The following is a 44,234-nucleotide window of genomic DNA, read 5'->3' on the forward strand; positions in this document are numbered from 1 at the left end:
GCTGTAAGAGCGAAACCATAAGCTGCCGTTACCTAAATAACGGATATGCCCCCAACCAAACACAAAAAAACGGCCTCATCTGAAGGCCGTTTTTCATTACACTTCAACGCTTAGGTGCGCATCCCACGCCCACTCACCAGCAACCGCGCGCACCCCACATAAAGCACCACAGTTGCCACCAGCATAAACGTAATCGCCACACTGATCTTGATATCCGACACGCCCAAGATGCCGTAACGGAAGGCGTTAACCATGTGCAACACAGGGTTGGCCAACGACACCGTCTGCCAGAACGGCGGCAACAAGGTGATCGAATAAAACACCCCACCCAGATACGTCAGCGGCGTCAGCACAAACGTCGGAATAATCGAAATGTCATCAAAGTTGCGCGCAAACACCGCGTTGATGAACCCCAGCAACGAAAAAATCGTCGCCGTCAGCACCACCACCAGCAGCGTGATCCCAAGGTGATGCACCTGCAAATGGGTAAAGAACAGTGACAGCAGCGTCACGATCACCCCGACCATCAACCCGCGCAGCACGCCGCCCAGGGTGTAGCCGATCAGAATCGTATGGGGCGACACCGGCGACACCATCAATTCCTCGATGGAACGCTGGAACTTGCTGCCGAAAAAGCTCGACACCACGTTGCCGTAGGAGTTGGTGATCACCGACATCATGATCAACCCCGGCACGATGTACTCCATATAGGTGAAACCACCCATATCACCAATCTGCCGGCCAATCAGGTTGCCGAAGATCACGAAGTACAAAACCATGGTGATCGCCGGCGGCAGCAGGGTCTGCGGCCAGATCCGGGTAAAGCGCTTCACTTCGCGGTAGACGATGGTCTGTAGCGCGACGAGGTTGGGTTGCAGTTCCGAACTCATACCGCCACCTTCGCCAGATTTTTCTCCACCAGGGACACGAACAACTCCTCAAGGCGATTGGTTTTGTTACGCAGGCTCAGCACTTCGATGTTCTGGGTGGCCAACTGGCCGAACAACGCGGTGATGCCCACGGCTTTGTCTACCTGGACTTCCAGGGTGTGGCTGTCCACCAGGCGGTTCGGGTAGCCGATCAACTGCGGTGGCACGGACATGTTGTTTTTCAGGTCGAGCAGGAAGGTCTCGACGTGCAACTGGCTCAGCAAGTTACGCATGCTGGTGTTTTCGACGATGGTGCCGTGGTCGATGATGCCAATGTTGCGGCACAGCTGCTCAGCCTCTTCCAGATAGTGCGTGGTGAGGATGATGGTGATGCCTTTCTGGTTCAGCTCGGTGAGGAACGTCCACATCGAGCGACGCAGCTCGATGTCCACGCCCGCCGTGGGTTCGTCGAGGATCAGCAGGCGCGGTTCGTGCACCAGGGCGCGGGCGATCATCAGGCGACGCTTCATGCCGCCGGACAGCGAACGCGAAGGCACGTCGCGCTTGTCCCACAGCCCCAGTTGGGTGAGGTACTGCTCGGCGCGTTCCTTGGCGATCTTCGGCGGGATGCCGTAGTAACCGGCCTGGGTCACGACGATGTCGAAGGTCTTTTCAAACTGGTTGAAATTGAACTCCTGGGGCACCACGCCAATGCTGCGCTTGAGCGCCGCCGGGGATTTGTCCAGGTCGTGACCAAAGATATTCACCGTACCGGTGGTCTTGTTGACCAGGGTCGAGAGAATCCCGATGGTGGTGGATTTGCCGGCGCCATTGGGGCCGAGCAAGGCGAAGAAATCACCTTCGGCGACGTCCAGATCGATACCACTCAGGGCCTGGAAACCGTTGCCGTAGGTTTTGGTTAGCTGCCGGATGGACAGAGCGGAACTCATATCGGATTACGCACCAAAGAAGAGGAATAGAATTGTTACATGAGGGCAGACCGCACGGAATACAACGGCTGCGCGTGACAAGCATGGTGCTTGTCCGCGCCGCACAAGTACAGTCACCCGTATTAATAGTGGGTATCAGGTCAACGCGGTCATGACCGATTTCTGGTAGGCCGGGCGCTGGCGCAGGCGCTGGTACCAGGCCTCAAGGTTAGGCATCGACGGGCGTTCGATGGGCATTTCGAACCAGGCATAAATGAAGCTGCCCAACGGGATATCGCCCATGCCGATCTCGCTGCCGGAGAGGTAGGGTTGAGTGGCCAAGGCCTGATCCACCGTCTGCAAGACGTCGATGCAGGCTTGGCGCCCGGCGTTGATGGTGTCCCAGTTCTGCTTGTCAGCCGGGGTACGCAGCACGCCCCAGAACACGGTCTTGAACGGTTCGGCCAGGGTCGAGGTGGTCCAGTCCATCCACTTTTCGGCGTTGGCCCGGGTTTGCAGGTCGCCCGGGTACCAGTTCGAATCCGGCGCATGTTTGGCGGCCAGATAACGCACGATGGTGTTGGATTCCCACAGTACAAAGTCGCCATCTTCAATCATCGGCACCCGGCCATTGGGGTTCAGCGCGCGGTATTGCGGCGTGTCGACCACACCAAAAGCCCCGCCCGCATCAATTGCCTCATAGTCCAGGCCGAGTTCCTCGGCGCACCACAGTGCCTTCCTGACATTTGACGAATTTTTACGACCCCAGATTTTCAGCATGACCGCCCCGATTTTGAAAAAGATGGTTGGATGAATGCCGGGGCAGCATACGCCGGATCACGTCCGGCTTAAATCACTCCGCATATCCCCCAACAGGATCGGCATCTGCTCGCCAAACAGGTGCGGGTAACATTTCTGCAGGTGGGCGAAGAAGAATTCCTCGGGCACCTCGGCAAATTGCCCATGGTCCACCACGTACTCCATGGAGCGCTGACCCTTGCGGTTGAAGGCGTGGAAAACACTGTCGTGGAGGCCGTCGAAATCCAGCGGCGGCACATCGAACAGTTCGCACAGTTGCTGGTTGAAGGCGGGCGTGGCTTTCACCCAGCTGCCATCCAGATACAGCTCGGTGTAGCCGTGCATGGCAAAAACGTCACTTCTGAGCAGTTCGATCAAACGCGGCGTCGACAAGTGGTTGCGCACGTCGGCCAGGCCGATACGCGCTGGAATGCCGCAGTGCCTTGCGCACCCTGCCAGCAGCGTCGCCTTCGGCACGCAATAACTCTCGCCGGCGGCCAGGGCGAAGCTGCCGGTGAGGGTTTGCGGGTCGCGGCTGAAGGTATAGGGGTTGTAGCGCACCGCCTCGCGCACGGCGTAGTAAAGACTGACTGCCTGGTCACGGGGTGCGGCACTCGAACCGCGATGTTTTTCGGCGAACTCCACCACCGCAGGGTGGTCACTATCGATGAAGCGGCCGGGATTCAAGTACGCATTCATGAGGTTAATCTCCGAGGCAAGCCTGGAGTCTAACCACCGCCTGCGAGCTGCGATAACGACGATTCGGCCAAATGTCGGCGCCTGATGGCGAACTTCCCCCGGCACACCACGTAACACCCTCGTCACCCTGCTTTTTCGGATGCCGACTAAGCTCAGAGGTGATTTCGCACCTGGTTTCACGGAGGATTGAATATGCTGTTGTTGTGGATACTGGTTCTGGTGGTCGGCGTTGCCTACCTGGCACACCGCCGCACCGCGCCCCTGCCCGCCATAGGCGTGGTGGCCGTCTACCTGTTGGCAATGGGCGCCTTCAGCCATGCACCAGGCTGGTTGCTGCTGATCTTCTGGGTGCTGATCGCCGTGGTGGCCGCCCCGCTGCTGCTGCCGGACCTGCGCCGCAAGTACTTCACCGCGCCGCTGTTCAACTGGTTCCAGAAAGTCCTGCCGCCGATGTCCGAGACCGAGCGCGACGCCATCGACGCCGGCACCGTGTGGTGGGACGGCGAGCTGTTCAGCGGCCGTCCTGACTGGGACAAGTTGCTGGCCTACCCCAAGGCGCAACTGACCGAAGAAGAACAAGCCTTCATCGACGGCCCCACTGAAGAACTGTGCGCGATGGTCACCGACTGGGAAATCGGCCAGGCCATGGACCTGCCGCCGGCGGCCTGGGAACACATCAAGCAGCATGGCTTTTTTGCCCTGATCATCCCCAAGGAATTCGGCGGCAAGGGTTTCTCCGCCTACGCCCACTCCCAGGTCGCGATGAAACTGGCGACCCGCAGCGGCGACCTCGCCTCCACCGTCATGGTCCCCAACTCCCTGGGCCCGGCCGAATTGCTGCTGCACTACGGCACCGATGAACAACGCAACCATTACCTGCCCCGCCTGGCCCGTGGTGACGACATCCCGTGCTTTGCCCTGACCGGCCCGCTGGCAGGCTCCGACGCCGGCTCCATGCCCGACACCGGGGTGATCTGCAAAGGCGAGTGGGAAGGCAAGGAAACCCTTGGCCTGCGCCTGAACTGGGAAAAACGCTACATCACCCTCGGCCCGGTAGCGACCTTGCTCGGCCTGGCGTTCAAGGCCCATGACCCGGACCATCTGCTGGGCGACGAAGAAGACCTCGGCATCAGCCTCGCGCTGATCCCCACCGACACCCCCGGCGTTGAAATCGGCCGCCGCCACCTGCCACTGGGCGCCGCGTTCATGAACGGCCCCAACTCCGGCAAGGACGTGTTCATTCCCCTGGACTTCCTGATCGGCGGCCAGGAAATGCTCGGCAAGGGCTGGATGATGCTGATGAACTGCCTCTCGGTGGGCCGTTCGATTTCCCTGCCCGCCGTCGGCACTGGCGCCGCCAAGTTCACCAGCCTGGTGACCGGCCAATATGCCCAGGTGCGCGAGCAGTTCAACGTGCCGCTGGCCGCCTTTGAAGGCATCCAGGAAGCCCTGGCGCGCATCGGCGGCAACGCGTGGTTGATGGACAGCGCGCGGATGCTCACCGCCAATGCCGTCGACCTGGGGGAAAAACCCTCGGTACTGTCGGCGATCCTCAAGTACCACCTGACCGAACGCGGCCGCGAGTGCATCAGCCATGCAATGGACGTGCACGGCGGCAAGGGCATCATCATGGGGCCCAACAACTACCTGGGCCGCAGCTGGCAAGGCGCGCCGATCTTCATCACCGTGGAAGGCGCGAATATTCTCTCGCGCAACCTGATGATCTTCGGCCAGGGCGCGATCCGCTGCCATCCGTTCGTACTCAAGGAAATGGCCCTGGCCGGCCGTGAAGACCATGACCAGGCGCTGAAGGAATTCGACGGCCTGCTGCTGCAACACATCGGCTTTGCCGTAAGCAACGCCGCCAGCACCCTGGTGCTGAACCTCGGTTTTGGTCACTTCGAAAAAGCCCCGGGCAACAGTTTGAGCCAGGGCTACTTCCGCGCACTCAACCGCCAAGCCGCAGCGTTTGCGATGCTGGCAGACCTGAGCATGATGCTGCTGGGCGGCGAACTGAAACGTCGCGAACGCCTGTCGGCACGTCTGGGCGATGTGCTGAGCCATATGTACCTGGCGTCGGCAGCGCTCAAGCGTTACCACGACCTGGACTCGCCGGACCACCTGCGCCCGCTGTTCGCCTGGGCCATGGAAGAAAGCCTCGGCCACTCCGAGCGTGCATTGGATGAATTGCTGACCAACTTCCCGAGCAAGGTACTGGGCTGCCTGCTGCGGGTGATCGTGTTCCCGTTCGGCCGTCGCCATAAGGGCCCGTCCGATGAACTGGATGCCGAGGTGGCAGCCGTGATCGGTCGCGCCAAGGGCGATCCGGCCCTGGAAGCGGTGCTGGCTGGCTGCTATCGCCCGCAATCCGCCGAGGACCCGGTGGGCGCCCTGCAACATGCCTACGACCTGTTGGCCGACAGCCATCCGTTGCAGAAAAAACTCCACGAAGGCCTCAAGAGCGGCCAGGTCAAACCTACCGCTGGCGAACACGCCATCGACGCCGCGCTGCATGCCGGCGTGCTGCAACCGGCTGAGGCGCAGACCCTGCGTGACGCTGAAGCGGCGCGGCGCAAGGTGATCGACGTGGATGATTTCAGCAAGGAAGAGCTGAGCCAGGCTGAGGGAAAAGTCCGCTGAACCCAGCGGTCATATAAAAACGGGCGCTTGAGCTATATACTCTCGCGCCCGTTTTGCTCTTGAGGACTTATCTCGTGTCCAACGTCGTTGCCGATCATCTCGTCTTGCTCGACCACCTGCGCAGCATCCTGGTTGCCGTCGGCGAAGCCGAACAGGTTCCCGAGGAAAGCCACCTCCTGTTCCTGGAGCGCTTCGATGAACTGCGCGCCCTGCTGCCGATCGACCCTATCGAAAGCCAGTACCTGGGCCAGGACATGATGAGCCAGGTCATCCTGCGCTACCCGCAAATTGCCCACCTGGTGCCGCGCGACCTGCTGTGGTTCTTCGGTGGCGATTGCCTGCACTTCATGCCCGATGACGAACTGGACCTGTACCAGGCCCTGGAAGAACGTCGCTTTGAAGCTGAACAGAACGACGAACCGTTCGACTGGAACCAGGAAAAGCAGTTGTTGGCCATGTCCAATGACCAGCCAAAGCACTGATGTAAAAAACGCTGAAGATCAAAATATGTGGGAGCTGGCTTGCCTGCGATGCAGGCGGCTCAGTGTGTCAGTCACACCGCGGCGTTGCTATCGCAGGCAAGCCAGCTCCCACACAAATCCGCTGCCGCATTCCTACCGCTTATTCAGCGTCGGCTCCTTAGCCATGCACTCCACCAGATAATCAATAAACACCCGCAACTTCGGCGGCAGATACCGCGTCGGTGAATGCAGCAACCACGCATCCCCGTGGTACGACGCAATAAAATCCCACTCCGGCAACACCTGCACCACCTCCCCCGCCTCCAGCGCATGCCGCGCCGTGAAGTACGGCAAGCTGCCGATTCCCACATGCTGCAACACCGCATCCAGCCGTACCCCGGTGTGATTGGCCGCGTACCGCCCGCGCACGCCCACCGTCACCGCCTTGCTGCCCTGGCGAAACTTCCAGCGCGCATCCCCCGGCGTTTCCCCCAGGTAGATGCAACTGTGCTCCAGCAAATCATGGGGATGCTCTGGCGTACCGTGCTCGGCCAGGTACCGTGGCGTGGCGCAGACCAAGTGTTCGATGGGCAGCAGTTGGCGCCCCACCAACCCCGGCGGCGGGCTGTCGGTGATGCGGATGCTCAGGTCGACATTGTCATCAATCAAATCCACGTGCCGGTCCTCCAGGATCAGTTGCACATCGACCTTGGGGTAACGCCGCAAAAACTCCGGCATATGGGGATGTACCACAAACCGCCCCACCGCCTTGGGCACACTGACCCGCACCAAGCCTTCTGCCTCATGGGTGTATTGCCCACTGATTTCCATCACCGAGCGCGCGGCGCTGACCATTTCCTGACAGCGCTTGAACACCTCTTCACCGCCTTCGCTCAGGCGCAGCTTGCGGGTGGTGCGTTGCAGCAGGCGCGTCGCCAGGGCCTTTTCCAGGCGTGAGATACTGCGGCTCACGGATGACGGCGAAGCACCCAGTTGCCGCGCGGCTTCGGAGAAGCTGCCGGTTTCCACCACCTTGACGAAAATCGCCATTTCACCCAGCAGCGGCAAGGGAAGATTGATGCTCATGACGCACAAGTCCATTGAGATTTGAACGGATTATCACCCATTGGCGCACTTCTTATACTGCCCAATAGAAACCCTGATGCGGATGTAAATGATGACCCAGCGCCTGTTTTTTACCCATGACCACCTGAATGCCGAACTCGAAGTGCTGGGATGCACACCTTCTGACAACCAGTTTGCCGTGATCCTGCAGTCAACGATCTTCCATCCCCAAGGTGGCGGCCAGCCTTCCGACACCGGATGGCTGGGGGAAAGCCAAGTGCTGAAGGTGGTGCAGGAGGCCGATCATGTCGTGCATTACGTCGACCGCCCCGTGGCACTGGGCGCGATACAGGCACGCGTCGATGAAGAACGCCGCACCCTGCACACGCGCCTGCATTCGGCCGGGCACCTGATCGGCAATGCCGGCGAAACCCTGGGCTGGATGCCGATCAAGGCCCATCACTGGCCGGGCGAAGGCAAGATCACCTTTATTCGCGGGACCTCGGCCCAGACCATGGACGCGCAAGCGATTCAACAGCGCGTCGACCAATGGATTGCGGCCAACCTGCCACGCCATATGACGCTGGATGACGGCACCCGGGAAGTGGGTTTTGGCGAGCTGCCGGCCTATGCCTGCGGCGGCACCCATGTGCAGGCCCTGGGGGACGTGGGCCAGGTAACGATCCTGGCCCTGTCCGAGAAAAAAGGTGCATTGTCGGTGCGCTACAGCCTCGACTGACTAGACCGCAATCGCCCCCGCCCTGCCCGGCTCCACCACAAATGACTTGAGGGTCGAGACACTGGCATGTGGGTCCCGGGGATCGGAAATCACCCGGAAGTTCGTCAGCATAGTCTTCTCCTCAAGTGCCACCGACACATAGCCGCGCTGGCGGCTGTCGAAAAACTTCACATGGGGGTTAAGCGGCAGGATCGAACTGAAGGCCTCGAATGGCGGCCCGTCGGAGGTCACCGACGTGCCGACGAACTCGGTGGCGATTACCGGCGAGTCCGGGTTATTGGCATCGGTGTGCAGGTCGGTGGTCCAGAACGAGTGAATATCACCGCCCCAGAACACCGGATTATTCACCCGGCGGCGCTCGATAGAGGCCAGCACCCGCTCGCGGGTCGCGATATAGCCATCCCAGCCATCCGTCCAATGGCCCAGCGCCTTGCTCTCGGGGTCACGTTGAATCAGCGGCGCCACCAGCAGGTCCTGGGCGATCACGTTCCACTGTGCCCGGGACTCGGCAAAGCCCCGGTCCAGCCACGCTTCCTGCTCCCAGCCAAGCATGGTGCGCCGGGGGTTGCGCAGGTCAATGCAGCTGTCATCCGCGATATGCCCCTTGCGACTGCCGTTTGCTGAAATACACGGTTGCTCGGAGCGATACTGCCGGCCGTCCAGCACGTGGAAACGTGCCAGTCGCCCGTAGTCCAAACGCCGATAGACACGCATGTCCGGCCCGCGCGGCAGGCTGCTGGCCCGCAGCGGCATATGTTCATAGAACGCTTGGTAAGCCGCTGCACGCTGCTTGAGAAACGCCGCCACCGGAATGCTCGGGTCCTGGGACCACTGGCTGGCGTAGTCGTTTTGCACTTCGTGATCGTCCCAGGTCGCCACGCTGGGCGCCGCAGCATGCAGCGCCTGCAAATCCGGATCGGTCTTGTACAGGGCGTAGCGGTTGCGGTAATCCGCAAGATTCAGCGCATTGCCGCTGCCGTGGGGACGAATGATCTTGCCGGAGTCGGCCGCATAGGAACTGTCGTAGATGTAGTCACCAAGGAAAAACACCAGGTCCGGCTGCTCAGCGGCCAAATGGCGATAAGCGCTGAAGTAGCCTCGCTCCCAATGGGAACAGGAGACAAAACCCAACCGGGCCGACGCCATGGCATGCAACGCTGGCGCCGTGCGCGACTGGCCTACCGGGCTTTGCGCACCGAGGCCTTCAAACTGGTACCAGTAAGGCCGGCCTGCCTCCAACCCGGCCACTTCCACATGCACCGAATGGGCGAAACGCTCGCTGGCCATGACCTCACCCCGACGCACAATGTGGGTCATCGCCGCATCACTGGCCACTTTCCAGCGTACCGGCACCGCCCGGCTCAATCCGCCGCGGCCATCTGCGGCATTGAACAGCGGCGCGAGGCGTGTCCAGATCACGAAACCATCGGGCAATGGATCGCCTGAAGCCACCCCCAGGGTGAAGGGATAGTCGATGCCCGCACTGCGGGCGAACGGGCTGAGGATCGAAAACGCCGTGGCAACCGCCAGGCCGCCCAGGACCCTGCGGCGACCTGGGTCTGGCAGATGGCTCATAGCGGGTACTCGCTGGCTTCGAGCGGATTCTGCCAATCCTTGCGCAATACGCCGAACATCGACAGGTCTTCATAGACCCCGTCCTTGAGGAAGGCGCCTTGCTGGCAGCCCTCGTAACGCAAGCCGATTTTCTGCATCACCCGGGCCGACGCTTTATTACGGGTAAAACACTGCCCTGCGATACGGTGCAGCGCCAATTCGCTGAAGCCAAAGTGCATCAGCCCACAGGCGGCTTCGGCGGCGTAGCCACGGTCACGGCAATGCGCCGCCACCCATCCACCCAGCAGCCCGCTGTGATGATTGGCCGACAGGCGAATGCTGGCCATCCCCACGAACTCTTGCGTTTCCCGCAGGTGAATGCCGAGACCCAGCGCCGTCGCCGAACGATACTTTTCTTCAAGTTCACCGATAAACGCGTGGGCCACGTCAAGGGTATAGGGCGATGGGATAGTCGCAGTGTTTTCGGCAATCAGCGGCCCGTTGGCCAGGGCACAAAGCACCTCGGCCTGGTCCTTGTGTAACGCTTTCAACACCAATCGCGGGGTGGATAAAAAAGGTAGGGCAACGCTCATGACAGAGGGCTCTGGAAATAAATTCTCCCAGAATGTACGCGCACCGTGTCAGTTTCATTACGTACATAAATAATCCGCTTGCCTGCTTGCGAGTGCCGTAATAGAGCCTTAAAAGCTTAAATTAATGTTAACCATTCGGTCATTTTTCGTTGCTAGCGTGTCGCCCCTAATCAACAACGGGGTAGCGGCATGAGAACTTGGGATGAACCCAAAAAGCGCAAGGCACACATCGAACTGATCCCGATGATCGACGTGATGATGTTTCTTTTGGTGTTTTTTGTACTGGTGAGTTTGAACGTGATTCCCGCCCTGGGCATGAAGACACAATTGCCGAGCGCCAGCAGTTCACAGCAGCTCAAGCCACAAAATAAATTCATCTTGACCCTGGGCCTGGACGGCCAGCTGCAGCTCGATGGCAAGGACATGACGGTCGACGCGCTGGTGCCTGCACTCAAGGCCGGCGAGAAGCCAGACACCAAGTCGACCATCATCGTCAACAGCGACAAAGGCGTGGAAGTGTCGCGCCTGGTTGAAGTCATGGACACCCTGCGCCTGGGTGGCTTTACCTCCGTCTCCATCGCCACGAAAAAGTCCTGATCATGTATGCCTTGTTTCGTGCGCGTCGGCTGCTGGGCAGTGTCCCGGCCCTGATCGCCCTGGTGCTGATTGCACTGGGTATCCAGTCCCAACCCCTGAAAATCCAGCCGCAGTACGACGAGTCGGCGGTTGAACTCGCCCTGGTCGAACCCGAGCCAGAAGCAGTGCCCGAGCCCGTGGTTGAAGAACCTCCGCCACCGGTGATCGAAGACGAAGAGGCCGAGCCTGCCCCGCCGCCTCCACCACCCAAGCCAGTGCCAAAACCACTGCCAAAACCTGAGCCAAAACCAAAACCGGTACCCAAGCCGGTGGCCGCCAAACCAACGCCAGCACCTGCGCCGGCCCCGGTCGCCGCCAAGCCCGTGCAAGCCGCTCCCGCCCCTACCCCGGCACCCGCCGCGCCACCGGCACCGCCGAAAGTCGACGGCCAGGCGCTGGAAGGCGGTTACCTCAAGGGTTTGCGCAACGAGCTGGACACGTACAAGCAATACCCCACCGGGCGCCAGGCGTCCCTTGAACGCCCCAGCGGCGAGGTGGTGGTCTGGTTAATGGTGGACCGCCAAGGCCGCGTCCTCGACTCCGGGATCCAGACCCCGGCGCCGAGCATGCTGCTCAACCGGGCCGCCACCAACAGCCTGCGCCGTATCAAGCAGGTGAAACCGTTCCCCGAACAAGCCTTCGGTGGACGTAACGAGCAGCGCTTCACCGCCACCTTCAACTACAGCGTGCAATAAGCACACACCACCAGGACGACAGTGATGAAGTTCACCCGGATTCATCTGGCACTCGTTGCCGCGACGAGCATGACCCATGGAGTGGTCATGGCAGACACCAGCGACAGTGACGTCGGGACTATTGGGGTACAGGGCAAGGCAACCGCGGGGGGCGGTTACATGGTCCAGGAAGAGAGCGCGAAGGGCCGCTCGACCATCACCAAGGAAGCGTTGGACAAACAGACCGCCACCGGCAACGCGATCGACAAGCTCAAGTACACCCCGGGCCTGAACATCTCCAGCGAAGACAACACCGGCCTCTCGGGTTTCCGCTTCACCATGCGCGGCATGAACTCCGACCAGGTGGGCATGTCGGTGGACGGCATGCCGATCAACGACTCCGGCAACTACGCGCTGTACTCCAACCTATTGGGCGACCCGGAAAACATCGACCAGATCTTCGTCACCCAAGGCTCGTCGGAAGCCGACGGCCCGCACATCGGTTCCAGCGGCGGCAACATCGGCATCGTGACCATTCGCCCCACCAAGGAAACCGGTGCCTTCGTCAAGCAAGTGGTCGGCAGCAACGCCACCCGCAAGACCTTTGCCCGCCTCAACACCGGTGAAGTCAACGGCCTGAGCAACTGGCTGTCGGCCTCCCACACCGAAGGCCAGATGTGGCGCGGCTCGGGTGCCGTGCGCGCGAACAAGGTGGAGTGGAACAGCTTCTTCGACGCCGGCAACGGCAACACCGCCAACCTGATCCTCAAGTACCACGAGCAGGACAACAACAGTTACAGCCAGTTGACCAAGTCGCAGTTCCAGCAGTATGGCCGCAAGTACGACCCGTACCCGGCGACACCGGCGGTGGGCTCCAACGGCAAGATCAGCAGCTACTACGACCTGGCGCAGAACCCGTTCCAGACCTTCACCGCCGTGCTCAACACCCAGTACAAACTGAGCGACAACCTGTCCCTCTCGGTGATCCCGTATTACTACTACGGCAACGGCAGCGGCGTGGGCTCCTCCGCGTACGCGCTGAACAGCGGCTCGAACAAGGGCGGCGTGTTCGACCTCGGCAACCTGCCGACGCAGGCTCAATACAACGCCGACGGCTCCGCGACGACCGGCGTCTACTACCGCCCTTCGCGCACCCAGACCTGGCGCCCGGGCATTACCACCAAGCTGAACTGGGACCTGGGCGACCACAGCCTGCAATTCGGCTACTGGTACGAACGCGCCCGCCAAAGCCAGACCCAACCGTTCATTGCCCTCAAGAACAACGGCAAGCCAAGCGACACCTGGCCTGACGGCAACTCCGTGGTCGACGCCAACGGCAACACCGTACAAGGTCGCGACCGCTACACCGTGACCCCGGCGCAGAAAGTCTGGGCCCAGGACACCTGGTACATCAATTCGGACTGGACCCTGATCGCCGGCCTTGCCTACATGAATGTCGAACGTGAAGGCACCAACCACGGCAGCCTCACCGAGCAACCGGGCAAAGCCGACCAGACCTACAACAAATTGCTGCCCAACGCCGGCCTGAAATACCAGATCGACGAGCGTGACCAGTTGTTCTACAGCCTGTCGCGCAACATGCGTATTCCGCAGAACTACGTGCTGTACGACAAGGGCGTGGGTTCGCTCGACTCCAAGCCGGAACTCAGCTGGAACCAGGAACTGGGCTGGCGCTACACCGGCGAAGACAGCACCCTCGCCGCCACCCTGTTCTACATGCAGTTCAAGAATCGCCAGTTGACCTCCCTGGACAGCAACGGTGATTCGGCCGACATCAACGCCGGCACCGTCATCAACAAAGGCCTGGAGCTGGAGTGGAGCGGCAAGCTGCCGCACAACTTCAACTACTACACGTCCTACACCTACACCAGTTCCAAGCAGCAGGACGATTTGACGGTGTACAGCGCCGGCAAGCCGATCGTCTTGCCCACCAGTGGCAAGCAGTTCGCCAACGTGCCGACCAACATGCTCGCGGCAAACATCGGGTATGACGACGGGCGCTTCTACGGCACCTTCGGCGGCAAGTTCACCAGCAAGCTCTACGGCGACCTGACCAACGACGAAGCCATCTCCGCCCGCACCATTTTCAACCTCGGCGCCGGTATCTACCTGCCGGTGGACAAGAAAGTGGTCAAGGACGCAACCCTGCGCCTGAACGTCGACAACCTGTTCGACAAGAAGTACCTGGACGGCGTGTACACCACCAAGACCAACTCGGCGAGCTACAGCGGTTTCCGCGATGGCGACCCGGCTTACATCGTTGGGCTTGACCGCACCGTAACCGTTTCCCTTGAAGCCAATTTCTAACTGCGAGGCTCAGAATCATGGACATGAACCTGCTTCACCAAATCACCTTTTATGTGATGTACGCCGCGCTGGCGATTGCGATCTTCATCACCATCGAACGGGGCATCTACTTCGCCTACGTACGCCGCCAGGCCCGCGCGCTGACCGAAGTGCTCGGCGCCAACGTGCACAGCGAACGCGACCTGCCGCAAAACCTGACCCGCCGCGACAGCCTGCCGTTGAACATGGTGCTGCCGATCCTCGCGCAGAAGTCTTCCCATGGTTCGCGCAAGGACCTGGACGACGAAATCGAAACCCAGTACCTCAAGACCCGCGCGCCGCTGTCCCGCAGCCTGTGGATCATCGAAACCATCACCACCGCCGCGCCGTTGCTGGGCCTGCTGGGCACCATCCTCGGCATCATCGACACCTTCAAGGCGCTGGCCAGTGCCGGCGTGTCCGACCCGGGCCAGATTTCCGGTGGCATCGGTACGGCCTTGTTCGCCACCGGCCTGGGTATCGCCATCGCCCTGTTCTGCGTGGTGTTCCACAACTTCTTCCAGGACAGCCTGGAGCGCATCAACGACCAGCTGAAAATCCTGCTGATCCGCGCCGCAATCGGTGCCCGCGTACAGGGTGAAGTGCCGCACCTGGTGCCGACGCCGCTGTACACCCGCACTGCGTGACCTTCCCGGGGCGGGCGCAGCACGCGCCCGCCCCTTCTTTTTGCCCGATGAGACGCCTATGTCCATATCGCTGAAGTTCCGTATCGCCGGCCTCGCAGGCCTGCTCCTCAGTCCGCTTGCCCAGGCGGACTTTTCAATTCCGGGGTTTGAGCTGGTGCACACCGTGCCGGTGGACACCCAACTGGGAACCGCGGACCTGCGCCAACCAGGCCCGGTGTGGATCGGGCTGTTCGACGGTGCGAAAAGCCGCATCGACATCGGCCAGTTCTACGCGGCGGACCATCCCGGCTCGGTGATGGACACGGTGATTGAACACCTGGAAGCCGCTGGCAAACGCGGGGTGAAAATTCGCTTCCTGCTGGAAGAAAAAGGCGTGCGGCTGTCGGAAGCCTCCACCCTGGAACGCCTGAAAGCGATTCCCAACCTGACCTTCCGCATCCTGCCCTATGGCAAGCTGAGCGGCGGGATCATCCATGCCAAATACATGGTGGTGGACGGCAAGCAGGCGTTTATCGGCAGCCAGAATTTCGACTGGCGCTCCCTGGAGCATATCCACGAAACCGGACTGTTGATCAGTGATGCCAACGTCGTCGCCCAGACCCAGGCCATCTTTGATCAGGATTGGCAGGCCCAGGCGGCACTGACCGACAACAAGCCTGTGCCCCTGCCCGCCGCGGGCGCTCTACCTGCGCGCACCGGCAACTACCTGGTAGCCAGCCCACAGCGCTACAACCCGCCGGGTGTGGGTGATTCACAGCTGGAACTGCCACGCCTGCTGGGCGAGGCGAAAAAGGAAGTGCGGGTGCAACTGCTGGACTACGCGCCGCTCTCCTACGGGCCTGACAGAACCCGGCCTTACTACGCGATGATCGACAACGCGGTGCGTGCGGCGGCGGCCCGAGGGGTGTCGATCAAGTTGATGGTGTCCAACTGGAACACCGAAGCGCTGGAATTGCCGTACCTGAAAAGCCTGGCAGTGCTGCCGAATGTCGAGGTCAAGATCGTCACGCTGCCCGAGGCCAAGCAAGGATTCATTCCTTATGCGCGGGTGATCCACAGCAAGACCATGGAGATCGATGGGCAAGTGGCGTGGGTGGGCACCAGTAACTGGCTGGGGGGTTATTTCGATAACTCGCGCAACCTGGAAGTGGTGATGCGCAGTGAAGCGATGGCCAAGCGTGTGGGAGATTTACACGAACAGCTGTGGGACGGGCCGTACGCCAAGGCACTGGAAGTGACGAGTGAGTACCCGCAGCCGCATCCGGGCAAACCTTAAGCTGTTGCCCGCAAATGGCATGGCTTTGCGGGCAATATCACATTGCCAGATATCCAGGTTGCACTTTTTCGCCTTTGCGCTGACCAACCCTGCATAACTCATGGAGGGAGAGCAGGGATGAACAACACACGCAATGGACTGTATGGGGCCGCGCTGGTTTGGGCGGCCATCGGGCTTGGCGGCTGCGCCAATTCGATGACCACCACCGGTGAGCCCGGGGTGAAGATGGGCGAGAGCTATGAGCAGGTGCTTGCCGTGGTCAGCCGCAACAATACGGTGACCAGGAAGATCGACGGGGAAGCATTCCGGGCTGAAGGTTACTCGGAGACGTTCAAGGATTGTCGCAACAAATATTTTATCTTCCAGGGCGCTGATGGCTTGCAGATGGTCAAGCTTGAGCCCGCGCCGCATCTGTCGGTCAGCCAGAACTGCCGCCAGCCATGAGAACCTTACGTGTAATCCCCGCCCTGTTCTTGGTTCTCCTCAGCGGCTGTGGCCAGGTGTATAACGTCCGCTCCCTCAACACCGCCTATACAGCGCCGACGTCTGCCGAGACGGCGCGCTTGCGCATTATCAGCGACGGCATGGTGCGCGCAGTGCCCGGGCGCGATTGCCTGGACTGGAATGTTCCCGGCGCTGGCGTAATGGTGTCAGCCAAATCCGGCTTCGCCGACCGCAATGGCGCAAGCCTGGGGATGCCGGGGCCGATTTACACCTGGGACGGTGCGGTGTCGTCCGAACAGGTGATTCCGGCGAACACGCCCATTGCCTTTCATTACCTTGGGTTGCCGCAATATGGCCGGCAATGTTTCAACACCATGACCTTTATCCCCAAGCCCGGCATGGACTACATGGTGCGAGCGTCAATGTCCGGGAGTTGCTCATTCGAGCTTGCTGAGCTGGCGAAGGGTGCTGAACGCTGGACGCCGATTGAACCAACGCCGTCGGGAAGGCTGTCGATGTGCCACGCGATGGATAATTTCTAGGGTTCCGGGCGCAGCGTGGGTCGAGACGTTGCGTCCCGGCCTACAAATAACGCACAAACAAAAACGCCGATCATTGCTGATCGGCGTTTTTGTTGAATATGGAGCGGGAAACGAGACTCGAACTCGCGACCCCGACCTTGGCAAGGTCGTGCTCTACCAACTGAGCTATTCCCGCAAATGGCGTCCCCTAGGGGACTCGAACCCCTGTTACCGCCGTGAAAGGGCGGTGTCCTAGGCCACTAGACGAAGGGGACACGCTACTGAAACACATGGTGTGTGTTTCAGTGCCCAGAGATTAAATCCGAAGATCATGCCCTGGTTTCACTCAGTGTCGCCCGAGAGCAACACTGCTTAAATTTGGAGCGGGAAACGAGACTCGAACTCGCGACCCCGACCTTGGCAAGGTCGTGCTCTACCAACTGAGCTATTCCCGCAATATGGCGTCCCCTAGGGGACTCGAACCCCTGTTACCGCCGTGAAAGGGCGGTGTCCTAGGCCACTAGACGAAGGGGACACACGTACAACATTCACTCCCTACCGCGTTTCGCTGTGTGCTTTACGCTGTAAGTGGCGCGCATTCTATGGATGGATTGGGAGGTCGTCAACCCCCAAGGATAAATTTATTTAAATCAATGACTTCGCCGTGGTTTACGGGGGTTGCGGGGGTTTCTCGCCGTCCAGGCTTTGACGCCTATATTCTGGCGTTCGACAAGGCGCTATAGTTCGCCACAGCAAATGATGGCAATGTGCATCTACGCAGACACTGCCTACTCATATAGAAGAAACTACTGACGCAACTGGTCGCTCAGTCCTATCCGGCCAGTGCCCCAGTCACTACACTTCAACGCAAACCCCATAAAGAGGTCACACCGGTGACACCACTCATGATCACCCTGCTGGTAATAGCCGGGATCGTAATACTGATCGCCATTGGCTACATGAACCACGTGGTGGAAAACAATAAGCTGGAAAAGAACCGGACCCGGATCGAACTCAATGACCGGCTGCGTCGCTGCGGTGAAATCACCGAGACGTTCCCGGGGCAGTTGATGACGCCGCGGCTCAAGTTGCTGCTGACCCGCCTGGAGCTCAATGTCAATCAGCGGCTGTTGAACCTCGACAAGTCCAATGCATCCTTCAAGGCGCGCATCACCGAGCTCAACGCACTGGTAGCCCAGGGCGAATCGATCCCGGTGAACAACCCGCCCAGCCCGATCCAGACCGAAGCCAAGGCCAAGGATGTACGTTTCCTGCTGGAAGCACTGCATGGCCAAGTGACCCGTGCGGCCCAGGACGGTTTCCTGCCGACCAATGAAGCCAAGCACTGGATCAAGGAAATCCGCCACATCCTGGTGCTGCTGCACATCGAGTTCTTCAACAACCTGGGCCAGCACGCGCTGCAACAGGGTCAGCCAGGCCAGGCACGCCTGGCGTTCGAACGCGGCGCGCAGTACCTGCGCAAACAGCCGGAGCCGGTGGTGTATAGCCAGCAATTGCAATTGCTCGAGAAACAACTGGCCCGCGCCAACTCCATGGTGCTGACCAACATCCAGCCAGCTGAAGACGAGGTCAACGAATTGACCGAAGGCTTGAAAGTGGTGGATGCGGATGCGGACTGGAAGAAGAAAGCCATCTACGACTGATCCGCCTGCCCCTTGGCAAAAGAGACAATTGTGGCACTGCCAGTATTTTCCGCAGTGCCATCACTCTGCACCTATCCCCCGCCCCGCGAGTAGCGTAAAAAAGGCCCCTCTCTCCGCTAACGAAAAGGGCCTCGCCATGCCTGTCGTGCTTATCGATGGACAACCGCTGCACTACCTCGACCAGGGCACCGGCCCGGCCGTTCTCCTGGGTTCCAGCTACCTGTGGGACAGCCAGATGTGGGCGCCGCAGATCGAAGCCCTTTCGCAACAGTACCGGGTGATCGTCCCCGAATTATGGGGCCACGGCGAGTCCGGCCCACTGCCTGCAAACACCGCGTCCCTGGACGACCTCGCACGCCAGCACCTGGCCTTGCTGGATCACCTGGACATTACCCAGGTCAACCTCGTGGGCTTGTCCGTCGGCGGCATGTGGGGCGCACGCCTGGCGCTGCTGGCCCCCGAGCGGGTCAACAGCCTGGTGCTGATGGACACACACCTGGGCGCCGAGCCGGAAGCCACTCGCCAGTACTATTTTTCGCTGTTCAAGATGATCGAAGACGCCGGCGTCATTCCGGAACCGCTGCTGGATGTGGTGGCGCCGATTTTCTTTCGCCCTGGCATCGACCGGGAATCAGCCCTTTACCAGGACTTTCGCAACACCCTGAAAGCTTTCCCGAAAGAGCGCCTGCTGCAAAGCATCGTGCCCCTGGGCCGGATTATCTTCAGCCGCGCCGATGTGCTGGCGCAGCTTTCGCGCCTCGACGCCGATACCACCCTGGTGATGTGCGGGGAGCAAGACAAACCACGCCCGCCCGCCGAGTCAGAAGAGATGGCAGCCTTGATCGGCTGCACACTGACGTTGATTCCAGACGCCGGGCATATCTCCAGCCGGGAAAACCCCGACTTCGTCAATGAAGCCCTGCTGACCTTCCTCGCCAACAACGCCTGACCGCCCTGCCCTTTGATCACCGCATGCCTGCGGTGATCAAAGGCGGAAGTGCCCGACCATCCCTTTCAGCTCCGTGCCCAACTGCGCCAGCTCAATGCTCGACGCCGCGTTGCCCTGCATGCTCAACGCCGATTGATCGGCACTGGCACGGATGCTGGTGACGCTGCGATTGATCTCCTCGGCCACCGAGCTTTGCTGTTCGGCCGCTGCGGCAATCTGCTGGTTCATCTGCTGGATCAACGACACCGCCGCCGCGATGCTGCCCAGGGCGCTTTCGGTTTCCAGGGCATCACTGACCGCCAGCTTGACCAACTCGCCGCTCTGTTTGATCTGCTGCACTGAAGACTGCGCCGAGCTGCGCAAGGTGCTGACCAGCCGTTCGATTTCTTCGGTGGATTGCTGGGTGCGCTTGGCCAGTGCCCGCACCTCATCGGCCACCACGGCAAAACCACGGCCCTGCTCGCCGGCCCGCGCCGCCTCGATGGCCGCGTTCAGCGCCAGCAGATTGGTTTGCTCGGCCACGCTTTTGATGACTTCAAGCACGGTGCCGATATTCTGGATCTCCGCACTCAGGCTTTCGATGCTGGTGCTGGCGGAGGTGGCGGAATTGGCCAGCAACTCGATACGTTGCAGGCTCTGGCGCACCACCTGCTGGCCGCTGTCGACCTTGTCGTCCGCCGTCTGCGCAGCCTGCGCCGCCTCTTCGGCGTTACGCGCCACATCGTGCACAGTGGCGGTCATCTGGTTCATCGCCGTGGCCACCTGCTCGGTTTCTTCCTTCTGGCTGCTGACCTCGATATTGGTCTGCTCGGTGACACTGGACAGCGAATGGGCAGAACTGGCCAGTTGTTCGATACCCGCCTGCAACCCGCTGACCATACTGCTCAGGCCACCGCTCATCTGTTGCATCGCGAGCATCAACTGGCCCATCTCGTCGCGGCGGCTGACCTCCATGCGCCCGCTGAGGTCGCCGGCAGCAATCTGCTGGGCCACCGCAATCACGCTGCGCAGCGGTGCAACGATCAACCGGGTAATGATCCACGCGGCAATCAACCCCACCAGCAAGGCCAGGGCTGAAGACCCAATAATCAGCAACGCGCTTTTCTTCAATTGCGCCTGCATCGACAGGTCTTCTGCGTCGTAGGCCTGATTGACCCGAGTCACCACCTCGGCGGCACGCTCGTGCAGTTGCTTGTAGACCACCCTTTCCTGGGCCAGCAGGCCGGTGTACTCGCCGAGTTTTTCGCTGAAGGCCGCGATATGCCCCGACACTTCGTTAAGCACGGTTTGATAGCCGGAGTCCTTGACCGAGGTTTTCAACTGTTCGACCTGGGCCAGGGCCTGGTCGGCCTGCTCGATCTTGCCCTGCTCGGCGTTCTCGTCATCGCCCTTGCGGCTCTGGTCCAGGCGTACGTGCGCTTCGTTCATGGCTTGCAGCATCAGGCGCGAGACCTGGCTGACCTGCCCGGCCTGCTCGATAAATTCGGCGCCTTCCTTGCCCTGGCTTTCCTTGAGCCCATAGGCGCCATCGTCCGCCAGCCCGGCCTGCAGCACATCGAGGTTGTTGGCCACACTGGAGACCGACCAACTGGCCATCTCCAGTGCCAGGTCCTTGGTCTGGGTCAGTTCGACAAACTCATCGAAAGCCTTGCGATAGGCCACCAGCGCCTGCTCGACGTCGGTCATCACCGGGACGTTGGCGGGCGACTGGCCCTTGAGAATCACCGCCTGGGCGGCCAACGCGTCGACACTTTCGTGCAAGGCGTCCACCGCCTTGGGGTCGGCATGCAACGCGTAGTCCTGCTCGATCAGGCGCACCTTGAGCAGGCCGCTGTTGAGCGCCGACATGGCTTTAAGCCCCTCGAAGCGCTGACCAACGGTTTGCAGCGACCACACGCCAATCGCCGCCACCAGCGCCGTCAACAGCAGCACCAAGGCGAAGCCCAAGCTCAGTTTCTTTGCCATACCGAGGTTGGCAAAACGTCGTTGCACGGCAGAAATCATTGCACTGAAGTCCTCTTGCAATGGCGAATGCCATCAAGCCCGGTTTCGATGCAGCGAGATTCGCAACCCCGGGGCACTGAACACAAGCATTTGGCGCCACAATAATGGCAAAAAGCTACATCCTCGTCGTTTTCAGAATGGTGGAGGTCGATCCTGCCGGACCCATCGCCTTGAACAGCGCGAGGGCACGCTGGTCAGCAGCATAGGCCACGTTGATCCGCAGCCAGTCACTGTGTTCGCCCGTCGGGCTGAAAAGCGCCCCGGGTGACAGCAATACCCCCAGGCGGCGGGCCCGTGCCTGCAACGTCGAACGGTCGCCCACGCCAGGGCGGGCCCACACAAACATGCCACCGGCAGGTACCGCAAACACCTCCCACTCCTCGTCTTCCAGCACCTGCAGGGTCATGGCCATCTCCGTGCCCAGGCGTCGGCGCAGGCGTTGCACCCACTTGCGGTAGGTGCCGTTGGCCAGCAACGCAGCCACCACCGCCTCGGCAAACCGCGAGGTGCCGATGCCGGTCAAAGTCTTGACCTTGACCAGTTGCGCGATGATCGCCCCGCTGGCGGTGAGATACCCCACGCGCAGGGCGCTGCTGAGGGTCTTGGAGAAACTCGAGATATAGATCACCCGGTCCTCGTGGGGCAACGCCGACAGCCGGGTGCAGGTGGCATGTTGCAGGTCGCCATACACGTCTTCCTCGACAATGAAGAAGTCCTGGGAGTGGGCCAGCTGCAACAAGCGCTCGGCCACGGACGGGGACAGGCTGGTACCGGTGGGGTTGTGATACAGGCTGTTGATGAACAGGCACTTGGGCCGATGCCCGCGCAACAGCGCCTCCAGTGCCGTCAGGTCCGGACCGCCACGTGTGCGGGGCACTTCCAGCAACTTGATGCCATGAAACGCCAGTAGACGGTACAGGTTGCCGTACCCAGGGCTCTCCACCACCACGGTGTCGCCGGCCTTGAGCAGCGTGCGGATCAGCAGGTCCTGGGCGTGGCTCGCGCCCTGGGTGGTGAGGATATGCTCGACCCGGGTCGCCACGTGAATGTGAGTCAGGCGCTTGAGCAACTGTTCCCGCAGGGCTGGCAGGCCCAGCGGGGTGCTGTAGTTGAAGACGGCGGCAGTATCGGTGCGGGTGACTTCACGGATCGCGTAGCTGATGTCAGCACTTTCGCGCCAGGTGTCCGGCAGCCAGCCGCACCCCAGTTTCAGTTCACCCAGCTGATTATCGACGAAGGCGCCCCAGCCGGACTCGGCGCCCTCATACCATTGGTTTTCGCTACTCAGCCCGCGCTCGGCGGGTGGCTGGGCCACAAAAAAAACCGCGCCTTGACGCGAAACCAGTACGCCCTGGGCAACCATCCGCTCGAACGCCTCAATCACGCTGGACTGGCTGAGCAGGTTCTCGTGGGCCAGTTGCCGAACCGAGGGCAACCGCGTCCCGGGGCCGACCCCGCTCTCGCGAATCCAGGCCGCCAACCCACTGACGATTTGCTGCACTACCGGTACAAGGGCTTGTCGATCGATCCCTAAATCCATGAGCCACTCACCTAAACTGTTGTCATTTAACCCAAACCAGTTAAGCACAGAAGCTCAGTGACAGCCGTCACGAAGATTTATTAAATCATTGATTTAATTGAATTATTTACCTACTGATACACATTCAACCAAGGCATCTGGCCACCTGCGGAAAAGCCCCACAGTACCTACAACGCTTTTCTGAATGGAATCAGCATCAGGTCCTAAATGGCGGTCGCACCACCGTCCACCGCCAAGGCCTGGCCCGTGGTGAAGGCCGCGCCGTCGCTGCACAGATACAGCACTGCACTGGCGATTTCCTCGACCTTGCCGATACGCCCGACCGGGTGCATGGCGGCGGCAAATTCGGCTTTGCGCGGGTCGGCCTCATAGGCGCGGCGGAACATATCGGTGTCGATCACCGCCGGGCATACCGCGTTGACGCGGATTTTCTTTTTCGCGTATTCGATCGCCGCCGACTTGGTCAGGCCGATCACCGCATGCTTGGACGCGGCGTAGATACTCATCTTCGGCGCCGCCCCCAGCCCGGCCACCGACGCGGTATTGACGATGGCACCACCGCCCTGGGCCAGCAGCAGTGGCAACTGATACTTCATGCACAGCCACACACCCTTGACGTTGACCCCCATGATGGCGTCGAACTCATCCAGGCTGCCGTCGGCCAACTTGCCCTTTTCGATCTCGATCCCGGCATTGTTGAAGGCATAGTCCAGCCGGCCATAGGTGGCCACCGTCTGCTGCATCAACTGCTGCACGTCGGCCTCAAGCGTGACATTGCAACGCACAAACACCGCCTCGCCACCGGCCTGGTGAATCAGCGCCACAGTACCCTCACCGCCCGCCACGTCCAGGTCGGCGACCACGACTTTCAAGCCTTCAGCGGCGAACGCCAGGGCGGTGGCGCGGCCAATGCCGGCGGCCGCACCGGTCACCAGGGCGACCTGGCCGGAAAATGTCATGCTCATGGGGATGTCCTTCGATGGATGCTGGATGACCCCAGTCTAGCCAGAGCCTCCATGGGCGCGTCAGCACTATCAAACGCCCGGTTGGCGACCCATGAGCCGCAGTGATAACACCACCGGCCTCACTATCATCAGAGTGGATCGACGGGCATTCGCAGGTGCCGCGCACCTTGCCGCTGCGGCCCGAAGGGTCTATCACTCAAGGTCCATTTCCCAAGAGTCCCTGCCATGACTGCCCAGACCAACCGCCAATTCCTGCTCGCCAAACGCCCGGTCGGCGCTGCCACGCGGGACACCTTCACCTACCAGGAAGTGCCGGTGGGCACGCCCCAGGACGGGCAGGTGCTGGTGCACAACGAATACCTGTCCCTGGACCCGGCGATGCGTGGCTGGATGAACGAGGGCAAATCCTACATTCCGCCGGTAGGAATCGGCGAGGTCATGCGCGCCCTGGGCGTAGGCAAGGTGATCGCTTCGAACAACCCGAAATTTGCCGTGGGGGATTACGTCAACGGTGCCCTAGGCGTGCAGGATTACTTCCTCGGCGAGCCGCGAGGTTTCTACAAGATCGATCCGAAACTGGCACCGTTGCCGCGCTACCTGTCGGCGTTGGGGATGACCGGCATGACCGCCTATTTCGCCCTGCTGGACACCGGCGCCCCCAAAGCCGGCGAAACCGTGGTGATTTCCGGCGCGGCCGGTGCGGTGGGCAGCATTGCCGGGCAGATTGCCAAGATCAAAGGCTGCCGCGTTGTGGGCATTGCCGGCGGCGCCGACAAATGCAAGTTCCTGGTGGATGAGCTGGGGTTTGATGCGGCCATCGACTACAAGAACGAAGACGTGCACGCCGGCCTCAAGCGCGAATGCCCGAAAGGCGTGGACGTGTATTTCGATAACGTCGGCGGGGACATCCTCGACGCCGTGCTCAGCCGCCTGGCGTTGAAAGCCCGCGTGGTGATTTGCGGTGCAATCAGCCAGTACAACAATAAGGAAGCCGTCAAAGGGCCGGCCAACTACCTGTCATTGCTGGTCAATCGGGCGCGCATGGAAGGGTTTGTGGTGATGGACCACGCGGCGAACTTCGCCGCTGCCGGGCAGGAGATGGCCGGCTGGATGGCGCAGGGCAAGCTCAAGAGCAAGGAAGATATCGTCGAAGGACTGGAAACGTTCCCGGAAACGCTGATGAAACTGTTCAACGGTGAGAACTTTGGGAAGTTGGTGCTGAAAGTCAGCTGACACACCGCAGATCGTTCTGCACACCCGGTTAATGTGGGAGCCGGGCTTGCCCGCGATGCAGGCGACTCGGTGTTTCAGTGATACCGAGGCGATGCTATCGCAGGCAAGCCAGCTCCCCCAGAGACCGTGGCCGCTTTAGTCAGGCGATCTCGGCAACCACCGCCGCCAGCGCCTTGGCCGGGTCGGCCGCCTGGCTGATCGGGCGTCCGATCACCAGGTAATCGGAACCGGCATCCAGGGCCTGGCGCGGGGTCAGGATGCGACGTTGGTCGTCCTGGGCGCTGCCCGCCGGACGAATCCCCGGGGTCACCAGTTGCAGCGACGGGTGGGCGGTCTTCAATGCCTGGGCTTCCAGGGCCGAGCACACCAGACCGTCCAGGCCGGCCTTTTGCGCCAGGGCCGCGAGGCGCAGCACTTGTTCCTGTGGCTCGATGTCCAGGCCGATGCCGGCCAGGTCTTCACGTTCCATGCTGGTCAGCACGGTCACGCCAATCAGCAGCGGCTTGGGGCCGTTGCGCTGATCAAGCACTTCACGGCACGCAGCCATCATGCGCAAACCGCCGGAGCAGTGCACATTGACCATCCATACGCCCATTTCGGCGGCGGCCTTGACCGCCATCGCGGTGGTGTTGGGGATGTCGTGGAATTTCAGGTCGAGGAACACCTCGAAGCCTTTGTCACGCAGCGTGCCGACAATTTCCGCGGCGCAACTGGTGAACAGTTCCTTGCCGACCTTGACCCGGCAAAGCTTGGGGTCCAACTGGTCAGCCAGCTTCAGTGCGGCGTCACGAGTGGGGTAATCCAGGGCGACGATGATAGGAGTCTGGCAGACGGACATTGGAATGGGCTCTCAGGCAAGTCGAAATCGGCGCGGATTGTAGCGCAAGCAGCGCGTTTGCGGGATCCGATGATCGGTAATTCGCGATTTAGCCGCCAGATTGCGGGCTCTCGGGCAATTGTGTCGGAACTGATACATTCCCGACATGCCTGCAATACCCCCGAAGATTAGCCTCGCACACGTGAACCGCCGTACAGAACTTCCAGCCCCGAGGCTGGGCGCCTATGCTGAACGCAACAACCTCGCCGCCGATCTTCGGTCCGGCGGCCCACCAGGTAGATGATCGCACCATGCAAACCCTGACTCCTGCGCTGAATGACGATCAAAAAGGCTCGCTTGTGGGTGAAGACAAGCGCTGGAACACCCGCGCGCTGATCGTCGACGACGACGTGCCGATCCGCGAACTGCTGATCGATTACCTGGCGCGCTTCAACATTCTCGCCAGCGGCGTGACCGACGGCGCCGCAATGCGCCAGGCCATGCAAGCCGAGACCTTCGACGTGGTGGTGCTCGACCTGATGCTGCCGGGCGAAGACGGCCTGTCGCTGTGCCGTTGGCTGCGGGCGGAATCGGACATCCCGATCCTGATGCTCACCGCCCGCTGCGAACCCACCGACCGCATCATCGGCCTGGAGTTGGGGGCCGACGACTACATGTCCAAGCCCTTCGAGCCCCGCGAGCTGGTGGCACGCATCCAGACGATCCTGCGCCGGGTACGGGATGACCGCACCGAGCAACGGGCGAATATCCGCTTCGACAACTGGCGCCTCAACAGCGTGCTGCGCCAACTGGTGGCCGATGATGGCCTGGTTGTGCCGCTGTCCAACGCTGAGTTCCGCTTGCTGTGGGTGTTTATCGAACGCCCGCGCCGGGTGCTGAGCCGCGAACAACTGCTGGACGCGGCCCGCGGTCGCTCCATCGAAGCCTTTGACCGCAGCATTGACCTGCTGGTCTCGCGGCTGCGCCAAAAGCTCGGCGACGACCCGAAGGCACCGCAGTTGATCAAGACCGTACGCGGTGAAGGCTATCTGTTCGACGCCCGGGATATTGGCTGATGCGCAACGCCTTCAACACCCTGTTCGGGCGGCTGTTCGGTGTGTTGCTGGTGGCGATTGTGCTGGCCCACGTGCTGGCATTTTTCTGGTTTCACCACTACGGCCCGCCGCCGCCACCGCCCCGCGAGACCTTCATCGAGCAACCGGACGGCACCCTCACGCCAGCGCCGAAGGAGCATCACAGGCCCTGGTTCGGCGGGCCCGTGGTGCCGCTGACTTTCCAGTTCTTCTCACTGATCATCGCCGCCTGGTACGGCGCCAAGCTGCTCAGCCGGCCGATCCAGCGTCTGAGTGCGGCGGCCGAGCGCCTGAGCCTGGACCTCGACAGCCCGCCGTTGAACGAGTCCGGCCCACGGGAAGCACGGCAGGCGGCGTCGACCTTTAACCTGATGCAAAAACGCATCCGTGAACAGGTCACCCAGCGTGCCCGCATGCTCGGCGCCGTGTCCCATGACCTGCGCACGCCACTATCGCGGCTCAAGCTGCGCCTGGAACAGATCGAAGACACCAAGCTGCAGGGCCAGATGCGCCAGGACCTGGACGACATGATCGGCATGCTCGACGCCACCCTGAGCTACCTGCACGAACAACGCACCAGCGAAACCCGGCATTGGCTGGACGTGCAGGCATTAGTGGAGTCCTTGAGTGAAAACGCCCAGGACCGTGGCTCCGACGTGCAATGCAGTGGTGAATGCGCGCCGCTGCAGGTGCAACCGATGGCCCTGCGTTCGTGCCTCAACAACCTGATCGACAACGCCCTGCGCTATGCCGGCACCGCCCGTATCGAACTGGCGGACAGCCCCCAGGCGCTGGTGGTCAAGGTGATCGACCATGGGCCGGGGATTGCGGCGGATAAACGCGAGGCGGTGTTTGAGCCGTTTTATCGGCTGGAAGGCTCACGCAACCGGAACTCCGGCGGCGTGGGTTTAGGGATGACGATTTCCAAGGAAGCGGTGGAACGCCTCGGTGGGCGGTTGAGCCTGGAGGAAACCCCAGGCGGTGGCCTAACGGCCGTGATGTGGTTGCCGAGGGCTTGAGCCACACACCCATCACTGTGGGAGCTGGCTTGCCTGCGATGCAGACACCTCGGTGTGTCAGGCACACCCGGTAGATGCCATCGCAGGCAAGCCAGCTCCCACATTAATCTGCAGCCGCCTCAAAATCCTCGCCAATCAGCCGGCTTTATCTTCCCGCCGCACTTGAGCCTGGCTGGCGCTCCAGTCCGTCAGCAGGCTATACGCCACTGCCAGCAATGTCGGGCCGATAAACAGGCCGATGAAGCCGAACGCGATCAACCCGCCAAACACCCCCAGCAGCACGATCACCAGCGGAAGGTTGCCACCACGGCTGATCAGGTACGGCTTGAGCACGTTGTCCACGCCGCTGATGATAAACGTGCCCCATACCCCGAGAAACACCGCGTAGGTGTAGTCGCCCTTCCAGGCCAGCCACGCTGTGGCCGGGATCCACACCAATGGTGGCCCCATGGGAATCAGGCTCAGCAGGAACGTCACGATGCCCAGCACCAGCGCCCCCGGCACCCCGGCAATCAGGAAGCCGATCAGCGCCAGCACCGCCTGGGCGGCTGCGGTGCCGATCACGCCATTCACCACGCGTTGCACGGTGCCCGCCACCAGTTCGATGTAATAACCGGCACGTTCGCCGATCAAACGTTCCAGCAAGCGGTGCACGAACATCGCCAGACGCGGCCCGTCCCGGTAGAAAAAGAACACGAATACCAGGCTCAGGGTCAGCTCCAGGATGCCGCCGCCGATCTGCGCACTGCGGGCCAGCAACCAGTTGCCCACCTGCCCCAGGTACGGCTTGAGGCTGACCATCAGCGCCGCGCCCTGCTGGTCGATGCTGTCCCACATCGCCACCAACCGCTCGCCGACGAAAGGAATGGAGCCGAGCCACGCTGGCGCCTCGGGCAAGCCATCCACCTGGATATCCTTGATCAGGCCCACGGCATCACGCACATGGTCGGCCAGGTTGAACCCCAGCCATACCAGCGGCAATGCCACCAACAGCATCCAGACCAGGGTCAGGATGCCGGCCGCCAGGGATTCGCGCCCGCCCAGCCAACGGGTCAGCAGGCGCATCACCGGCCAACTGGCAAACGCCAGCACCGCGCCCCAGAACAGCGCCGACCAGAACGGCGCCATCACCCAGAAGCTGGCACCAAACAACACCAGCAGCAGGATCTGCACCAGCAGGCGATCGTTATTGAGCATGTGGTTTCTCGAAAAGAAGTCTGTAAGAGGAAGAGCTTAGGCGAACGGCGCGGGTCCGTTCGCCCTGGAACGGTCAGCGTATCAGATGCAGGTGTAAACCCTTGGCTTCGGCGGTGCCGGTTTCCAGGCGGGCCGCACGTACGCCCTGATCGATCAAGCCCTGGCGCCACGCCTCGGCGGTGGGCCCGGTCAAACTGACCCGCAAGGTGGCGTCCAGGTTCAATCCACGGGAAATCAGGGTGAGCCAGGTGGCGTCAGGTTCGGCACCCAGCTTGGGGAAGTCCAGCTCACCGGTGCTCTTCAGCTCCCGCAGCAGTGTGGCGGAGGTTGGCAGCAAGTCGCCCAATGGCGCACTGGCGTCCAATTGTTCCACATGCAGATAGGCCCGGCGATTGCCCCGGGTGATGCCGTACAGCGCGACCAGGGAGTTGTCCTGGGGAGCAGCCAGGCGCAGCAACAGGTATTCCTGCTGGCCATCGGCGCCTACCAGCTTGGCGTTGCCAAACACCTCATTGGCCCACAGGCTGCTTTCGCCGCAATCCCGGGCCTGGCACCAGAACAGCAATTGTGCGCCCTGGGCCTGCAAAGCTTCGCGGGTGGCGGTAAAGGCGGCGCTGGAGGTGTGTTCGGCGGGCAGTTCGTAGGTGATGGCCGTGTTTAATCCGCGAGCGGTGGCCTGGCCTTCATAGCGCAGTTGGCCGCTGATCTTGCGGATCGAGCCCAGCGGGTAGATGCGCTCTTTCTCTTCGGCGGGACGGTAGTCGACGATCTGTGCGTCGACCTGACGGGCCACGGCGGGCAAGTCCTGGCTACCCGGTACGTCAGCGGCGAACACCAGCGGGCTGAAACAGCACAGCCCCAGAATACGGATAAATCCCTTCGGCATACTCATCGGATCAGCGCGCCCTGGCCATTGGGGTGCGCTGCGGTGTTGAGATTGTTCATGGTTGACTCCCTTTCGATCCGCCCAGCCTCGGCAGTTGACCCCGCCAAGTCAAGGCGTGGAGAAGAACCGATTGAAACAGTCTGCAACAAGGGTAGCCCCTGGCTCGTCGTTCAGGTGCAAATGATGGCCACCAGGTAACGTGGTCACCTGGAACGGCAGCCCGGAAAGCAATTCGGAATGTTTCGCCAGCATGCCGTCTTCGGCGACCACCAGCTGTGTCGGACAGCCGACCCGGCGCACGAACGCCATCGCCTGTTCTTCTGTCAGACGCATGGGGGAAGCCAGGGTCAGGCGGCTGTCGCTGCGCCAGGTGTAACCGCCCGGCACCGGCATAAGGCCACGCTGGGCCAGCAACTCCGCGGCCTCGCGACTGACCGCCACCACGCCTTTCATCCGCGCTTCCACCGCACGGTCAAGGGTGGTGTACACCGGTTTGCGCTTGTCTTGCAGGGCCAGTTGCGCCTGCAACGCCATGCCGAGGCGTTCGGCGGCGTTATCTGCAGTGCCGGTCGGCGGGATCACGCCGTCAATCAATCCCAGGTGCGTTACCCGCTCCGGCAAGGCGCCGGCCAACACCAGGGAAACGATGGCGCCGAGGGAGTGGCCAAGTAATGCAAAACGTTTCCAGCCCAGTTGCTCGGCCACTTGCAGCACATCGTGGACGTAATCCCACAGGGAATACCCGGCGCCGACCGGGCGATGGGCCGAGTGACCATGGCCGGCCATGTCCAGGGCGACAATGCGCAGGCCATTAAGCTTCGGGGCCAGGCGGGCAAAGCTGTTGGCGTTGTCGAGCCAGCCGTGCAGGGCGATGACCGGCAGGCCGTCTTCGGGGCCGAACAAGTGGGCCGCCAACTCGATGTGCGGCAGCGCCAGGCGGACTTCTTCGACGGGCGCGGTCATGCGCAACTGCGCTCGCGCTGGCGGGCTTCCCAACGGGTAAACAGGTTTTTGATCAAGGTCGCGGTGTCCTGGGGGCGTTCGAGGGGAAACATGTGGCCACCGGGCATGGTCAGCATTTCGCCCATGGGCATGCGCCCCACGCCGCTGGCATGGTGACGCATCACCACCCGGCTCTGGCGGCCACGCACCACCGCCAGTGGCACTTTCAACTGCCGGGCCTGGCCAGGGCTGGTGTGGGGCACGCCGCGGTAGATGCTGATCTCGGTGGCCGGATCAAAGCGCAGGCGCAGACGATCGCCCACCGGTTCCAGGCCGTGTTGCAGGTAAGCGTCGAAACATTCGGGATCAAAGCCTCGAAACAGGGTCTTGCCGGCGAAGTACTGACGCGCAGCCGCAAGGTCAGCGAACTCTTCACGCCGGCCCAGGGTGCGGCCCGCCGGCGTCAACCGGTCGATAAAGCCGAAGCGCTTGGCCGCGCGGATCACCCAGCGATCGGCCAGCGTCAGCACCGGGGAGTCGAGCATCACCACCCCGCGATACAACTGTGGGCAGCGCATGGCCGCATGCAGGTGCAGCACGCCACCCAACGAATGGCCCACGCCCCACACCGGCTCCGGCTGCTGCTCAAGGTGGTGGATCAGTTCGTCCACCAGGTTCTGCCAATTGTCATCCACCGGAAACCTTGGGTCGTGACCGTGCTGCGGCAAATGCGCGACGGCGTACTCCGGGGCCAGGGCGGCAAACAATTTGCCGTAGGTCGCCGAAGGAAAGCCATTGGCGTGGGCGAAAAACACGTGCTGCGACATACCTGATCCATCACCGTAAACAGAGCGTTGATTCTCCCCAGACCGGGCAGTCACGGCAATGACTGTAACTGCCAGGAATGATGACACTCACGCCATGCCTATCGAGCCGGCGGGTTCTCGCCCAGCGGCACTACGGCCATGGTCAGGCGCGACACACAGCTGGCCTTGCCTTCATCGCTGGTCAGGCGGATATCCCACACATGGGTGGTGCGCCCGATATGAATCGGCTTGGCCACTGCCGTCACCCGCCCGCTGCGCAGGCCGCGCAAGTGGTTGGCGTTGATTTCCAGGCCCACGCAATAGAACTTGCTGGCATCGATGCACAGGTAACTGGCCATGGAGCCCACGGATTCCGCCAGCACCACCGACGCGCCGCCGTGCAGCAGGCCGTAGGGTTGATGGGTGCGGTGGTCGATCACCATGCTGGCGGTCAGGGACTCGTCGTCAAAGCTTTCAAAGCGAATATCCAGTACTTCACCGATGGTGTTTTTCTGGCTCGCATTGAGTTGTTCGATATTGGGTTGAGTGCGCCACAGGCTCATTGATCGGTCCTTATTGGTGTTATGTCAGTGCTCAATCCTGCCACAGCACGGCCTCGGAGCGCTCGCTCCAGGCATGAAACTGCGACCCGTAGGCAGATTCAATCACGTTGCGCTTGATCTTCAAGGTCGGCGTGAGGAACCCGTTTTCCACCGCCCAACTGTCTTTCACCACCACCAGTTGGCGCAAGCGCTCATGTTTATCCAGCACCTGGTTAACCTCTTCCAGCAAGCGTTCGAGACTGCCCTGCAAAGCCTGGCGACCCGTGCCAGCAGCATCTTGCAGGCCCACCTCGGATAACACGCACAGGCCCATGGGCGCACTCAAGCCATCGCCCACCACGCACACCTGTTCGATACGCGCATGCTCGGCCAGGCGGTTTTCAATCGGTGCCGGGGCCACGTATTTGCCTTTGCTGGTCTTGAAGATTTCCTTGAGCCGGCCGGTCAGCCGCAGGCGGCCATCGGCGCCCTGCTCGCCCTTGTCGCCGGTGCACAGGAAGCCGTCGGCGGTGATGGTTTCGGCGGTTTTTTCCGGGTCCTTGAAATAACCGAGCATGGTCGCGCCGCTGCGCACCTGGACTTCGCCGTCGTCACCGATGCGCACTTCAACGTCCGGGCATGGCGGGCCGATCCAGCCGAGCTTTTGCTGGCCGGGGCGACACACGTGGGAATAGCCGCAGCTTTCGGTCATGCCGTACACCTCCAGCACGTCCAGGCCCAATCTCCGATACCAGAGCAACAAGGCCTCAGGTACCGGGGCCGCGCCGGAGATCGCCACACGCACGGCGTCCAGGCCCAGCCCGGCGAGCACCTTGTGGCCCACGCGCTTACCGATGAAGGGCAGGCGCAGCAAGGTATCGAGGCGGCTTGCGGGGATTTTGCTGTAGACGCCCATCTGGAATTTGGTCCAGATACGCGGTACGCCGAATAGCGCCGTAGGCCGTGCCCGCTTGAGGTCTGTAAGAAAGGTGTCGAGGCTCTCGGCGAAAAACACGGTTTGCCCGGTGTAGATCGAAGCCATTTCCACAAACATGCGTTCGGCCACGTGGCACAGCGGCAGGTAGGACAGCAGGCGATCGCCCTCCCCCAGGCCGAACAATTCAGTGCCACGGATGGCGGCAAAGGCCAGGGCGCCGAAGCTGTGCATCACGCCCTTGGGCAGGCCGGTGGTGCCGGAGGTATAGATGATGGTGGCCAGGTCAGAGGCTGCAGGCGCGGGGTTGTCCTGGATCGGTGAGCAGGTTTGCAGGTCGGCCCAGGTGAAATCGAATTCGCCTTCGGGGCATAGCGGCAGGCTGATGGTCGGCAGGTCCGCCTTTACCCCGGCAGACATGGAGGGCCAGTCGTCCAGTTTGCCGATAAACGCCAGGGCGGCTTCGGAGTGCTCCAGCACATGGGCGACGGAGTCGGCGGTCAGGTTGGGGTAGAGCGGGACCGAGACGTGGCCGGCCATCCAGATGGCGAGGTCGGCGATGATCCAGTGGGCGCAGTTTTTCGAGATCAGGGCGATGTGGGAGCCCTGGGGCAGGTCGCGGGCTCGCAGCCAGTGGGCGGCGCAGCGGGCCTGATGGCCGGCTTCGGCCCAGGTGAGGGTCTGGACTTCGCCGCCTTTGATGGGCTGAACCAGGAATCGTTGCCGTGGGTGGCGGGTTTCGCGGTCGAAGAAGACTTGCAGCGGCAAACGAATAGCGACAGACATGGACGCGCTCCTTTGTGTTCCGATGGTAGCCAACCAAGCACTTGCTTGGGTGGACTATTTCATGGGAGCGCGGGGGGTGCAAGTTCTGAAGTTTTGGGGGTATATCCGTTGCTGCGGTCAGGGCTGCTATGGGTTCCGCTCTTACAGCGGCTCACTTTTGAACAGCCGGAATGCCGGCCCAGTCAAAAGTAAGCAGAACGCTCTTGCCCCACCACTCGGCACCTCGCTAAGGCTCGGTGTGCCCGAACGCAGGCAGCGTGGTTTAACGGGGCGCCTAAGATCAAGATCAAAAGCTACAGCGGGCACGATCCCCTGTAGGAGCTGGCTTGCCGGCGATGGTCGTTAACGATGAAGCTGGCATCCTGAATGAACGCGGCGCTCTCAGGTTCTTCGCCGGCAAGCCGGCTCCTACAGAAAAGCGGCTTTTGCCTTTGCTTCTAACACTCAGGTCGGCTTTCAGGCCGCCGTGCTCTTGATCTGCGGGCCCCGTTAACCACGATGGCCTTCGTTCCGGCATTCCGGGCGTTTGCCAAAAGTGACCCGCTGTAAGAGCGGATCCCTAAGTGGCCGTTACCGCAGGAATGGATATGTACTCAATACCAAACCCAATCCCCACCTAAGGATTCCGAACCCCCAAAAGACTCATCAACCCAGCCAAAGGAAAATCCCCCTCCAGCTCCGCCAAACTCGCCGTACTCATAGGCTGCGGCTGCCGCAAATGCCCATGCTGCAAATAACTGATCAGCCCGCCCACAAACGGCTGATGGCTAACCAGCAACACATCATCGTCATTGTCGAGATGCTTGAGCACCTCCAGCGGATTACTCTCCGGCGTCAACCAGGGCACCGTCCGAACCTCGGGCTCAAACCCCAACGCCTCCCGCACCAACTGCGCGGTCTGCTGCGCCCGCACATAAGGGCTGGCAATAATCGCCCGCACAGGCTGCCCAATCAGATGCGCCGCACTGCGCAAAACCTCTTCGCGCCCATGGGCCGTGAGATTACGCTCCGCATCCGTGCGCGCATGCCCCTCGGCTTCACCGTGACGCAATACCCACACTTTCATAGCTTCGGTTCCTCATCACGCGCCGAATGCGGCGCCGGCGGCACGCTGTGAGCAGCCTCACCTTCAGGCTCGCGGGGCGTCGGCCAATCAGCAAACGGCCAAGGCTTCTGGTCACTGTGAAAACTGCCAAACCGCCCAATCTGCGCCAAAAACTGACTCAAGCTGTCACCAAAATTCATCAGCCCAAGGTTCGGCGCGCCGTACACCAGCCGGTAAACCAGTTGCACCACCACCAGCGCCCCCAGCAGAAACTGCGTCACTTGCCACACCAGGGCAAACACCAGCATCCACAGGACACGCAGGCCGATGGATTCGTACTTGGGTGCTGCTTTCGGATCGTTCATCGCGCGTTCCTCAGTTGAAACCACTGGTGGAAATAAAGTCGACATCGGTTTTCGGCTCAGCCCGCATCAGCAACTCGATAACCTGATTCAGGGTACGCCCCTCAAACAGGATCGCATGCAAACCGGCCACCAACGGCATGTACACCCCGACTTCCTGGGACTTGGCCTTCAGCACCTTCAAGGTGTTGACGCCTTCAGCCACCTCGCCCAAACGGGTGACGGCGTCTTCCAGGCTCAGGCCCTGGCCGAGGGCGAAACCTACCTGATAGTTGCGGCTTTTCGGTGACGAGCAGGTAACGATCAGGTCGCCCACGCCCGCCAGGCCAAGGAAGGTCATCGGGTTGGCGCCCTGGTTGACCGCAAACCGGGTCATCTCGGCCAAGGCACGGGTGATCAGCATGCTCTTGGTGTTTTCGCCCATGCCCAGCGCCACGGCCATGCCGGCGATGATCGCGTAGACGTTTTTCAACGCCCCGCCCAGTTCGACGCCGAAGCGGTCGGCACTGGCGTACACGCGGAAGGTGCGACCGTGCAGCACTTCCTGCACCCGCTCGCAAAGTTCTTCGTCTTCACTGGCGATCACGGTGGCGGTCAGTGCGTGCTCAGCCACTTCCCGCGCCAGGTTCGGGCCCGACAACACGCCAATACGCGCTTCGGGGGCGATTTCTTCAAGGATTTCGCTCATCAACTTGAAGGTGTGCGCCTCGATGCCCTTGGTCAGGCTCACCAGCAGCTTGCCCGCCAGACGCTCGGCATGGGGCGCCAGCACCGAACGCAAGGCGCTGGACGGCAGCGCGACAAAGCACAGGTCGCACTCGTTCAGCGTCGCCAGCAAATCAGTCACCGGCTCCACGGCCGGCAGAATCTTGATGCCTTTAAGGTAACGGGGGTTTTCCCGGTTGACCCGAATGGCCTCGGCTTGCTCGGGGTCACGCATCCATTGACGCACCTGATGACCATTTTCAGCCAGCAGATTAGCCACGGCGGTACCAAAACTTCCGCCTCCCAGGACCGCAATAGGGCGCTGTTCAGTCATATGCAATCCGTTAATCCATAGCAGTGGCGATGGCCGCATTATACGGAGCGACCCGCCTGCGGCCAGCCCCTGCGTCAATTCAAACGCTCGTCGGAAAATGCGACATTTGTGCGAAGTAATTACAGGGCCGACGACTGGCAAACGGCCCCACCTCAGTTAACATGGGCGGCTATCCGTAATTATCAAGGCCGTGCCGTGTCTTTGGGCCCTCCTCCTCGCTCATCCCTTTTGCTGACGTTGTTGTGCATGCCGTGGTGCAGTGCTCCGTTGCTGGCCGACGATCTGTTCCTCGACAGCCAACCGCTGCCGCAGGTGCTGACTGCCACCCGCCTCAAGCAATCGGCCGCCGCCGTGCCCGGCAGCATGACGGTGATCGACAGCGAGCTGATCAAGGCCAGCGGCGCGCGGGACATCCCGGAACTGCTGCGCCTGGTGCCAGGGATGATGGTCGGCTACACCACCGGCAACCAGGCCGCCGTGAATTACCACGGCACCCAGGCGGGCGACGCCCGGCGCATGCAGGTGCTGATCGACGGTCGCTCGGTGTACCGCGCGGGCCTGGCGACGGTGGACTGGAGCGATATCCCGGTGGCCCTCGAAGACATCGACCGCATCGAAGTCTTCCGCGGCCCCAACACCGTCAGCTATGGCGCCAACGCGCTGATGGCCGTCGTCAACATCCTCACCCGCTCGCCGGCCAACAGCCACGGCACCCGCATGAAACTTACCCAGGGCGGCCGCGGGATCAACGACTGGTACGCCAGCCAAGGCATGGGCTGGGAAACCGGCGACCTGCGCCTCTCGCTGTCCGGCCAACAGGACGATGGCTTTGACAGCGACCGCGTGGGCGCCGACCGCCGCGACAGCCGTCGCCTGAGCCGCTTCAGCCTGGCCGTGAGCCAGACCCTGAACGCGCAACAAAGCATCGACTGGCAACTGGATGCCAAGGAAGGCACCAACCAACGCCCGTATACCTACCAACCGGTGTTCGACGGGATTACCGAAGGCGGTACCAATTCCGACGTCAGCGCCAAGGACTACGCCGGTTCCCTGCGCTGGAACTTCGATTTCAACCCCGATCACAGCCTGTATATCCAGGGTTCGGCCCAGCAATGGGATCGCCGGCAGATCTGGCGCGCGTGCGATGCCAAGGTATCGTTCAGCCCGGAGCTGACCCAGTTGTGGCAGCTCAACCCCAACTATGCCGAGCGGCTGGCGCGGCACATGGATGCGTTCAGCAACGGTTCGGCGCCACCCGGCAGTGCCGCCGAACAGGCATTGGGCAATCAGGTCCTGGATCAATGGCGTAATGGCGCGAACCAGAGCGTCTGCGGCAACATCGACCAAAGCACCAAGGAAAGCCGCTACGACCTGGAGCTGCAAGACACCCTCAGCCTGTCCGACAGCCTGCGCCTGGTCAGCGGCATGAATTACCGCTACGACCGCGCCGACTCCGACACCTACTTCAACGGCACTATTGACGACACCACCTGGCGCCTGTTCGGCCACCTGGAGTGGCGCGCCAGCGAACACTGGCTGCTGCAGGGCGGCGCGATGTACGAAGACACCCACCTGAGCGGCAACTCGCTGACGCCCCGGGTGGCCGTCAACTACCTGATCAACCCGCGCCACGGCCTGCGCGCGGTGTACTCCGAAGCCATCCGCTCCCCGGACATGTTCGAGAACAACGTCAACTGGAGCTACCGCGTCACCAACCTCAGCTCGCCGGCCTACGGCCAGAACTCCGGGCAATACTTCGTGGTGACCCGCGGCCCGGGCAACCTCGACAAAGAGCTGATGCGCTCCCGGGAACTGGGCTACAACGGCTTTTTTGCCGACATCGGGCTGAACGTGGACGTGAAGCTGTTCTACGACGAAATCAGCGACATGGTCAGCGAGCCGCTGCGCAACAACCAGTACATCGCCAGTAACTCGAACAGCTCGCGCTTTACCGGCACCGAAACCCAGCTCGACTGGCACATGAGCACCGCCGACCGGCTGCGTGTCACCTATGCTTATGTGGATGCCAGCGCCACCAACCCGCTGGACAAACAGCAAACCGCCCGCAACAGCGGCTCGGCCGGCTGGATGCGGGAATGGGGCCATGGCTGGTCCAGCGCGGTGTTCTACTATGGCGACGACGCGCTCAACCAGTATCGCTTCGAACGGGTCGACCTGCGGGTGGCCAAGCGCATTGCCCTGGGCAAAGCCAACGTGGAGCTGGCCGGCATGTTGCAACAACGGCTCGACAATCAGCCCACCACCTGGCCCGACAACAACTATGACCAGCGCCACGTGCTCTACTTCAGTGCGGAGTTAGAGTTCTAGCATGAACCGCGCCCCGTCACGGATGACCCTCTCCTTTACCGCCCGACTCTGGCGGTGCTGTGTGTTGCTTGGGATTTTATGGTTTGCCGCCCCGGCATGGGCGGCGGACATCCTGCTGACCGCCGAAGAAGATGGCCCGGGCGTACAAACCTTCGTGCAGGCCCTGGCCCGACAGCGCCCCGAAGACAGCGTGAAATTCACTCCGCTCAAGGACCTCCCCGCCCCCGCACACTTGCCCACCAGCACCCGCCTGATCCTGCTGGACCTGCCCAGCCTCGACTGGCGCCTGCAAGACACCCAGGGCCCGCCGACACTGGTGCTGCGCATCAGCCGCCTGCAAGCCCGCCAGCGCCTGGGGGACAGCTTGCCGGCGAAGATCAGCCTGTTATGGAGCGACCCGCCACTGGACCGCCAACTGCGCCTGATCATCGGCATCCTGCCCCAGGCCCGGCGCATCGGCGTGCTCTATGGCATCGACAGCGAATTCCTGCTCAGGGAGCTGCGCCAGTACGCAGCGCCCATGGGCCTTGAGATCGTGCCCCAGCTTTGGGACAACATTAATGACAGTCGCCCGCTGCAAAGCCTGTTCAAGAGCAGCGACGTTCTGCTGGGTCTGGACGATCCCCAGTTGTACAACCCGAAAACCGCAAAAAACCTGCTGCTCAGCAGCTACGCGAGGCAATTGCCGCTGGTCGGGCCCAACGCCGGGTTCGTCAAGGCCGGCAGCCTGGCCAGCACCTACAGCGATCAGACCGACTGGCTGAACGTACTCGACCGGCTGCTGGACCATGCACCGTCCAGCTGGCCGCGCTCGCTTTACCCGGAACGCTTCAAAGTCGTGGGCAACCCGCAGGTTGCGCGCTCACTGGGAATCGAACAGGTGGACGAAACCAACGTCGCCGCCCGCCTGGCCGAAGGAGAAAAACGCCCATGACCTTTCGTCGCCGTTGGGACATCAACACCCGAACCCAGCTCATTACCCTGGGCCCGGCACTCCTGCTGACGCTGCTGTTGATCAGCTTTTTTACCTTCGTACGGATCCAGGACTTGCGCCAGGAGCTGGACCACACCGGCCAATTGATCGCCAACCAACTGGCGCCGGCCACCGAATACGGGGTGATTTCCGGCAACAACGACGTGCTCGAAAGCCTGTTGCGGGCGACCCTGGCCACGCCCCATGTGCGCTTCCTGGAGATTCAGGACAGTTCCGAAAACATTCTGGTGTATGTCGAGCAGCCGTCGGAGAAGCACGATCGTTCGCTGTCGGTGAAAGTGTTCCAGGCGCCGATTCGTCTGCAACACATACAACTGGGCAATGACTTCTTCCAGGACAGCATCGCAGAGCCCAAGGCGCCCCGCGCGGATTACCTGGGGCGGGTGATTGTCGGCATGTCCAACGATGCGTTCAGTCAGCGCCAGCAGGAAATCCTGTTCAAGGCCGGGATTCTCGCGCTGTTCGCCCTGCTATTTACCTTCCTGCTGGCGCGGCGCCTGGCGGCCAGCCTGTCGCAGCCAATCAGTGCCATGGGCAATGCGGTCAAGGCTATCCAGCAGGGTGACTACCAGACGCCACTGCCCATCGTCGATGACTCGGAGTTGGGCGACCTGTCGCGCCACATCAATAACCTGGCCGACGGTTTGAACCAGGCCAGTCGCGAACAGCACCAGGCCATGGCCCAGTTGATCCAGACCCGCGAAGAAGCCGAACGGGCGAACAATGCCAAGTCGGACTTCCTGGCGATGATGAGCCATGAGTTGCGCACGCCGATGAACGGAGTGCTGGGCATGCTGCAACTGCTGGAAACCACCGACATGACCGAGGAGCAGACCGAGTACGCGGCGCTGGCCTCGGAGTCCACCGAACACCTGCTCAAGGTGATCAACGACATCCTCGACTTCTCGCGCATCGAGCGCGCGGCGCTGGAGCTTGAACACATTCCGTTCGACCTGGTGGAGCTGATCAGCAGTTGCGCCCAGGCCTTCCAGCATTCCGCCCAGCAACGCGGCCTGGCGTTGGAGGTGCCGATCCCGCAGGGCCTGGGCTCACTGCAGGTACAAGGCGACCCGACCCGCATCCGGCAGATTCTGGTGAACCTGATCGGCAATGCACTGAAGTTTACCGAGCACGGCACCGTCACCGTCGAACCCCACTGGCAAACGCTGGACCATGAATTGCTATGGTTCACCTGCACCGTGCGCGACAGCGGGATTGGCATTTCGGCCGAGCGCCTGGAATTGATGTTCGATGCGTTCCAGCAAGCCGACAGTTCCATTTCAAGACGTTACGGCGGCACCGGGCTCGGCTTGCCGATTGCCCGTACCCTGGCCGAACGCATGGGCGGCACCCTCCGCGCCCAGAGCGAAGAAGGCCAGGGCTCGGTGTTCACCCTGGAAATCCCGCTGGCGATCTATCAGCAGAGCCTGCCGGTGCTCGCGCCAAACGCTGAAGGCAGTGCCAGCACGGGCGAAGGGCGCAACGTGTTACTGGTGGAAGACAACCCGGTCAATCGCACCGTGGTGGAAGCCATGCTGCGCAGCCTGGGGTTCGAGGTGAGCATCGCCACCGACGGTGCCGAAGCGATTCGCAGTGCCGAGAGCCTGATCTTTACCGCGATCCTGATGGACTGCCGACTTCCGGGCATCGATGGCTACGAGGCCACCCGGCAGATTCGCCAGTTGCCCGGGTGCGCCGACCTGCCGATCATTGCCCTCACCGCCAATGCCTTGCAGGGCGACCGCGAAGCCTGCCTGGCCGCAGGAATGAACGATTACCTGGCAAAGCCGTTCAAACGCACGGATTTGCAACAAATCCTACAACGATGGGTGCAATAGCAGGCCGCCATCAGCCAACTGCGACTGGCGTGAAAGACGAAAGTGCGGCAGTCTTAGGCACCCGAACGGGCCCGTAAACCGGCCCGGTTTATAATTTCAGTGCACAAGTGTACATTCATGACCTTGACGCTGTGACTTTCACTACAACGCAATAGTCTATGTGTAGGCTGCCGACATGAGGCATGAACGCTTCAGTCGGCCGGGAAGATTTGCCCTGCCCTGCCGCATGGGATTATTGAGGAGCTCGCATGACCAAACAAAACGCCTTTACTCGGGAAGACCTGCTGCGCTGCAGTCGCGGTGAGCTGTTCGGCCCAGGTAACGCGCAACTGCCCGCCCCGAACATGCTGATGGTGGATCGCATCACCCATATCAGCGAAGAGGGTGGCAAGTACGGCAAAGGTGAATTGGTCGCCGAGCTGGATATCACCCCTGACCTGTGGTTTTTCGCCTGCCATTTCGAAGGCGATCCGGTGATGCCGGGCTGCCTGGGCCTCGACGCCATGTGGCAGCTGGTTGGCTTCTACCTGGGCTGGCAAGGCCTGCCGGGCCGCGGTCGCGCCCTGGGTTCGGGCGAAGTGAAGTTCTTTGGCCAGGTCCTGCCGACCGCCAAGAAAGTCACCTACAACATTCAAATCAAGCGCGTCCTCAAGGGCAAGCTGAACCTGGCCATTGCCGATGGTTCGGTGACTGTCGACGGTCGCGAGATTTATACTGCCGAAGGCCTTCGGGTCGGCGTATTCACTTCCACTGACAACTTTTAAGGGTTATCCGCATGCGCCGCGTCGTTATCACTGGTCTGGGCATCGTTTCGTGCCTGGGCAATGACAAAGAGACCGTCTCCGCTAACCTGCGTGCAAGTCGCCCTGGCATCCGCTTCAACCCGGAATATGCCGAAATGGGTCTGCGTAGCCAGGTTTCCGGCTCCATCGACCTGCCCCTCGAAGAGTTGATCGATCGCAAGATCTATCGCTTCGTCGGCCACGCAGCTGCTTACGCCTACCTGGCCATGAAGGACGCAATCACCGATTCCGGCCTGAGCGAAGACCAGGTGTCCAACGTGCGCACCGGCCTGATCGCCGGTTCCGGTGGCGCGTCGACCTTGAACCAGATGGAAGCGCTGGACATCCTGCGCGAGAAAGGCGTCAAGCGTGTTGGCCCGTACCGCGTCACGCGGACCATGGGCAGCACCGTTTCCGCCTGCCTGGCCACGCCGTTCAAGATCAAGGGCGTGAACTACTCGATCTCCTCCGCTTGCGCCACCAGTGCTCACTGCATCGGTACTGCGGTAGAGCAGATCCAGCTGGGCAAGCAAGACATCGTGTTTGCCGGTGGCGGTGAAGAAGAACATTGGAGCCAGTCGTTTCTGTTCGACGCCATGGGCGCCCTGTCGACCCAGTACAACGAAACGCCGGAAAAAGCTTCCCGCGCCTACGACGCCAAGCGTGACGGTTTCGTCATTGCCGGTGGTGGCGGCATGGTGGTGGTCGAGGAGCTGGAACACGCCCTGGCCCGTGGTGCGAAGATCTACGCGGAAATCGTCGGCTACGGCGCGACTTCCGACGGCTACGACATGGTTGCGCCAAGCGGTGAAGGCGCCATCCGCTGCATGCAGATGGCAATGTCCACCGTTGATACCCCAATCGACTACCTGAACACCCACGGTACTTCGACGCCGGTTGGCGACTCGAAGGAAATGGAAGGTGTGCGTGCGGTATTTGGCGACAAGGCACCGGCGATCAGCTCTACCAAGAGCCTGTCGGGTCACTCCCTGGGCGCCGCCGGCGTTCACGAAGCGATCTACTGCCTGCTGATGATGGAAGGCAACTTCATGGCAGGTTCTGCCAACATCGAGGAACTGGACCCGGACGTGGCTGACATGCCGATCCTGACCAAGACCCGTGAAGATGCGACCATCAACACTGTGATGAGCAACAGCTTCGGCTTTGGTGGCACCAATGCCACCCTGGTGCTGAAACGCTGGCAGGGTAAGTAATCCCCGCCGCAGGTTGATCACCTGAAAACGCCCCGACTGGTTCGGGGCGTTTTTTTTTGCGCCCTGAAAAGCACCGGGTGTGCAGGTGGTTTGGGGGCATATCCGTTTCTGCGGTCAGAGCCGCTATGGGTTCCGCTCTTACAGCGGCTCACTTTTGAAAAGCGCAAAAGTAAGCAAAACGCTCTTGCCCCACCACTCGGCACCTCGCTAAGGCTCGGTGTGCCCGAACGCAGGCAGCACGAAGCGGGCCGCCGCGACGGGGCGTCCCTGCCCCGTCGCGGCTAAACCGGCGTCCTGCCGGTTTACCCGCTCCGTACTACCTGCGTTCGGCCAGCGTGGTTTAACGGGGCGCCTAAGATCAAA

General features: G+C 61.6%; 40 protein-coding genes, 4 tRNA genes and 1 pseudogene. 20 read left to right on the plus strand and 25 right to left on the minus strand.

Features of this window, described 5'->3' with window-relative positions:
- Window positions 1-110 precede the first annotated feature (110 nt).
- The 4 genes from HX875_RS07750 to HX875_RS07765 form a co-directional block, all read right to left on the minus strand.
- Window positions 111-890 (minus strand): ABC transporter permease, encoded by a 780-nt coding sequence (locus HX875_RS07750; protein WP_003217229.1) that lies wholly within the window; start codon window positions 888-890, stop codon window positions 111-113.
- Window positions 887-1,819 (minus strand): ABC transporter ATP-binding protein, encoded by a 933-nt coding sequence (locus tag HX875_RS07755; RefSeq protein ID WP_177042728.1) that lies wholly within the window; start codon window positions 1,817-1,819, stop codon window positions 887-889. Before HX875_RS07755 ends, HX875_RS07750 begins: the two co-directional genes overlap by 4 nt.
- Window positions 1,820-1,954: 135 nt before the next feature.
- Entirely contained in the window at window positions 1,955-2,578 is a 624-nt protein-coding gene (locus tag HX875_RS07760; RefSeq protein ID WP_177042729.1) for a glutathione S-transferase family protein, read from the minus strand.
- A gap of 57 nt (window positions 2,579-2,635) precedes the next feature.
- A complete protein-coding gene (locus HX875_RS07765; protein ID WP_177042730.1) occupies window positions 2,636-3,295 on the minus strand; it encodes a transglutaminase-like domain-containing protein in 660 nt (219 codons plus the stop codon).
- A 192-nt stretch (window positions 3,296-3,487) separates the two neighbouring features.
- Here HX875_RS07765 and HX875_RS07770 point away from each other — a divergent pair, with 192 nt between their 5' ends.
- Together HX875_RS07770 and HX875_RS07775 are read left to right on the plus strand one after the other, a co-directional pair.
- Window positions 3,488-5,935 carry an acyl-CoA dehydrogenase gene (locus HX875_RS07770; protein ID WP_177042731.1) on the plus strand — a complete coding sequence of 816 codons (2,448 nt, stop codon included), beginning with the start codon at window positions 3,488-3,490 and terminating at the stop codon, window positions 5,933-5,935.
- 74 nt (window positions 5,936-6,009) lie between these two features.
- Window positions 6,010-6,417: a PA2817 family protein gene (locus tag HX875_RS07775; protein WP_003217220.1), complete on the plus strand. Its 408-nt coding sequence runs from the start codon at window positions 6,010-6,012 to the stop codon at window positions 6,415-6,417.
- A gap of 132 nt (window positions 6,418-6,549) precedes the next feature.
- Here HX875_RS07775 and HX875_RS07780 read toward each other — a convergent pair whose 3' ends face one another.
- Window positions 6,550-7,482, minus strand: a complete 933-nt coding sequence (locus HX875_RS07780; RefSeq protein ID WP_177042732.1) for a LysR family transcriptional regulator — start codon at window positions 7,480-7,482, stop codon at window positions 6,550-6,552.
- 91 nt (window positions 7,483-7,573) lie between these two features.
- Between HX875_RS07780 and HX875_RS07785 the strand changes: the two genes are divergently transcribed.
- Window positions 7,574-8,200 (plus strand): alanyl-tRNA editing protein, encoded by a 627-nt coding sequence (locus tag HX875_RS07785; protein ID WP_177042733.1) that lies wholly within the window; start codon window positions 7,574-7,576, stop codon window positions 8,198-8,200.
- On the opposite strand, the gene HX875_RS07790 is transcribed toward HX875_RS07785, so the two are convergent.
- Complete coding sequence (locus tag HX875_RS07790) at window positions 8,201-9,775, minus strand: alkaline phosphatase D family protein (protein ID WP_177042734.1); 1,575 nt, start codon at window positions 9,773-9,775, stop codon at window positions 8,201-8,203. It lies immediately after the preceding gene.
- The gene (locus HX875_RS07795; protein WP_177042735.1) at window positions 9,772-10,347 is read right to left on the minus strand and encodes a GNAT family N-acetyltransferase; all 576 of its coding nucleotides are present in this window, start codon (window positions 10,345-10,347) and stop codon (window positions 9,772-9,774) included. The genes HX875_RS07790 and HX875_RS07795 overlap by 4 nt, the downstream gene beginning before the upstream one ends.
- Before the next feature lie 189 nt (window positions 10,348-10,536).
- On the opposite strand from HX875_RS07795, the gene HX875_RS07800 reads away from it, so the two are divergent.
- The 7 genes from HX875_RS07800 to HX875_RS07830 all read left to right on the plus strand — a co-directional run bounded on the left by HX875_RS07800 (window position 10,537) and on the right by HX875_RS07830 (window position 16,912).
- On the plus strand, window positions 10,537-10,944 hold the full coding sequence (locus HX875_RS07800) for an ExbD/TolR family protein (protein ID WP_177042736.1): 408 nt from the start codon (window positions 10,537-10,539) through the stop codon (window positions 10,942-10,944).
- A 2-nt stretch (window positions 10,945-10,946) separates the two neighbouring features.
- Window positions 10,947-11,678: an energy transducer TonB family protein gene (locus tag HX875_RS07805; protein ID WP_177042737.1), complete on the plus strand. Its 732-nt coding sequence runs from the start codon at window positions 10,947-10,949 to the stop codon at window positions 11,676-11,678.
- Window positions 11,679-11,702: 24 nt separating this feature from the next.
- A complete protein-coding gene (locus tag HX875_RS07810; protein WP_177042738.1) occupies window positions 11,703-13,985 on the plus strand; it encodes a TonB-dependent receptor in 2,283 nt (760 codons plus the stop codon).
- A 17-nt stretch (window positions 13,986-14,002) separates the two neighbouring features.
- On the plus strand, window positions 14,003-14,650 hold the full coding sequence (locus tag HX875_RS07815; RefSeq protein WP_177042739.1) for a MotA/TolQ/ExbB proton channel family protein: 648 nt from the start codon (window positions 14,003-14,005) through the stop codon (window positions 14,648-14,650).
- A gap of 58 nt (window positions 14,651-14,708) precedes the next feature.
- Window positions 14,709-15,926 carry a phospholipase D-like domain-containing protein gene (locus tag HX875_RS07820; RefSeq protein WP_177042740.1) on the plus strand — a complete coding sequence of 406 codons (1,218 nt, stop codon included), beginning with the start codon at window positions 14,709-14,711 and terminating at the stop codon, window positions 15,924-15,926.
- 117 nt (window positions 15,927-16,043) lie between these two features.
- A complete protein-coding gene (locus tag HX875_RS07825) occupies window positions 16,044-16,370 on the plus strand; it encodes a hypothetical protein (RefSeq protein WP_177042741.1) in 327 nt (108 codons plus the stop codon).
- The gene (locus tag HX875_RS07830) at window positions 16,367-16,912 is read left to right on the plus strand and encodes a hypothetical protein (RefSeq protein WP_177042742.1); all 546 of its coding nucleotides are present in this window, start codon (window positions 16,367-16,369) and stop codon (window positions 16,910-16,912) included. Before HX875_RS07825 ends, HX875_RS07830 begins: the two co-directional genes overlap by 4 nt.
- A 99-nt stretch (window positions 16,913-17,011) precedes the next feature.
- Here the strand turns inward: HX875_RS07830 and HX875_RS07835 are convergent.
- From HX875_RS07835 to HX875_RS07850, 4 genes are all read right to left on the minus strand, one after another.
- Window positions 17,012-17,087, minus strand: a tRNA-Gly gene (locus tag HX875_RS07835).
- Between the two features lie 3 nt (window positions 17,088-17,090).
- Window positions 17,091-17,166, minus strand: a tRNA-Glu gene (locus HX875_RS07840).
- 104 nt (window positions 17,167-17,270) lie between these two features.
- Window positions 17,271-17,346, minus strand: a tRNA-Gly gene (locus HX875_RS07845).
- A 4-nt stretch (window positions 17,347-17,350) separates the two neighbouring features.
- Window positions 17,351-17,426, minus strand: a tRNA-Glu gene (locus tag HX875_RS07850).
- A gap of 370 nt (window positions 17,427-17,796) precedes the next feature.
- On the opposite strand from HX875_RS07850, the gene HX875_RS07855 reads away from it, so the two are divergent.
- Together HX875_RS07855 and HX875_RS07860 are read left to right on the plus strand one after the other, a co-directional pair.
- The gene (locus tag HX875_RS07855; RefSeq protein ID WP_177042743.1) at window positions 17,797-18,555 is read left to right on the plus strand and encodes a hypothetical protein; all 759 of its coding nucleotides are present in this window, start codon (window positions 17,797-17,799) and stop codon (window positions 18,553-18,555) included.
- Window positions 18,556-18,691: 136 nt separating this feature from the next.
- Window positions 18,692-19,504, plus strand: a complete 813-nt coding sequence (locus tag HX875_RS07860) for an alpha/beta fold hydrolase (protein ID WP_177042744.1) — start codon at window positions 18,692-18,694, stop codon at window positions 19,502-19,504.
- A 36-nt stretch (window positions 19,505-19,540) separates the two neighbouring features.
- Here HX875_RS07860 and HX875_RS33100 read toward each other — a convergent pair whose 3' ends face one another.
- From HX875_RS33100 to HX875_RS07875, 4 genes and pseudogenes are all read right to left on the minus strand, one after another.
- Window positions 19,541-20,458 (minus strand): methyl-accepting chemotaxis protein, encoded by a 918-nt coding sequence (locus HX875_RS33100; RefSeq protein WP_371317286.1) that lies wholly within the window; start codon window positions 20,456-20,458, stop codon window positions 19,541-19,543.
- Window positions 20,450-21,508: pseudogene (locus tag HX875_RS33105) on the minus strand (HAMP domain-containing protein); the annotation flags it as partial. The gene HX875_RS33100 and the pseudogene HX875_RS33105, both read right to left, overlap by 9 nt.
- A gap of 115 nt (window positions 21,509-21,623) precedes the next feature.
- Window positions 21,624-23,048 (minus strand): aminotransferase-like domain-containing protein, encoded by a 1,425-nt coding sequence (locus HX875_RS07870; protein WP_177042746.1) that lies wholly within the window; start codon window positions 23,046-23,048, stop codon window positions 21,624-21,626.
- A gap of 203 nt (window positions 23,049-23,251) precedes the next feature.
- A complete protein-coding gene (locus tag HX875_RS07875; protein ID WP_003217185.1) occupies window positions 23,252-24,013 on the minus strand; it encodes an SDR family oxidoreductase in 762 nt (253 codons plus the stop codon).
- A gap of 225 nt (window positions 24,014-24,238) precedes the next feature.
- Between HX875_RS07875 and HX875_RS07880 the strand changes: the two genes are divergently transcribed.
- On the plus strand, window positions 24,239-25,246 hold the full coding sequence (locus HX875_RS07880) for an NADP-dependent oxidoreductase (protein WP_177042747.1): 1,008 nt from the start codon (window positions 24,239-24,241) through the stop codon (window positions 25,244-25,246).
- 139 nt (window positions 25,247-25,385) lie between these two features.
- On the opposite strand, the gene pyrF is transcribed toward HX875_RS07880, so the two are convergent.
- Window positions 25,386-26,084: an orotidine-5'-phosphate decarboxylase gene (gene pyrF, locus HX875_RS07885; protein WP_177042748.1), complete on the minus strand. Its 699-nt coding sequence runs from the start codon at window positions 26,082-26,084 to the stop codon at window positions 25,386-25,388.
- A 290-nt stretch (window positions 26,085-26,374) separates the two neighbouring features.
- Between pyrF and HX875_RS07890 the strand changes: the two genes are divergently transcribed.
- Both HX875_RS07890 and HX875_RS07895 read left to right on the plus strand, forming a co-directional pair.
- Window positions 26,375-27,139, plus strand: a complete 765-nt coding sequence (locus HX875_RS07890; protein WP_076015347.1) for a response regulator — start codon at window positions 26,375-26,377, stop codon at window positions 27,137-27,139.
- Window positions 27,139-28,176, plus strand: a complete 1,038-nt coding sequence (locus tag HX875_RS07895) for a sensor histidine kinase (protein WP_177042749.1) — start codon at window positions 27,139-27,141, stop codon at window positions 28,174-28,176. Before HX875_RS07890 ends, HX875_RS07895 begins: the two co-directional genes overlap by 1 nt.
- 135 nt (window positions 28,177-28,311) lie before the next feature.
- Here HX875_RS07895 and HX875_RS07900 read toward each other — a convergent pair whose 3' ends face one another.
- The 9 genes from HX875_RS07900 to HX875_RS07940 all read right to left on the minus strand — a co-directional run bounded on the left by HX875_RS07900 (window position 28,312) and on the right by HX875_RS07940 (window position 36,715).
- Complete coding sequence (locus HX875_RS07900; protein WP_177042750.1) at window positions 28,312-29,373, minus strand: AI-2E family transporter; 1,062 nt, start codon at window positions 29,371-29,373, stop codon at window positions 28,312-28,314.
- 73 nt (window positions 29,374-29,446) lie between these two features.
- A complete protein-coding gene (locus HX875_RS07905; RefSeq protein WP_029615735.1) occupies window positions 29,447-30,265 on the minus strand; it encodes a DUF4892 domain-containing protein in 819 nt (272 codons plus the stop codon).
- Window positions 30,266-30,367: 102 nt separating this feature from the next.
- Entirely contained in the window at window positions 30,368-31,222 is an 855-nt protein-coding gene (locus tag HX875_RS07910; RefSeq protein ID WP_177042751.1) for an alpha/beta hydrolase, read from the minus strand.
- On the minus strand, window positions 31,219-32,028 hold the full coding sequence (locus HX875_RS07915) for an alpha/beta fold hydrolase (RefSeq protein ID WP_177042752.1): 810 nt from the start codon (window positions 32,026-32,028) through the stop codon (window positions 31,219-31,221). The genes HX875_RS07910 and HX875_RS07915 overlap by 4 nt, the downstream gene beginning before the upstream one ends.
- A 98-nt stretch (window positions 32,029-32,126) precedes the next feature.
- Window positions 32,127-32,570 carry a hotdog fold thioesterase gene (locus HX875_RS07920; RefSeq protein ID WP_177042753.1) on the minus strand — a complete coding sequence of 148 codons (444 nt, stop codon included), beginning with the start codon at window positions 32,568-32,570 and terminating at the stop codon, window positions 32,127-32,129.
- 31 nt (window positions 32,571-32,601) lie between these two features.
- The gene (locus HX875_RS07925) at window positions 32,602-34,269 is read right to left on the minus strand and encodes an AMP-binding protein (RefSeq protein ID WP_177042754.1); all 1,668 of its coding nucleotides are present in this window, start codon (window positions 34,267-34,269) and stop codon (window positions 32,602-32,604) included.
- Between the two features lie 616 nt (window positions 34,270-34,885).
- Complete coding sequence (gene sixA / locus HX875_RS07930; protein WP_177042755.1) at window positions 34,886-35,335, minus strand: phosphohistidine phosphatase SixA; 450 nt, start codon at window positions 35,333-35,335, stop codon at window positions 34,886-34,888.
- Window positions 35,332-35,679, minus strand: a complete 348-nt coding sequence (locus tag HX875_RS07935) for a DUF4389 domain-containing protein (protein ID WP_177042756.1) — start codon at window positions 35,677-35,679, stop codon at window positions 35,332-35,334. Before HX875_RS07935 ends, sixA begins: the two co-directional genes overlap by 4 nt.
- Window positions 35,680-35,689: 10 nt before the next feature.
- Window positions 35,690-36,715 carry an NAD(P)H-dependent glycerol-3-phosphate dehydrogenase gene (locus HX875_RS07940; RefSeq protein ID WP_177042757.1) on the minus strand — a complete coding sequence of 342 codons (1,026 nt, stop codon included), beginning with the start codon at window positions 36,713-36,715 and terminating at the stop codon, window positions 35,690-35,692.
- Window positions 36,716-36,910: 195 nt separating this feature from the next.
- Here HX875_RS07940 and HX875_RS07945 point away from each other — a divergent pair, with 195 nt between their 5' ends.
- From HX875_RS07945 to fabB, 5 genes are all read left to right on the plus strand, one after another.
- A complete protein-coding gene (locus tag HX875_RS07945; protein ID WP_177042758.1) occupies window positions 36,911-39,043 on the plus strand; it encodes a TonB-dependent receptor plug domain-containing protein in 2,133 nt (710 codons plus the stop codon).
- Between the two features lies 1 nt (window position 39,044).
- Complete coding sequence (locus tag HX875_RS07950) at window positions 39,045-39,977, plus strand: ABC transporter substrate-binding protein (protein WP_177042759.1); 933 nt, start codon at window positions 39,045-39,047, stop codon at window positions 39,975-39,977.
- Window positions 39,974-41,875: an ATP-binding protein gene (locus HX875_RS07955; protein ID WP_177042760.1), complete on the plus strand. Its 1,902-nt coding sequence runs from the start codon at window positions 39,974-39,976 to the stop codon at window positions 41,873-41,875. Before HX875_RS07950 ends, HX875_RS07955 begins: the two co-directional genes overlap by 4 nt.
- A gap of 248 nt (window positions 41,876-42,123) precedes the next feature.
- Window positions 42,124-42,639 (plus strand): 3-hydroxyacyl-[acyl-carrier-protein] dehydratase FabA, encoded by a 516-nt coding sequence (gene fabA / locus HX875_RS07960; RefSeq protein WP_003210552.1) that lies wholly within the window; start codon window positions 42,124-42,126, stop codon window positions 42,637-42,639.
- Window positions 42,640-42,650: 11 nt separating this feature from the next.
- Window positions 42,651-43,871, plus strand: coding sequence for a beta-ketoacyl-ACP synthase I (fabB, locus tag HX875_RS07965; protein ID WP_177042761.1), 1,221 nt, complete (start codon window positions 42,651-42,653; stop codon window positions 43,869-43,871).
- Window positions 43,872-44,234: the final 363 nt, after the last annotated feature.

The organism is Pseudomonas yamanorum (assembly GCF_013386765.1).
Taxonomy (GTDB): domain Bacteria; phylum Pseudomonadota; class Gammaproteobacteria; order Pseudomonadales; family Pseudomonadaceae; genus Aquipseudomonas; species Aquipseudomonas yamanorum_A.

Excerpts from the sequence above, each read along its gene's own strand:
- HX875_RS07750 (WP_003217229.1), bottom strand. The coding sequence starts at position 890 with ATGAGTTCGGAACTGCAACCCAACCTCGTCGCGCTACAGACCATCGTC.
- HX875_RS07755 (WP_177042728.1), bottom strand. The coding sequence starts at position 1,819 with ATGAGTTCCGCTCTGTCCATCCGGCAGCTAACCAAAACCTACGGCAAC.
- HX875_RS07760 (WP_177042729.1), bottom strand. The coding sequence starts at position 2,578 with ATGCTGAAAATCTGGGGTCGTAAAAATTCGTCAAATGTCAGGAAGGCA.
- HX875_RS07765 (WP_177042730.1), bottom strand. The coding sequence starts at position 3,295 with ATGAATGCGTACTTGAATCCCGGCCGCTTCATCGATAGTGACCACCCT.
- HX875_RS07770 (WP_177042731.1), top strand. The coding sequence starts at position 3,488 with ATGCTGTTGTTGTGGATACTGGTTCTGGTGGTCGGCGTTGCCTACCTG.
- HX875_RS07780 (WP_177042732.1), bottom strand. The coding sequence starts at position 7,482 with ATGAGCATCAATCTTCCCTTGCCGCTGCTGGGTGAAATGGCGATTTTC.
- HX875_RS07785 (WP_177042733.1), top strand. The coding sequence starts at position 7,574 with ATGACCCAGCGCCTGTTTTTTACCCATGACCACCTGAATGCCGAACTC.
- HX875_RS07790 (WP_177042734.1), bottom strand. The coding sequence starts at position 9,775 with ATGAGCCATCTGCCAGACCCAGGTCGCCGCAGGGTCCTGGGCGGCCTG.
- HX875_RS07795 (WP_177042735.1), bottom strand. The coding sequence starts at position 10,347 with ATGAGCGTTGCCCTACCTTTTTTATCCACCCCGCGATTGGTGTTGAAA.
- HX875_RS07800 (WP_177042736.1), top strand. The coding sequence starts at position 10,537 with ATGAGAACTTGGGATGAACCCAAAAAGCGCAAGGCACACATCGAACTG.
- HX875_RS07805 (WP_177042737.1), top strand. The coding sequence starts at position 10,947 with ATGTATGCCTTGTTTCGTGCGCGTCGGCTGCTGGGCAGTGTCCCGGCC.
- HX875_RS07810 (WP_177042738.1), top strand. The coding sequence starts at position 11,703 with ATGAAGTTCACCCGGATTCATCTGGCACTCGTTGCCGCGACGAGCATG.
- HX875_RS07815 (WP_177042739.1), top strand. The coding sequence starts at position 14,003 with ATGGACATGAACCTGCTTCACCAAATCACCTTTTATGTGATGTACGCC.
- HX875_RS07820 (WP_177042740.1), top strand. The coding sequence starts at position 14,709 with ATGTCCATATCGCTGAAGTTCCGTATCGCCGGCCTCGCAGGCCTGCTC.
- HX875_RS07825 (WP_177042741.1), top strand. The coding sequence starts at position 16,044 with ATGAACAACACACGCAATGGACTGTATGGGGCCGCGCTGGTTTGGGCG.
- HX875_RS07830 (WP_177042742.1), top strand. The coding sequence starts at position 16,367 with ATGAGAACCTTACGTGTAATCCCCGCCCTGTTCTTGGTTCTCCTCAGC.
- HX875_RS07855 (WP_177042743.1), top strand. The coding sequence starts at position 17,797 with ATGATCACCCTGCTGGTAATAGCCGGGATCGTAATACTGATCGCCATT.
- HX875_RS07860 (WP_177042744.1), top strand. The coding sequence starts at position 18,692 with ATGCCTGTCGTGCTTATCGATGGACAACCGCTGCACTACCTCGACCAG.
- HX875_RS33100 (WP_371317286.1), bottom strand. The coding sequence starts at position 20,458 with ATGGAGGTCAGCCGCCGCGACGAGATGGGCCAGTTGATGCTCGCGATG.
- HX875_RS07870 (WP_177042746.1), bottom strand. The coding sequence starts at position 23,048 with ATGGATTTAGGGATCGATCGACAAGCCCTTGTACCGGTAGTGCAGCAA.
- HX875_RS07875 (WP_003217185.1), bottom strand. The coding sequence starts at position 24,013 with ATGAGCATGACATTTTCCGGCCAGGTCGCCCTGGTGACCGGTGCGGCC.
- HX875_RS07880 (WP_177042747.1), top strand. The coding sequence starts at position 24,239 with ATGACTGCCCAGACCAACCGCCAATTCCTGCTCGCCAAACGCCCGGTC.
- pyrF (WP_177042748.1), bottom strand. The coding sequence starts at position 26,084 with ATGTCCGTCTGCCAGACTCCTATCATCGTCGCCCTGGATTACCCCACT.
- HX875_RS07890 (WP_076015347.1), top strand. The coding sequence starts at position 26,375 with ATGCAAACCCTGACTCCTGCGCTGAATGACGATCAAAAAGGCTCGCTT.
- HX875_RS07895 (WP_177042749.1), top strand. The coding sequence starts at position 27,139 with ATGCGCAACGCCTTCAACACCCTGTTCGGGCGGCTGTTCGGTGTGTTG.
- HX875_RS07900 (WP_177042750.1), bottom strand. The coding sequence starts at position 29,373 with ATGCTCAATAACGATCGCCTGCTGGTGCAGATCCTGCTGCTGGTGTTG.
- HX875_RS07905 (WP_029615735.1), bottom strand. The coding sequence starts at position 30,265 with ATGAGTATGCCGAAGGGATTTATCCGTATTCTGGGGCTGTGCTGTTTC.
- HX875_RS07910 (WP_177042751.1), bottom strand. The coding sequence starts at position 31,222 with ATGACCGCGCCCGTCGAAGAAGTCCGCCTGGCGCTGCCGCACATCGAG.
- HX875_RS07915 (WP_177042752.1), bottom strand. The coding sequence starts at position 32,028 with ATGTCGCAGCACGTGTTTTTCGCCCACGCCAATGGCTTTCCTTCGGCG.
- HX875_RS07920 (WP_177042753.1), bottom strand. The coding sequence starts at position 32,570 with ATGAGCCTGTGGCGCACTCAACCCAATATCGAACAACTCAATGCGAGC.
- HX875_RS07925 (WP_177042754.1), bottom strand. The coding sequence starts at position 34,269 with ATGTCTGTCGCTATTCGTTTGCCGCTGCAAGTCTTCTTCGACCGCGAA.
- sixA (WP_177042755.1), bottom strand. The coding sequence starts at position 35,335 with ATGAAAGTGTGGGTATTGCGTCACGGTGAAGCCGAGGGGCATGCGCGC.
- HX875_RS07935 (WP_177042756.1), bottom strand. The coding sequence starts at position 35,679 with ATGAACGATCCGAAAGCAGCACCCAAGTACGAATCCATCGGCCTGCGT.
- HX875_RS07940 (WP_177042757.1), bottom strand. The coding sequence starts at position 36,715 with ATGACTGAACAGCGCCCTATTGCGGTCCTGGGAGGCGGAAGTTTTGGT.
- HX875_RS07950 (WP_177042759.1), top strand. The coding sequence starts at position 39,045 with ATGAACCGCGCCCCGTCACGGATGACCCTCTCCTTTACCGCCCGACTC.
- HX875_RS07955 (WP_177042760.1), top strand. The coding sequence starts at position 39,974 with ATGACCTTTCGTCGCCGTTGGGACATCAACACCCGAACCCAGCTCATT.
- fabA (WP_003210552.1), top strand. The coding sequence starts at position 42,124 with ATGACCAAACAAAACGCCTTTACTCGGGAAGACCTGCTGCGCTGCAGT.
- fabB (WP_177042761.1), top strand. The coding sequence starts at position 42,651 with ATGCGCCGCGTCGTTATCACTGGTCTGGGCATCGTTTCGTGCCTGGGC.